53 protein-coding genes, 4 tRNA genes, 2 pseudogenes and 1 riboswitch (1 of these 60 running past the window's edge) are annotated in these 57,671 nt (G+C 35.0%); of the genes and pseudogenes, 37 read left to right on the forward strand and 22 right to left on the reverse strand.

The window, feature by feature from the left end; genetic code table 11:
- Nucleotides 1-184 precede the first annotated feature (184 nt).
- The gene (locus tag AP75_RS02435; RefSeq protein WP_317043821.1) at nt 185-733 is read left to right on the forward strand and encodes a MepB family protein; all 549 of its coding nucleotides are present in this window, start codon (nt 185-187) and stop codon (nt 731-733) included.
- 22 nt (nt 734-755) lie between these two features.
- Nucleotides 756-947, forward strand: a pseudogene (locus tag AP75_RS02440) (transposase); the annotation flags it as partial.
- An 8-nt stretch (nt 948-955) separates the two neighbouring features.
- Here the strand turns inward: AP75_RS02440 and AP75_RS02445 are convergent.
- Entirely contained in the window at nt 956-1,588 is a 633-nt protein-coding gene (locus AP75_RS02445) for a hypothetical protein (RefSeq protein WP_088263521.1), read from the reverse strand.
- 35 nt (nt 1,589-1,623) lie between these two features.
- Between AP75_RS02445 and AP75_RS02450 the strand changes: the two genes are divergently transcribed.
- Nucleotides 1,624-1,968, forward strand: coding sequence for a transposase (locus tag AP75_RS02450; protein WP_086045797.1), 345 nt, complete (start codon nt 1,624-1,626; stop codon nt 1,966-1,968).
- A gap of 68 nt (nt 1,969-2,036) precedes the next feature.
- Here the strand turns inward: AP75_RS02450 and rpsO are convergent, their stop codons facing one another.
- Nucleotides 2,037-2,306 (reverse strand): 30S ribosomal protein S15, encoded by a 270-nt coding sequence (rpsO, locus tag AP75_RS02455; RefSeq protein WP_031502473.1) that lies wholly within the window; start codon nt 2,304-2,306, stop codon nt 2,037-2,039.
- A gap of 176 nt (nt 2,307-2,482) precedes the next feature.
- Here rpsO and AP75_RS02460 point away from each other — a divergent pair, with 176 nt between their 5' ends.
- The 3 genes from AP75_RS02460 to AP75_RS02470 all read left to right on the forward strand — a co-directional run bounded on the left by AP75_RS02460 (nt 2,483) and on the right by AP75_RS02470 (nt 5,190).
- Complete coding sequence (locus AP75_RS02460; RefSeq protein WP_031502471.1) at nt 2,483-3,052, forward strand: hypothetical protein; 570 nt, start codon at nt 2,483-2,485, stop codon at nt 3,050-3,052.
- Nucleotides 3,053-3,132: 80 nt separating this feature from the next.
- Nucleotides 3,133-4,452, forward strand: coding sequence for a magnesium transporter (mgtE, locus tag AP75_RS02465; protein ID WP_185116469.1), 1,320 nt, complete (start codon nt 3,133-3,135; stop codon nt 4,450-4,452).
- Between the two features lie 12 nt (nt 4,453-4,464).
- The gene (locus tag AP75_RS02470; protein WP_031502469.1) at nt 4,465-5,190 is read left to right on the forward strand and encodes an ABC transporter substrate-binding protein; all 726 of its coding nucleotides are present in this window, start codon (nt 4,465-4,467) and stop codon (nt 5,188-5,190) included.
- 51 nt (nt 5,191-5,241) lie between these two features.
- On the opposite strand, the gene dapA is transcribed toward AP75_RS02470, so the two are convergent.
- Nucleotides 5,242-6,114, reverse strand: a complete 873-nt coding sequence (dapA, locus tag AP75_RS02475) for a 4-hydroxy-tetrahydrodipicolinate synthase (protein ID WP_031502467.1) — start codon at nt 6,112-6,114, stop codon at nt 5,242-5,244.
- A 110-nt stretch (nt 6,115-6,224) separates the two neighbouring features.
- Here dapA and AP75_RS02480 point away from each other — a divergent pair, with 110 nt between their 5' ends.
- The 4 genes from AP75_RS02480 to recO are packed head-to-tail and all read left to right on the forward strand — an operon-like array spanning nt 6,225 to nt 10,899.
- Entirely contained in the window at nt 6,225-6,995 is a 771-nt protein-coding gene (locus tag AP75_RS02480) for a 5'-nucleotidase C-terminal domain-containing protein (RefSeq protein WP_088263523.1), read from the forward strand.
- Nucleotides 6,988-7,938 (forward strand): bifunctional metallophosphatase/5'-nucleotidase, encoded by a 951-nt coding sequence (locus AP75_RS02485; protein ID WP_088263524.1) that lies wholly within the window; start codon nt 6,988-6,990, stop codon nt 7,936-7,938. Before AP75_RS02480 ends, AP75_RS02485 begins: the two co-directional genes overlap by 8 nt.
- 43 nt (nt 7,939-7,981) lie before the next feature.
- On the forward strand, nt 7,982-10,210 hold the full coding sequence (gene porZ / locus AP75_RS02490) for a type IX secretion system anionic LPS delivery protein PorZ (protein WP_031502465.1): 2,229 nt from the start codon (nt 7,982-7,984) through the stop codon (nt 10,208-10,210).
- Nucleotides 10,210-10,899 (forward strand): DNA repair protein RecO, encoded by a 690-nt coding sequence (gene recO / locus AP75_RS02495; protein ID WP_031502462.1) that lies wholly within the window; start codon nt 10,210-10,212, stop codon nt 10,897-10,899. Before porZ ends, recO begins: the two co-directional genes overlap by 1 nt.
- 70 nt (nt 10,900-10,969) lie before the next feature.
- On the opposite strand, the gene AP75_RS02500 is transcribed toward recO, so the two are convergent.
- Entirely contained in the window at nt 10,970-11,692 is a 723-nt protein-coding gene (locus AP75_RS02500; protein WP_031502460.1) for a hypothetical protein, read from the reverse strand.
- Nucleotides 11,693-11,751: 59 nt separating this feature from the next.
- Between AP75_RS02500 and AP75_RS02505 the strand changes: the two genes are divergently transcribed.
- On the forward strand, nt 11,752-12,186 hold the full coding sequence (locus AP75_RS02505; protein ID WP_031502458.1) for an RNA-binding S4 domain-containing protein: 435 nt from the start codon (nt 11,752-11,754) through the stop codon (nt 12,184-12,186).
- Here the strand turns inward: AP75_RS02505 and AP75_RS02510 are convergent.
- Nucleotides 12,183-12,692, reverse strand: a complete 510-nt coding sequence (locus AP75_RS02510; protein WP_031502456.1) for a shikimate kinase — start codon at nt 12,690-12,692, stop codon at nt 12,183-12,185. The genes AP75_RS02505 and AP75_RS02510 overlap by 4 nt on opposite strands.
- A gap of 128 nt (nt 12,693-12,820) precedes the next feature.
- Here AP75_RS02510 and AP75_RS02515 point away from each other — a divergent pair.
- The 3 genes from AP75_RS02515 to AP75_RS02525 all read left to right on the forward strand — a co-directional run bounded on the left by AP75_RS02515 (nt 12,821) and on the right by AP75_RS02525 (nt 13,171).
- Nucleotides 12,821-12,893: transfer RNA gene (locus AP75_RS02515), tRNA-Lys, on the forward strand.
- 36 nt (nt 12,894-12,929) lie between these two features.
- Nucleotides 12,930-13,015, forward strand: a tRNA-Leu gene (locus tag AP75_RS02520).
- A gap of 83 nt (nt 13,016-13,098) precedes the next feature.
- Nucleotides 13,099-13,171: transfer RNA gene (locus tag AP75_RS02525), tRNA-Lys, on the forward strand.
- A 105-nt stretch (nt 13,172-13,276) separates the two neighbouring features.
- Here the strand turns inward: AP75_RS02525 and panC are convergent.
- The gene (panC, locus tag AP75_RS02530; protein WP_088263525.1) at nt 13,277-14,125 is read right to left on the reverse strand and encodes a pantoate--beta-alanine ligase; all 849 of its coding nucleotides are present in this window, start codon (nt 14,123-14,125) and stop codon (nt 13,277-13,279) included.
- A 195-nt stretch (nt 14,126-14,320) separates the two neighbouring features.
- Between panC and AP75_RS02535 the strand changes: the two genes are divergently transcribed.
- The 8 genes from AP75_RS02535 to AP75_RS02570 all read left to right on the forward strand — a co-directional run bounded on the left by AP75_RS02535 (nt 14,321) and on the right by AP75_RS02570 (nt 24,679).
- Nucleotides 14,321-15,091, forward strand: a complete 771-nt coding sequence (locus tag AP75_RS02535) for a glycogen/starch synthase (protein ID WP_088263526.1) — start codon at nt 14,321-14,323, stop codon at nt 15,089-15,091.
- Nucleotides 15,092-15,107: 16 nt separating this feature from the next.
- Nucleotides 15,108-16,691 carry a DUF4270 family protein gene (locus AP75_RS02540; protein WP_031502894.1) on the forward strand — a complete coding sequence of 528 codons (1,584 nt, stop codon included), beginning with the start codon at nt 15,108-15,110 and terminating at the stop codon, nt 16,689-16,691.
- 29 nt (nt 16,692-16,720) lie between these two features.
- Nucleotides 16,721-18,574, forward strand: coding sequence for a glutamine--fructose-6-phosphate transaminase (isomerizing) (gene glmS / locus AP75_RS02545; protein WP_088263527.1), 1,854 nt, complete (start codon nt 16,721-16,723; stop codon nt 18,572-18,574).
- Nucleotides 18,575-18,685: 111 nt separating this feature from the next.
- The gene (porK, locus tag AP75_RS02550; protein WP_088263528.1) at nt 18,686-20,104 is read left to right on the forward strand and encodes a T9SS ring complex lipoprotein PorK/GldK; all 1,419 of its coding nucleotides are present in this window, start codon (nt 18,686-18,688) and stop codon (nt 20,102-20,104) included.
- A 40-nt stretch (nt 20,105-20,144) separates the two neighbouring features.
- Nucleotides 20,145-20,831 (forward strand): type IX secretion system motor protein PorL/GldL, encoded by a 687-nt coding sequence (gene porL / locus AP75_RS02555; RefSeq protein ID WP_034767088.1) that lies wholly within the window; start codon nt 20,145-20,147, stop codon nt 20,829-20,831.
- A 54-nt stretch (nt 20,832-20,885) separates the two neighbouring features.
- Nucleotides 20,886-22,445, forward strand: coding sequence for a type IX secretion system motor protein PorM/GldM (porM, locus tag AP75_RS02560; protein WP_088263529.1), 1,560 nt, complete (start codon nt 20,886-20,888; stop codon nt 22,443-22,445).
- 245 nt (nt 22,446-22,690) lie between these two features.
- Complete coding sequence (gene porN / locus AP75_RS02565) at nt 22,691-23,572, forward strand: type IX secretion system ring subunit PorN/GldN (RefSeq protein ID WP_228406785.1); 882 nt, start codon at nt 22,691-22,693, stop codon at nt 23,570-23,572.
- Between the two features lie 78 nt (nt 23,573-23,650).
- Entirely contained in the window at nt 23,651-24,679 is a 1,029-nt protein-coding gene (locus AP75_RS02570; RefSeq protein ID WP_088263531.1) for an NAD(P)/FAD-dependent oxidoreductase, read from the forward strand.
- A gap of 143 nt (nt 24,680-24,822) precedes the next feature.
- Here the strand turns inward: AP75_RS02570 and AP75_RS02575 are convergent, their stop codons facing one another.
- The 6 genes and pseudogenes from AP75_RS02575 to AP75_RS02600 form a co-directional block, all read right to left on the reverse strand.
- Complete coding sequence (locus tag AP75_RS02575) at nt 24,823-25,578, reverse strand: succinate dehydrogenase/fumarate reductase iron-sulfur subunit (RefSeq protein ID WP_088263532.1); 756 nt, start codon at nt 25,576-25,578, stop codon at nt 24,823-24,825.
- A gap of 13 nt (nt 25,579-25,591) precedes the next feature.
- A pseudogene (locus tag AP75_RS02580) lies at nt 25,592-27,508 on the reverse strand (fumarate reductase/succinate dehydrogenase flavoprotein subunit).
- 11 nt (nt 27,509-27,519) lie between these two features.
- Nucleotides 27,520-28,176, reverse strand: coding sequence for a succinate dehydrogenase cytochrome b subunit (locus tag AP75_RS02585; protein ID WP_031502136.1), 657 nt, complete (start codon nt 28,174-28,176; stop codon nt 27,520-27,522).
- Nucleotides 28,177-28,192: 16 nt separating this feature from the next.
- Entirely contained in the window at nt 28,193-29,623 is a 1,431-nt protein-coding gene (locus AP75_RS02590; protein WP_031502137.1) for an anion permease, read from the reverse strand.
- Between the two features lie 14 nt (nt 29,624-29,637).
- The gene (locus tag AP75_RS02595; protein ID WP_394335367.1) at nt 29,638-30,750 is read right to left on the reverse strand and encodes a porin; all 1,113 of its coding nucleotides are present in this window, start codon (nt 30,748-30,750) and stop codon (nt 29,638-29,640) included.
- A 249-nt stretch (nt 30,751-30,999) separates the two neighbouring features.
- Nucleotides 31,000-31,263, reverse strand: coding sequence for a transposase (locus AP75_RS02600; protein ID WP_031502139.1), 264 nt, complete (start codon nt 31,261-31,263; stop codon nt 31,000-31,002).
- Between the two features lie 332 nt (nt 31,264-31,595).
- A riboswitch (SAM-I-IV-variant riboswitch) is annotated at nt 31,596-31,700 on the forward strand.
- Here AP75_RS02600 and AP75_RS02605 point away from each other — a divergent pair.
- The 13 genes from AP75_RS02605 (at nt 31,691) to AP75_RS02665 (ending at nt 42,089) form a co-directional block, all read left to right on the forward strand.
- Entirely contained in the window at nt 31,691-32,494 is an 804-nt protein-coding gene (locus tag AP75_RS02605; RefSeq protein ID WP_088263533.1) for a hypothetical protein, read from the forward strand. Its footprint overlaps the riboswitch before it by 10 nt.
- Nucleotides 32,484-32,882: a hypothetical protein gene (locus tag AP75_RS02610; RefSeq protein WP_031502672.1), complete on the forward strand. Its 399-nt coding sequence runs from the start codon at nt 32,484-32,486 to the stop codon at nt 32,880-32,882. The genes AP75_RS02605 and AP75_RS02610 overlap by 11 nt, the downstream gene beginning before the upstream one ends.
- Nucleotides 32,883-33,148: 266 nt before the next feature.
- Nucleotides 33,149-33,799 (forward strand): hypothetical protein, encoded by a 651-nt coding sequence (locus AP75_RS02615; protein WP_088263534.1) that lies wholly within the window; start codon nt 33,149-33,151, stop codon nt 33,797-33,799.
- 26 nt (nt 33,800-33,825) lie between these two features.
- Nucleotides 33,826-34,242: a hypothetical protein gene (locus AP75_RS02620; RefSeq protein ID WP_088263535.1), complete on the forward strand. Its 417-nt coding sequence runs from the start codon at nt 33,826-33,828 to the stop codon at nt 34,240-34,242.
- Nucleotides 34,243-34,883: 641 nt separating this feature from the next.
- Complete coding sequence (locus AP75_RS02625; RefSeq protein WP_051872610.1) at nt 34,884-36,191, forward strand: site-specific integrase; 1,308 nt, start codon at nt 34,884-34,886, stop codon at nt 36,189-36,191.
- A gap of 3 nt (nt 36,192-36,194) precedes the next feature.
- Entirely contained in the window at nt 36,195-37,154 is a 960-nt protein-coding gene (locus AP75_RS02630; RefSeq protein ID WP_031502678.1) for a hypothetical protein, read from the forward strand.
- A 240-nt stretch (nt 37,155-37,394) separates the two neighbouring features.
- Nucleotides 37,395-37,697: a DUF3853 family protein gene (locus AP75_RS02635; RefSeq protein ID WP_088263536.1), complete on the forward strand. Its 303-nt coding sequence runs from the start codon at nt 37,395-37,397 to the stop codon at nt 37,695-37,697.
- Between the two features lies 1 nt (nt 37,698).
- Nucleotides 37,699-39,084 carry a DUF3987 domain-containing protein gene (locus AP75_RS02640; protein ID WP_088263537.1) on the forward strand — a complete coding sequence of 462 codons (1,386 nt, stop codon included), beginning with the start codon at nt 37,699-37,701 and terminating at the stop codon, nt 39,082-39,084.
- Between the two features lie 213 nt (nt 39,085-39,297).
- Nucleotides 39,298-40,203, forward strand: a complete 906-nt coding sequence (locus AP75_RS02645; RefSeq protein WP_088263538.1) for a DUF6371 domain-containing protein — start codon at nt 39,298-39,300, stop codon at nt 40,201-40,203.
- Between the two features lie 143 nt (nt 40,204-40,346).
- Nucleotides 40,347-40,643, forward strand: coding sequence for a plasmid mobilization protein (locus tag AP75_RS02650; protein ID WP_031502686.1), 297 nt, complete (start codon nt 40,347-40,349; stop codon nt 40,641-40,643).
- Nucleotides 40,644-40,653: 10 nt separating this feature from the next.
- Nucleotides 40,654-40,920 carry a relaxase/mobilization nuclease domain-containing protein gene (locus tag AP75_RS02655; RefSeq protein ID WP_143755780.1) on the forward strand — a complete coding sequence of 89 codons (267 nt, stop codon included), beginning with the start codon at nt 40,654-40,656 and terminating at the stop codon, nt 40,918-40,920.
- A gap of 28 nt (nt 40,921-40,948) precedes the next feature.
- Entirely contained in the window at nt 40,949-41,581 is a 633-nt protein-coding gene (locus AP75_RS02660) for a relaxase/mobilization nuclease domain-containing protein (RefSeq protein WP_051872613.1), read from the forward strand.
- 4 nt (nt 41,582-41,585) lie between these two features.
- Nucleotides 41,586-42,089, forward strand: coding sequence for a hypothetical protein (locus AP75_RS02665; RefSeq protein WP_088263539.1), 504 nt, complete (start codon nt 41,586-41,588; stop codon nt 42,087-42,089).
- Nucleotides 42,090-42,204: 115 nt separating this feature from the next.
- On the opposite strand, the gene AP75_RS02670 is transcribed toward AP75_RS02665, so the two are convergent.
- The 8 genes from AP75_RS02670 to AP75_RS02705 form a co-directional block, all read right to left on the reverse strand.
- A complete protein-coding gene (locus AP75_RS02670; RefSeq protein ID WP_031502032.1) occupies nt 42,205-44,241 on the reverse strand; it encodes a heavy metal translocating P-type ATPase in 2,037 nt (678 codons plus the stop codon).
- Nucleotides 44,242-44,315: 74 nt separating this feature from the next.
- A complete protein-coding gene (locus AP75_RS02675) occupies nt 44,316-45,197 on the reverse strand; it encodes a bestrophin family protein (protein WP_031502033.1) in 882 nt (293 codons plus the stop codon).
- Between the two features lie 40 nt (nt 45,198-45,237).
- Nucleotides 45,238-46,524: an efflux RND transporter periplasmic adaptor subunit gene (locus AP75_RS02680; protein ID WP_031502034.1), complete on the reverse strand. Its 1,287-nt coding sequence runs from the start codon at nt 46,522-46,524 to the stop codon at nt 45,238-45,240.
- 6 nt (nt 46,525-46,530) lie between these two features.
- Nucleotides 46,531-50,898 (reverse strand): CusA/CzcA family heavy metal efflux RND transporter, encoded by a 4,368-nt coding sequence (locus AP75_RS02685; protein WP_031502035.1) that lies wholly within the window; start codon nt 50,896-50,898, stop codon nt 46,531-46,533.
- A gap of 241 nt (nt 50,899-51,139) precedes the next feature.
- A complete protein-coding gene (locus tag AP75_RS02690) occupies nt 51,140-51,466 on the reverse strand; it encodes a DUF6660 family protein (RefSeq protein WP_143755782.1) in 327 nt (108 codons plus the stop codon).
- A 58-nt stretch (nt 51,467-51,524) separates the two neighbouring features.
- Complete coding sequence (locus AP75_RS02695) at nt 51,525-51,932, reverse strand: Fur family transcriptional regulator (RefSeq protein WP_031502037.1); 408 nt, start codon at nt 51,930-51,932, stop codon at nt 51,525-51,527.
- Nucleotides 51,933-52,060: 128 nt separating this feature from the next.
- Nucleotides 52,061-52,147: transfer RNA gene (locus AP75_RS02700), tRNA-Ser, on the reverse strand.
- Between the two features lie 68 nt (nt 52,148-52,215).
- Nucleotides 52,216-53,235: an asparaginase gene (locus AP75_RS02705; RefSeq protein ID WP_088263540.1), complete on the reverse strand. Its 1,020-nt coding sequence runs from the start codon at nt 53,233-53,235 to the stop codon at nt 52,216-52,218.
- 288 nt (nt 53,236-53,523) lie between these two features.
- Here AP75_RS02705 and AP75_RS02715 point away from each other — a divergent pair, with 288 nt between their 5' ends.
- Nucleotides 53,524-54,192 (forward strand): TrmH family RNA methyltransferase, encoded by a 669-nt coding sequence (locus AP75_RS02715; protein ID WP_031502039.1) that lies wholly within the window; start codon nt 53,524-53,526, stop codon nt 54,190-54,192.
- Here the strand turns inward: AP75_RS02715 and AP75_RS02720 are convergent.
- Both AP75_RS02720 and tsaD read right to left on the reverse strand, forming a co-directional pair.
- Entirely contained in the window at nt 54,179-54,871 is a 693-nt protein-coding gene (locus tag AP75_RS02720) for an RsmE family RNA methyltransferase (RefSeq protein ID WP_088263575.1), read from the reverse strand. The two genes, AP75_RS02715 and AP75_RS02720, sit on opposite strands and share 14 nt — an antisense overlap.
- A gap of 1 nt (nt 54,872) precedes the next feature.
- Nucleotides 54,873-55,916 carry a tRNA (adenosine(37)-N6)-threonylcarbamoyltransferase complex transferase subunit TsaD gene (gene tsaD, locus AP75_RS02725; RefSeq protein ID WP_031502166.1) on the reverse strand — a complete coding sequence of 348 codons (1,044 nt, stop codon included), beginning with the start codon at nt 55,914-55,916 and terminating at the stop codon, nt 54,873-54,875.
- Between the two features lie 4 nt (nt 55,917-55,920).
- Here tsaD and AP75_RS02730 point away from each other — a divergent pair, with 4 nt between their 5' ends.
- A protein-coding gene (locus AP75_RS02730) for a translocation/assembly module TamB domain-containing protein (protein WP_088263576.1) crosses the window boundary here: on the forward strand, nt 55,921-57,671 show its 5' portion. 3,034 nt of this gene lie beyond the right edge of the window; 1,751 of the gene's 4,785 nt are visible here — the first part of the coding sequence; the start codon lies at nt 55,921-55,923; its stop codon lies beyond the right edge, outside the window.

Below are 57,671 nucleotides of genomic sequence, written 5' to 3' on the forward strand. Positions count from 1 at the left end.
GGTTAATAAAAACAAAGTTACTAAAACGGCGAATGGGAAAAGCTACCGGAGGTTTAGTTCAACAAAGTATTTGCAAAAAAAGCCCCGAATTTACTTGATGAATAGGGGCTTTCTTCGCAAATACCCAACCGTTAGCGGTCATTCTAAAACGACACACTGCGAAAATGAAACGCTGACAAAAAAATTGAAAATTAAGATAACAGATAACGATTTGACAAATTCTAAAACTTTACATTCCGAACTTGAAATTATTGACAAATCTGTTTTTAAAATCTGTGGATTTGAACTAACAAACGTAGAAACAGAAGCAGAAAGTCAAGAGTATTTTGCTCACAACTTTCAACTTGACGGACAAAATATAAAATTTCGGACGGCAAAAATTACACCGACCAAAATTGGACAATTTGTAACTATTTGGAAACGCAACGAAAAAGGAATAACCGAACCTTTTGACATTTCGGACAATTTTGAGTTTTATATAATTGCGACAAGACAAAACGAAAAATTTGGACTTTTTATATTTCCAAAAACAGTTTTGTATGAGAACAGAATTTTATCTGACAAAACGAGAGACGGAAAACGTGGAATTAGAGTTTATCCAACTTGGGACTTGACCATAAACAAACAAGCACAGAAAACACAGCTTTGGCAGACAAAGTATTTTTTAGACATTTCACCTGACAAAGAAATTGACTTAACAAAAGCAAAAAACTTACTAAGTTTAGACAAATAAAATGACGACATTGAATAACGAAAGAAAAGTACGAACCGATAAATATCTCTTCTCTGTAAAAGCGATGAGCAAAGTATTCCGGGCAAAGTTTGTGGCTTTATTGAGAACTTCGGGAGTAAAAGATTCCAATTTAATGGATAAACTCTTTACCAAAAACTGGGTCGTTTATGCCAAGCGGCCTTTTGGTGGCCCGAAACAGGTGATCGAATATTTAGTCGCTCCTTAATAAAAACCCCTTTCTAATTTATTTTTTAAAATAAAATTTGAAAATAGGATAATTTGTACCTGATAAAAAAAGAAAATAATTTTCTGTTTCAATATTTCCATCATTTTCTTCATGTTCCAAGCTGTTGCTGATAATAATGCGTTGATCTGTGGTCCCGTTTCTCTCATGAAGTATTTTTGAGCCAGCCTGAAATCGGTTTTCAAATGTCCGATGATAGGCTCTATTGCAGCTCTGGTTCTGAATTTTTTGCGCTCTGTCTGCTTTTGATAAGCCGTGTCTGTTTTTCTTGGAGTACTTGGAATTGAGATTTTTACACCTTTTATCTCCGATTTTCCTCTTCCTCCTCGGTCGTAAACGAGTTCTTTTGGAAGTTGCTGACCACTGTTTTCCATTTGTTCCAGAAGCGGTTCAATGGTGTGACCATCGTATGGAGTTTGCAAAAATGCTTTAATCCCGAGAATGATTTTCTTTCCTTTATTGGCAGTGGTGATCAAACCTACTTTATTGCCAAATTCATACTGTTCATGGGCTTTTCCTTTGGCAATACATCGGGTAAAAGGTTTGTGAATGCTGTAAATTTTGTCTTTATCTCCTCGTTTTTGGTTGACTACTTTCGTGTATAAATCCATCTGTGGTTGATAAAAACGGATTTTTATTAGCAATAATGGTTACTGTAGCCAATGTTCATGACAGTAAAGCTGTTGATTTTCTCATGAGAACTTTGGCATATTTCTTAAGTCCTGTGAAGATTATTCTTGCTGATGGAGGTTACAGAGGAGAAATCATAGAACAGGTGAAAAATAAGTTTGCTTATCTAATCAATGTGGTGATGAGAAATGATGAAAAGAAAACAGATTTTAAGCCCTTTTCTAAAAGATGGATTATTGAACGGACATTTTCCTGGTTTGATAACGACAGGAGATTATGCAGGAATTACGAATTACTAATGGAAAATTCTGAAAATATGGTAAAATTATCCGCTATAAAAAATTTATTGAATAAAATTTAAACAGGCTCTAAATCTCATAAAAAAAAGCAACCCATTTCTGAGTTGCTTTTTTTAATTGTAATCGAAGATTATTTTCTGATTCCTAATTCAGCGATAATTGCTCTGTAACGTGCAATTTCTTTTTTCTTAAGATAATCTAATAAACTTTTTCTTTTCCCTACTAATTTTACCAAAGATCTTTCGGTATTGTAATCGTGACGATTAGCTTTTAAGTGTTGAGATAAGTGATTGATTCTGTAGGTAAATAATGCAATTTGCCCTTCAGCGCTTCCTGTGTCTGCGTCAGACTTTCCGTGTTTTGCGAAGATTTCTTTCTTCTTGTCAGTTGTTAAGTACATTCCAATATTATTTTAATGATTATTATGTAACGGGTGCAAAAGTACAACATTATTTTCTTTCCTGAAAAACATTATTAATCTAATGAATTAAATTATTCAAAATAAATGTTAAAAAAACCTTAAAATTTTCATTGTCAATTAATTCAATGGCAGTATTTTTGCTGAGACAAATAACAATGAAAAAAATCTATCCGCTTCTTTTTTCTTTTCTTTTTATACTATCTGGTTTTCAATTGATTGATGCTCAAATTGGCGTTTTACAACGAGAAACCAAGAAGCAGAATATCATTTACTTTAATCCAGAAATTTTTCCGGATGTTGAGGAAATTAAAGAGCCGACCTATAACGCTTTTTATGCAGCCATTTCCGAAAAAAATAGCCCAATTAGAAATTACAAAGTATTACGCGTAGATGCCAATATTCCTTATGATTCCGTGGATGTGGATGCGATTAAAGAATATTGTAAAAATAATAATGCACAACTTGCTGTAGTTCCGAAAGTGAAATATTTCAAAGTAGGTTTCGGTAAATACGTTTTTTCCAATCAGGTGATTATCAGTATGAAATTGTACGATTCTTTAGGGAATTTCCTTACAGAAACCGATTACGATACCTACAAAAAGAATGCGAGAATTCTTGGTTCTGCTGAAAATTCCATTAAAATCGGTACTTCCGGAGCGGTAAACAGAATGGGTAAAAACCTACGGAAATCCAAAAGTTTTTTTCTTGGCAGTACAGAAAATTAATTTTTTTCTTCTTTATAAACATCATTTAATTCGGTTTTTATAAGTTTTGAGTTATTTTTGCAATTCTAGAACAAAGAATTTTGGATACACAGGAACTTATTTTTAACCCGGCAGATATTGCAGAAACGCTTAGCGAACTTCCTGTTAAAGAGCGTGTCCTGGCATTTCTGAAAGTTCCGAAACAATACAAAGCCGAAGTTTTTTCGCATCTGGATCCAGATTTTCAAGAAGAAACAATCCGCAGCATCGGCAGTGAAGAGGTTTCTGAAATCCTCAATGCGATGACTCCAGATGACAGAACTGCTTTGTTCGAAGATTTTCCGGATGAACTCATTAAGTATTCCATCAACCACCTTAATCCTCAGGAAAGAAGAATTGCCCTGAAACTTTTGGGTTATAATGCAGATTCTATCGCACGTTTGATGACGCCTTATTACATTCAAATTCGCAAAGAATGGACGGTGAAAAGATGTTTCCAACAAATTAAAAAAGTTGGTAAAAAGATGGAAACCATGAATCATCTTTATGTGGTAGATGAAAGAAATAAGTTAATTGATGATATCGCCATTGGATCCTTGCTTTTGGCAGAAGAAGATACCCTGATTTCAGAAATTACCGATAATCATTTTGTGGCGATTACCACGACCACTTCCAAGGAAGATGCGGTGCAATATTTTGAAAAATATGATAGAACCGCGCTTCCGATTGTTACCGAAGCCGGAGTTTTGGTCGGCATTGTAACGATTGATGATATTTTGGATCAAATCGAGCAACAAAATACCGAAGATATCCAAAAATTCGGAGGGATGGAAGCGCTGGATGAACCATACCGACAAACTCATTGGTTTGAAATGATCAAAAAGCGGGGTTTTTGGTTGATTTTATTATTTTTATTTCAGATGTTAACAGCTTCCGCGATGGGATTTTTCGAAGATGAAATTCAGAAAGCGGTGGTGCTCACTTTATTTGTTCCACTCATTATTTCAAGTGGCGGAAACACTGGTTCGCAAGCGGCTACATTGATTATTCGTGCGATGGCACTTCAGGAAATTACCGTGAAAGATTGGTGGTTGGTTATCAAAAAAGAAATCGTTACCGGAATGGTTCTCGGCGGACTTTTGGGAGTATTCGGATTCGTCAGAATTATGCTTTGGCAATATGCTGGTTGGTTCGATTATGGCCAATATTGGGAATTTATCGGAGTCAGTGTCGGGATTTCTTTGATGATGATTGTAATGTGGGGAACACTTTCCGGGTCGATGGTTCCTTTCGTTTTGAAGCGTTTTAAGCTTGATCCTGCAACTTCTTCGGCTCCATTTGTGGCAACTTTGGTCGATGTTACCGGATTGGTTATCTATTTTTCCGTTGCAGGTTTGCTTTTGAGTGGGAAACTTCTTTAAAAAAAATTTGCTATGAAAATCATTTCTCTGGTTCCTAGTATTACCGAAGCGCTTTTTGATTTTGGATTGAGTGAGAAAGAAGTTATTGGCCGAACGAAATTTTGTATTCAACCTAAAAATACCGTCCAAAAAGTTGAAATCATCGGTGGAACAAAAAATCTGAATATTGCTAAAATTAAAAATCTAAATCCCGATTTAATCATTGCCAATAAAGAAGAAAACGTAAAAGAGCAGATCGAAGAATTGCAGAAAGATTTCAAAGTTTTGGTGACCAATATTTCCAATTTGGAAGATAATTATTACCTTCTAAAAACGTTGGGAAATTTACTTGAAAAACAAGAAATCGCGCAGAAATTTAATTTAAAAATCTATGAAATTTTAGCTAAATTTTCTGATTTAGAAAAGAAAAAATGCGCTTATTTGATTTGGAAAAATCCTTATATGACGGTAGGTTTTGATACTTTTATTCATGATATTTTGGATAAAATAGGTTTTCAAAATATTTTTAAAAATCAAAAAAGATATCCGGAAATTTCAGTGGTAGATTTGAAAGCTGCGGATTATATTTTTCTTTCTTCGGAACCGTTTCCGTTTCAGCAAAAACATATTGATGAACTTCAAAAAGAGCTTCCCGACGCAAAAATATCATTGGTAGATGGTGAAGCGTTTTCCTGGTACGGCACCCGACTTGCGAAGTGTGAAAGTTATTTTCAAAATTTGGTTGAAAATTGCAGATAAAAAAAAGGACTTTTCGAAAGAAGAGTCCTTTTAAATTTGATTTAAATTGAATTAAATTTTAGCCATTTCAGCTTTTATTTTTTCCTGCAAACCATTGCTTGCAGCAACTAACGGAAGTCTCAAGTAATTTTTGATGATTCCTAATTCAGCCAAAACGGTTTTAATTCCGGCCGGATTTCCTTCCGCGAAGATCAATCTTGTGATTTCAACCAATTTATTGTGGATTTCGTACGCTTCGTTCACTTTTCCGTCAAAAGCTAGCTGAACCATCGTAGAAAATTCTTTGGGATAACCTTGTCCGATCACCGAAATAACGCCGTTTCCGCCTGCTAAAGTTACGGGAAGCGTATATTCATCATCACCGGAAACCAAATTGAAATTCGCAGGTTTTAATCTTAAAATATCAAAATACTGCAAGATATTTGGCGCGGCCTCTTTGATCATGATTAAATTCGGAAATTCCTCTGCTAATCTCAAAGTTGTGGATGCTTCAACATTTTGTCCGGTTCGGGAAGGAACGTTGTAAATAATGATGTTTTTTCCTGTTGAAGCCAATGCTTTATAATGTTGGTAAAGCCCTTCCTGATTAGGTTTGTTGTAATATGGCGAAACAGAAAGCACCGCATCGAAATCTGATAAATCGGTTTCTTCGATTTGTTTTTTTACTTCCATCGTGTCGTTTCCGCCGATGCCTAAAACCAAAGGAACGCGTTTGCTGTTGGCTTTTATGATATGATCGATTACCTGTTTTTTTTCTTCTGAAGAAAGTGTGGCAGCTTCCGCAGTAGTTCCCAAAACCACCAAATAATCGGTTCCGTTTTCGATGTTGAAGTTGACCAATTTGGTAAGTGAATCGAAATCAACGGATAAATCTTCATTAAAAGGTGTAACCAAAGCAACACCAACTCCTTTTAAATTACTCATTTTTATAAAATTAATATTTTCAAAATTACAAAATTTAATCTAAGAATTTTCAAAAAAAAATAGGAGTTAATATTCATATCTTTATATTTGCAATACAAGATTTTATCTCAATGAATACCAAATTTTTCGTTCTTGGTTTGGCAATTTTGTCGCTTTCTTCATGTAGAACGCCGCTGAATGTTGCTCAAATAAAACCAGAAAAAAACATTTCCATCTCCAAGGATTTACAGGAAGACCAAAATTTCAAAAATTTTATAGAACCTTATAAAAAGGAGGTTGAAGGGAAGATGAATACTAAAATTTCCCATACTTCGGTTGAGCTCAATAAAAAAGGGGACAATAGCAATTTGGGCAATTTGTTGGCAGATTTCACTTTCGAAGGAGCTGATAATTGGGCGAAAAAAAACGGAATTATAACAGGCGTAGATGCTGCCGTAATTAATATTGGAGGAATTCGTACTACGATTGGCGCGGGAGATATTCTCACCAAACATATTTATGAAGTTATGCCCTTTGAAAACGAGGTAATGATCGTGAAAATGAAAGGTTCGGACCTGAAAGGACTTTTCGAATATTATCTGAAAACCCAGAAAAATAATCCGGTTTCGCATTTGGTGATCGAAACGGATAATGGATTGATTGTTAATGAATTAATTAATGGTCAAAAAGTAGATTCCAATAAAGATTATTATATTGCAACTTCCGATTATTTAGCTTTGGGTGGCGTTAATATGGCGTTTTTCGGAAAAGGAGAAATTATTTCAACCGGAATTAAGTTGAGAGATTTGTTTCTTGAAAAATTTAAGGCAAATCCGGAAATTGTAGCTCCGAAAGATGTACGATTGAATTTTAAAAATAAAAAAGTTAAAACTGATGAATAGAAAGCAGTTTTTGAAAACAATAGGCGTCGGAACTTTATCAATGACTTTGGCTCCGAATCTTTTGCTCGCTGAAAATTTGAAATTTTTAGAAGTAAATTCTGAACATAAACTCACAATTCTTCACACCAACGATCAACACAGCCGAATTGAACCTTTCGATTCAAGTTATACGAGAAATCCCAATCAAGGCGGTTTTGCGAGAAGAGCTGCTTTGATCCAAAAAATAAGATCAGAGGAGAAAAATCTTCTTTTGCTGGATTCCGGCGATATTTTTCAAGGAACTCCGTATTTCAATTTCTTTGGTGGCGAATTGGAATTTAAGCTAATGTCGATGATGGGTTATGATGCATCCACAATGGGAAATCATGATTTTGATAACGGTTTGGATGGTTTCAAAAAAGTGTTGCCGAATGCGAAATTTCCTTTCATTTGTTCGAATTATGATTTCAAAAATACCATTCTCGATGGGCAGACGATTCCTTATAAAATTTTCAATAAAAATGGAATCAAAGTCGGTATTTTCGGTGTTGGAATAGAACTCGCAGGTTTGGTAGGAAAGAAAAGTTACGGAGAAACTGTTTGGCAAAATCCGATAGAAATTGCACAACACTATTCCGAATTTTTAAGAAATGATAAAAAATGCGATTTGGTGATCTGTCTTTCGCACATCGGCTACGATTACAAAGATGATCCAAAGAAAATTTCAGATAAAATTCTCGCTGCTCAAACCGACGGAATCGACCTTATTTTGGGTGGTCATACGCATACTTTCTTGCCGGAACCACAATCTTTTACCAATAGAAAAGGCAAAAATGTTTTGGTAAACCAAGTGGGTTGGGCAGGTTTGCTTTTAGGAAAAATCGATTTTTATTTTGATAAAAACAAAAAGGTGCAAAATATTTCATGGAATAACCAAGTTATAGATGATAGGATTTTAGTTTAATTAAATAAAAAAAGCTGGTTGCTCCTGATTATACCATAAACACATGAAAAAAATATTACCGTTTTTACTTTCTATATATGTTCTATGCATTAATGCACAGGTTATTTCGTCCAGCAAATGGAGCGATTTGTTTTCTTATAATAATGTTTTGGCGATTCGAGAAGATAATGGAAAACTCATCGCTGCTACCGAAAACGGAATTTTTTATTACACACCGGCGACGGGCGAACTCAGTAAACTTTCCAAAGCAAACGGCTTGCACGAGGTGAAAATTTCGGCATTCGATTATAATCCTGAAACTAAAATCGGTTTAGTAGGTTATGCAAATGGTTCGATGGATGTGATCACGCCGGAAGGAATTACCTATGTAGTAGATATTCCAATTTCTTCGGGCTATACTGGAAACAAGAAAATCAATCATATTTCGATTTCGGGAGATCTTGCGGTAATTTCGGTAGATTACGGAGTTTCTATTTTTAAATTAGATAAAAAAGAATTTGCAGATTCATCTTTTTTTGTCGTAAATGGTATTTACGAAGCTGCAAAAGAAGCGGTAATAAAAGGTAATCTCGTTTATGTTGTTACCGCTGCAGGATTGAAATCTCACGAAATGAATGTTACTTTTCCTATTTTTTCTACTTGGAATAGTGTGCCAACGGGTAATTTAACTCAAATTTCAGGCAATTCAATTATTGCTTATGCTAATGCAAACACAGTGAAATTTGGCGATGGAAGCTCTTTTGTAAATTTGCCAGAAAGTTTTACCGACATTCGAGATGTGGTAGTTACGGCACAAAATATCATTGTTGCAGATGCCAAGGTGGTTTCCGTGTTTAATCTATCAGGAGCTTTTGTGAAATCTTACGATGCAGGCGAATATTTGAATACTGCGTTTTATTCCGATTCGAAAATTTATGCAGCCACCAAGCTTTCCGGGATGAAAAACGAATCCGGCGATTCGCTAAAACCCGATGGACCGTATAATAATACTTCTTACAAAATTGATATCAAAGGAAGTCAGATTGTGATAGCATCAGGTAGTAAAAACGAGAATTTAGACCCAATTACTAATAGGCATTTAGGTTATTATCATTTTGATGGTGCGAAATGGAATTACCCACAATTGTTTATTAATTTTCCTGGAAATTTAAATGTTTTAGATGCTGTAATTAATCCTTCTATGCCCAATGAAGTCTTTTTTTATAACTATGCATTTGATGTAGCAGTTAAAGGCATTTATAAAATGGATGGCAATCAATTCGTGAAAAAATATGTGACAGGTAATCAGTTTTTAAATCGTGTGGGAGGATTAGCGTTTGATGAAAATAATCAACTTTTTGCTTCAGTTGCTTATAATCCTGATCAGAAACTCGGATTTTATTACTACAATCGTTCGGGAGATAATTTCCAGTTGGTGAGTGTTTTAGACGCAAAGGATGCACAAAAACCTAATGTAAAATCTGGTATACTTTACATACCTTCAAATAGAACAGGAGGAGGATTACTTGTTTATGATTACAAAAATACACCTTCCTCCACCGGTGATGATCGTTTTATTATTCTTCGTAAAAATAACAATCTTCCTACCGAAGTAGTGGTTTCGTCTAATTTAGATAAAAATGATGACTTGTGGATCGGTACTGCAAATGGTTTACGAGTAATCAGCCATCCTTCATCAATTATTTCGGAAGATAACCCACAAACAAATCCGATTATTATTGAAGAAAACGGACTTGGTGAAGAGCTGTTCCGAGATAGTAGTGTTCTTCAAATTGAAGTGGATGCTGGAAACCAAAAATGGATATCAATTGATGGTGGCGGAGTTTTTTATTTGAACTCTACTGGTGAACAAACCTTGAAACATTTCACCAAAGAAAATTCTCCACTTCCGAGTAATAGCGTAACTGATATCAAGGTTGATAATAATTCTGGTAAGGTGTATTTTGTAACATTAGATGGGGTAATGGTTTACCAAGGTGACGTGCTCGATGTTTCTGAAAATTTTGGAGATGTACTGGTATATCCAAATCCGGTGGTTTACTCGAAATATAAAGGGGATGTTAACATTCGTGGCTTAGCCGAGAAAACCAATATTAGAATTACCGATGCAGCCGGAAATTTGGTTCATCAAGCTGTTTCTAGAGGTGGATATTATGAATGGAATCTCAATAACCAGCGCGGCGTTCGTGTGGCGTCCGGAATTTATTTTGTATTGATGACAAATTCTGCTGGAACCGATACCGCTACAGCCAAAATTGCCGTGGTGAATTGATGATAAACATAAATTGTTTTATTCTTTCCTATGTAAAATATGGTGATCATGATGCTGTTCTTCACTGTTTTTCTGCAGAAACAGGCTACCAAAGTCTATTTGCAAAAGGGATTTATTCTTCTAAAAACAAGAAGAAACCTTATCTTTTTCCATTGAATTTACTCAATATTACGCTTTCAAAAACTAGCAATCATCAATCGATTTCGAATGTTTCCAAAATCGAACTTGCTCCCGGATTTTATGATTTTAATGAGGTTAAAATAAACTCAATTCTCTTTTTTGCAGCAGATTTTTTGCATCAAATTTTAAGAAATGAACACCAAAATCAAGTGGCATTTGATGAAATTAAAACCTTCAGAGATGAGTTGTCCGTAAACAATCCCGATTCTTATATTTCGCTGATTTTAAATTTCCTTAGAATTATTGGAATTGCACCTCTTTTGAGTGAAGAAAAATTTCTAAATCCAGAATCCGGAACATTTAATATGGAAATTTCGCATCCAATTTTCAGTGAAGAAATTTCTAAACTTTGGAAAAGATTTTTAACCGCCGAAAAATCCTATGAAATCAGCTTAAAAAGAGGCGAAAGAACCGCTTTCCTCGATTCGTTGATGATCTATTATCATCTTCACTTTACGGGATTTTATGTTCCGGCTTCCCTGGCGATATTGAGACAGATTTATGAATAAAAATGTCTTTAAAAAAAGCAAAAAAAGTTCCTCGAAAAAGGAACTTTTCTATTTTTATTAAACGAAAATACTATCTTTCCGCGTCGAAATGCGTAGTTTTATAAATCTGAAAGTTGAATATAAAACTTCTGTCTTTATAAGATATTCCGGTGTAATTAAAATGAGAATCTCTTGCAAAAGCAGCACGAGAAGGAACGATAATTACTCCTTGAAGGTTATAATTGCTTTCATCTGGAATATTAAAAGCCTTAAACTTTTTCAAAGCTTCCTGAAAACCTTCGATCTCGTAATAACTTCTTTGTTTTGCCAAATCAACAGTAGCATTTTCTAAAACAGATTTTTTTACATAGAAATAAGCTGGATCGACTTCTGGTACGCCCGCTCCAGAGATTGTATTTCTGAAAGTTTGCCCTGAAGCAAAAGAAACAATACCGTCGGTTTTTGTAGCAACGTAAGTTGTAGCTCTTCCCATAAAACGGATAAGATCGTAAGTTCCAATAGCATCTCCGGGCTCTGGTTGTGCGCCTTCTCGCATAATGTAAATAACACCTGAAGGCAATGTTACTGGCTCAAGATCAGCTAATTTCACATTGGTAGTATCGGTGTCGCTTAATTGCTTGATGTTTCCTTTTACGTCCAAATAGTGGGTTTCCAAAAATTTCTGTGCAGCTTGATCGTCGTAGGTATTTTGGGTCTCAATGCTTACTTCTTCCACAGTATCCTCGTTATCATCCTTTCTACAAGACACAAAAGCAATAGAAGCTAAAGCCAGAAATAAGATGGTTTTTTTCATTTTCAATATTATCATTAAATTGCTAAAATTTTTTAATCCAGCAAAAGTATAAATAAAATATGAGAATTGATAAATTTTTATGGTGCGTTCGCTTTTATAAAACCAGAAGCATCGCAGCTGAAGAAATAAAAAAGAATAGAGTAGCAATTGGCGGGCAAATCGTGAAATCATCAAAAGAGGTGAAACCCGGCGACATCATTAAAATAAGAAAAAATCAAATTGATTATCAGATAAAGGTGGTGCAAATCCCCAAAAGTAGGTTAGGAGCGAAGCCGGTTCCTTTACACATCGAAGATAGAACCGATAAACAGCAGTACGAAATCCTAAAACTACGCAAATCCGAGCAAGATTACTACAGAATTAAAGGCGAGGGTAGACCCACCAAAAAAGACCGAAGGGAAATTGATGAATACGTTTCCGGTGATGGTGATGCTTCCTTTGAGGAAGGTGATTGGGATTTATTTTTCAGTGGATTGGAGGATGATCAGGATTAAAAAAGAGCAGCGATTTCCGTTACAATTTCGTCCGGCGATTTTCCGTCGGTTATCACCTTGTGTTTTGATTGGGAATAAAAAACATTTCTTTCAAACAGATGTTTTGCAATAAATTCAGGTAGATCTTCATCAGCAATCTTAGCTACTAAAGGTCTTTTCTCTTTTTGTTTAAGAATTCTTTCAGAAAGATTTTTCACTGAAGTTTGCAAGAAAACACTCTCGGAATACTGGTTGATTATTTCCATGTTGTTGAAATAAGCAGGAGTGCCACCACCGACACTTAAAATAATGTCGTCATAGGAACTCAAAATTTCATTTAAAATTAGATTTTCCTGTTTTCGAAAGTAAATTTCGCCTCGTTTTTCGAAAATCTCGGGTATTGTCATTTCATTTTTCAAAGAAATTTGCCGATCGAGGTCAAATAATTTTAAATTAAGTTTTTTGCTCAAAACTTTGGAAATGTGGGATTTACCGCTGCCCATGTATCCTATCAGGGAAATAATCATGTTTTAATTTTGTACAAATTACCAAAAAAATTTTGAGATTTTAAAAAAAGGCCTATCTTTGCACCACTCAAAAACGGAAAATAATTATTAAAACTTGTTTTTTAATTATTGGTTTTAAAAGAGTGGCCGACTCGGTAGCTCAGCTGGTAGAGCAATACACTTTTAATGTATGGGTCCTGGGTTCGAATCCCAGCCGGGTCACTAGTGAGAAATTCCGTAACCATACGGATTTTTTTTGCCTGCGTGGTGAAATTGGTAGACACGCCATCTTGAGGGGGTGGTTTCCTAAGGATGTGCTGGTTCGAGTCCAGTCGCAGGCACCATCAGAAAATAAAAAAAATAGTAGCTTATTTTTCTTATTAAAAAAAATATTTTAATTATTAATCTTTGGTATTATTAATTAAAAGACTCGGTAGCTCAGCTGGTAGAGCAATACACTTTTAATGTATGGGTCCTGGGTTCGAATCCCAGCCGGGTCACAAATTTACCTTTCGGGGTAATTTTTTTTCATATTAATATTTTGTGATTTGGTGCTCAAAAGTCTTCTTAATTAGGAAGACTTTTGACGTTTTTAGGAAGTGCTCCTAATCCAAATGCATATTGTCGATAAGGCGGACATCTCCAACATGTACTACAATAAATGCACGGTAGCTTTTGTCTTTATAGAAGAAGTCGGTCTGTTTCAATGTAGTTTCGTCGACAATTTCGAAATATTCGAGTTTCATCCCGGGTTGATCATCAAAAATATCTTGCACGCGGCGATTAATTTCCGGAATTGTGCTGACGCGGAACCAATCATTTACTTTAACCAAAGTTTCGTAAATAATTTTGGCGGATTCTTTTTCTTTTGCGCTTAGTCGCTGGTTTCGGGAGCTCATTGCGAGTCCATTTTTTTCGCGGAAAATGGGAACTCCGTGTATTTTGATTGGGAGTTTTAGTTTGTCTGTAAGTTTTTTGATGATGGCTAATTGCTGATAATCTTTGTCGCCAAAATACGCATTGTCGGGTTTTACTTGCAGAAATAGCTCTTCTACCACAGTTCCAACGCCATTGAAATGTCCAGGACGTGATTTGCCCTCCATTTCGTTTTCCAATCCATCGAAATCGTATTCTTTACTTTCCAAAACATCAGGATAGATATCAGAAATTTCCGGAATATAAACAGCATCTACATTTCCTGATTCTTCAAGGATTTTGATGTCTTTTTTGATATTTCGAGGGTATTTTTCTAAATCTTGAGGATTGTTAAATTGGGTTGGATTTACGAAAATTGAAGAAATTACGAGGTCGTTTTCTTCTCTGGCATGTGCATAAAGTGAGAGGTGACCTTCGTGTAGCGCGCCCATAGTGGGAGCGAACCCGATTTTTTTTCCCATTTCTTTTTGTCTTTCCACAAAATCGAGGAGCGGTTTCTTAGTTTTAAAAATTTCCATAGTTTGGTATTAACTGTGTAAAAATAAAAAAATCCGATAAAAAAGATCGTTTGGAATCTATTTATTTTATGGAATAATTGAATGATTTGAAATAAAATCATTAAAATTTGTTAATTAAAAAATATTCACTCAAAATTTTGTAATTTTGCACAACAGAAAAAAATCTGTTTTATTAATAAGAAGAACGAAGAATTTATGCCGAACCAAAAGATTTTATATGTCACCACAGAAATGTTCCCTTATCAGGAAGACAGCAATATGGCGACAATGGTGAGCAAAATGGCTCTAAAAATGCACCAGGACGGAAATGATGTTAGAGTTTTTATGCCACGCTTTGGACAAATCAGCGAGCGCAAGTTCCAGCTTCATGAAGTTATTCGACTTTCAGGAATGAATATCATCATCAATGACCTCGATCAGCCGTTAATCATTAAAGTAGCGTCTCTTCCGGGCGAAAGACTTCAAGTTTATTTTATTGATAACGAAGAGTATTTCAAAAGAAAACAGTTGTATGCTGACGACGACGGAAATGCTTTTGATGATAATGATGAGCGCGCGATTTTCTTTGCGCGCGGTGTTATCGAAACCATCAAGAAACTCAATTGGGTTCCTGATGTGATTCATTTGAATGGTTGGATGGCTTCTTTCATTCCTATTTATCTAAAAACTTTCTACAAAACCGATTCTTATTTCAAAGATTCTAAAATTGTATTGTCGGTTTATAATGAAGAGGATACCCCGCTTTCCGCTTCGATAGAAGAAAAAATGAATTTTGACAATATTACCTCACTTAAAGCGTTTAAGAAACCGAGCATTCAGCAATTCGTAATTGAAAGCATGGATTTTGTAGATGTTATAGTAAAAGGTGACGAGTTTTTACAAGATGAACTCGATGAAGCTTTTAACAAAACCAAAACCCAAAAATCGGAGTATTTGGATGCGCAATCAATCGAAACTTTATACTAAATCAATTTAAATTTTAATGATAAAAAATATTAAAAAATTACTCAATATTACCGCATCTTTGGTAATGGGAAGTTTAATTTTATGGAGCTGTGAGTCTGATGCAGATCAATTGGGATCTCAATTTTTTCAGGATGGTGCACAAGGTAATCAGACTCCGTACGATGTGATTGCTTACAATGTAAATAATGGAGATTCGATAAGAGTCGATAAATCTAGACTGCAAACCGCTACTTTGGGAGCTTTCAGCGAATCTCAATTCGGAATGCAAAAATCAGCTTATGTTTCTCAGGTAAGAATGTCGTCTTATGAACCTGATTTCGGGACTAATGCAGTTTTGGATTCAGCGGTTATGGTTATAAAACCTACATATCCTACAGATTCTGTTACCACGACTACGACTGAGGATTATATTTATGCTGACGGTAATGTAGCAGCAAAAAAAGTTGTAACAACCTACCCAATCTCCAAATATGGTAAAACTAAACTGAATGGAGGGAAAACAGTTTTCAATATTAAAGTTCATGAGGTAACCGAATTTCTTGGCTCGAATGTAGATCAGGTTCGTTCTAACCGTTCCGTTGCTACTGGAGCGCTTATCGGAAGCAAAGTTTTCAATGGTGACATCAGCGGAATTAAAATTACAAAAGATAGTGATAACAGCGAACTTTATATAAGAGAGGCAAACCTTCGAATTCCAATGGATTCTACTTTCTTCCAGAATAAAATTGTTTCAAAAGGTTCGTCAGCGGAATTGGCAGATGTAGCTTCATTTATCCGTTATTTTAAAGGGTTGAAAGTTTCTGTTGATGAAAACGACGGCTATATCTTTAGTTTCGATCCAACTTCAATTGTTGTCAATCTGTATTATAAGAATGATGTTGTAGAAAATGGAACTACAACCCGCCCTCAATCTGTATTTTCACTTGATTTAGGTGCTTCAAATGCTTATTTTAATGAAATAAAATACAACAGAGCAGGAACAGCATCTGAAACCGCTTTGGCTACAATTGACCAAATTAATGGTGATCAGAAATTATTTGCACAAGGAATGGGAGGGCCAGGAATTGGAGTAAGAGTTCCTGCCACTACTGTTGCAGCCATTAAACAACTTTATAACGAAGACAAAATCGGGATTATCTCAGCGAAAATTAGACTTTATACTGATGTTCAAAGCTGGAATAATAATTACGCTAAACCTAATTATTTTGTAGTTCGACAAAGAGATTTAACTCCAGCACCGGGCGAACCGGAATATCTTGACGATTTCTTGGAAGACATGAGCGCGATGGCTTACAACTCGGTGTATAGTTTAGTGAAACCATTTGATTTAGATAAAAATCCGGCTTATTATGATATTTCAATTACGCAAACTTTTAAAAATATTATTGAAAAAGAAGCCGAAAATCACGATTTGATTCTCAATGTAGGAAGTTATACGACAGATTTTACAACCAGAAGTCTGATGGGAACAATTTATTCGAATTTAGGAGCTCAAAATTTCACCACAAGAGCTTATACACCTAATAGAGCAGTGTTTGTAGGTAGCGACCCGGCGAATGATAAACGAGCGCAGCTTCTTTTAACTTATGGAAAAAAATAATAATTAAGAACGAATAAAATAAATAGAATATGTGTGGAATCGTTGGATATACAGGTTTTCAAGATGCTTACGAAGTAGTAATCAACGGTCTTCGTAGATTAGAATACCGAGGTTATGATAGTGCAGGAATTGTTTTAGATCGAGAAAATTCCAGTTTCGAGGTTGCGAAAACAAAAGGAAAAGTAGATGATTTGGTGGCTATTTCTGAAAATCTAGCAGGAAAATCACACGTCGGAATGGGACATACCAGATGGGCAACCCATGGCGTACCAAGTGATCGAAATTCGCATCCGCACCTTTCTAATAATGGAAAAATTGCCTTAGTGCATAATGGAATTATTGAAAATTATGATACCATTAAAATTATGCTTACCGAAAAAGGCTTCACCTTTAAATCTGAAACAGATACCGAAGTTTTAGTCAATTTGGTTCAATATTTTATGGATTTGGATGCCTCTCTCGATTTTCCAACTGCGGTGAGATATGCATTAAATGAAGTATATGGAGCATATGCAATTACTGTAATGCATGATGATTACCCAGGAATATTGGTGGTTGCGAGATTAGGTTCTCCGTTAGCAATCGGTTTGGGAACTAATGAATATTTTATTGCTTCCGATGCTTCTCCATTTGTGGAGTTTACCAAAGAAGCAGTTTATCTTGAAGAAGGTCATATGGCAACTATCTCTCTTGAAAAAGGAGTGGATATAAGAACCATAAAAGATAACGAAAAAATTGTTCCACAAGTTCAAGAATTAAAGTTGAGTTTGGAACAAATTGAAAAAGGTGGATATGAACATTTTATGTTGAAAGAAATTTTCGAACAACCTAAATCAATCCACGATACATTAAGAGGAAGATTGCTTGTTGAAGAGGGAATCATTAAAATGGCGGGAATTTGGGATCATTTGGATAGAATCAATAAAGCTCAAAAAATTACCATCATTGCTTGTGGAACTTCTTGGCATGCAGGATTAATTGGAGAATATTTAATTGAAGAATTCGCGAGAATTCCAGTTGAGGTTGAATATGCTTCAGAATTTAGATACAGAAATCCAATTATTACGGAAAACGATGTAGTAATTGCAATTTCCCAATCAGGTGAAACTGCAGATACAATGGCGGCTTTAAAAATGGCCAAAGAAAAAGGAGCGTTTATCTACGGAATTTGTAATGTGGTAGATTCTTCAATTGCAAGAGTTACGGATGCAGGTTCTTATACCCATGCTGGTCCTGAAATCGGAGTGGCTTCTACAAAAGCATTTACTGCACAACTTTCGGTTCTTTCTTTAATTGCATTGAAGCTAGGTAAACACAAAGGAAACCTTAGCAATCAGGAATTCATGAGATTGATTACAGAGCTTGAAGCGATTCCGAAAAAAGTGGAAGAAGTATTGGAAAAGACTCATGAGATCACCAAAGAAATAGCGAAAGATTTTGTGAATGCTCAAAACTTCCTTTATTTAGGAAGAGGATATAATTTCCCGGCAGCATTAGAAGGAGCTTTAAAGCTTAAAGAAATTTCTTATATCCACGCGGAAGGCTATCCAGCAGCGGAAATGAAACACGGTCCAATTGCATTAATCGACGAGAATATGCCAATAGTGATCATCGCGCCAAAACAGGGGCATTATGACAAAATTGTGAGCAATGTTCAGGAAATTAAAGCAAGAAAAGGAAAAATAATCGCATTGGTAAATAAAGGAGACACTCAGGTTGCGGCAATGGCAGATTACGTGATAGAATTTCCGGAAACATCCGAATGCTTTTCTCCAATAGTGGCTTCAGTTCCTTTGCAATTATTGTCTTATTATATTGCCGTTTACAGAGGAGCAAATGTGGATCAGCCTAGAAATTTGGCAAAATCCGTTACTGTGGAGTAAAATAAATGTTAAATCTTACGAAATAATCCAAACAATTTTTCGTTTTCCAAAAAAAACAATAATTGTTTTTCCAAAAAATTATATAATTACCGCTTAATTTTTAAAAATAGCATGAAAAGAATATTTCTTTTATTATTATCCGCATCTGCTGTAATCTCTTGTTCGAAAGGAGGCACAACTGCAGGAAGACCTGGATCTAAAACCAAAGGTGAACTAGTTTCTGCAAGCAAAGGAAAATCTTTCGTTGCAGAGAGACCTTACGGGATGGTTGCAATACCTGCTGGTTCCTATGTAATGGGTTTAGCTGATCAGGATTTTACCAATACTCCGGAAAAAGCAAATCTGAAAACGGTTACTGTTTCTTCATTTTTTATGGATGAAACCGAGATTACCAATGCAGAATACAGACTTTTCGTTAATTATGTAAAAGATTCTATTGCACGTACATTGTTGGCTGAAGCAGCTGGTGATGGCGGTTCTACAGGCGACGGAAAATCAATCGGTGACTTTGCTTATGCTTCAAAAAAAGCTGGTGGCGAGAAAACAGCTTATCAAGAATTTATGGAATCCCAAGGCGGAAGACAAGGATATGATGAGTCTAAAAAATTAGACTGGTCGGTTCCATTGACTTGGAAAACTTCAGAATATCCTGATGCGCAATATGCAGAAGTTTTAGAATCAATGTATTTACCGCCAGCAGAAAGAATTAATAATGAAAGAATTCTTGATACTAGAAAATTACAATATGCTTATAGCTGGGAAGATGTGGAATCTGCTGTAAAAGATAAATCAAGAGGTGCAAATTATTTAAAGAAGGAAAGTATCGCAGTGTATCCGGATACTACTGTTTGGATCAAGGATTTCAATTATGCTTATAATGAACCCTTATACGACGGATATTTTTGGCACAGTGCTTATAAAAATTATCCGGTAGTAGGAGTTACTTGGGATCAGGCAAGAGCTTTTTGTAACTATAGATCAAAAAGAAAATCTGATTATAACGAATCTTTGAAAAAGAAAAAACAAAAACCAATGTCTTTCCGTCTTCCAACGGAAGCTGAATGGGAATATGCAGCTAGAGGAGGACTTTCTAACGCAACTTATCCATGGGGTCTACCATATTTGCTAGACGACAGAGGATGTTACCTAGCGAACTTCAAACCAAAACGTGGTAATTATATCGAAGATGAGAAGAAAGGAACCTATACTTACACGGCTCCAGTAAAACAATTTAAAAAAAATGGTTACGGGTTATACGATATGGCAGGTAACGTAGCAGAGTGGACAGAATCTCCGTACAATAATTCTACGTATGAGTTTGCATCTACCTTAAATCCTTATCTATCAAACCAAGCTTACAGAGAACCAAGAAAAACTGTAAGAGGAGGTTCATGGAAAGATATCGGATACTTATTAATGACTGGTGCTAGAGATTACGAAAGAAAAGATTCAGCAAGAAGCTACATCGGATTCCGAACTGTACAGGATATTCCTGAAGGTTCAGCTAAATACAAAAAGAGAACAAACTAAAAACAAATAATTAATTTTAACTAAAAAAAATTCAAATAACATGTTTAAAACTAAAGAAGGAATTTATAATTTCGTTTATTCTATTGGTGCTGCAATCGTAATTTTAGGTGCACTTTTCAAAATGACTCACTGGAGTTTGGGACCACTTTCTGGTAACGTAATGTTGGCTATAGGTCTAATTACTGAGGCTATTATTTTTATCATTTTTGCATTCGATCCTCCTAAAACTGAAGAATCTTATGCATGGGAAAATGTTTATCCTGAATTGCTAGATTCACACGCAACTCCAAATCCAAGACATTCAACATTGGGAGTTCAATCTGCAGAAGTAAAAGAATTGCAGGTTTCATTGTCTGATAAATTAGATCAAATGCTTGCTGATGCTAAATTAGACGCTGGTTTATTCGAAAGATTAAGAGCTGGTATTGATAATTTTTCAAATTCTGTTGATCAAATCAATAAAACGGTTGATGTTACAGGTGCTACTCAAAAGTATAATGACCAATTGACTCTAGCGGCAAGCCACTTGGAAAGCATGAACGCACTTTATGCACTACAATTAGAACACGGAAAAATGCAATCTGAATATAGTAAAAAATATGTTGAGAATATGCAGAAATCTGCTGCTCATTCAGAAAAATTCAACGAAGAATTATCAGGATTAACTTCTAACCTCAATAATCTTAATAGAGTATACGGCGGAATGCTTAGCGCGATGAAATCATAGTTTTCTAACCATTATTTATTTAAAATTTAAAATTATTAACAAAATTTACTAAAAATGGCACAGGGAAAACAGACACCTCGTCAGAAGATGATCAACTTGATGTATCTTGTTTTCATTGCAATGCTCGCAATGCAAATCGACCAGGAAATCATCCGCTCATATAAAGATACTACCGGATCTCTGGAAGAAACCAGAGTTCTTACTGAAAACAACAATTCAATCTTTAAAAGGACTTTAGAAGCAAAAGCAAAAAATTCTCCTGAAACTTTTCAGGCGCCTTTAGATAGCTACAAAGGTTTAGAAGCAAAAGCTGATGACTTAGTTTCAACTATTGAAGGAATGAAAACTTCATTAAGCAAAGAAGCTGAGTATAACAAAAGTGCAGAAATTCAAGAAAGTTTTGCAGCTCTTAACAATACTGAACCGTCTACCAGTATGTTTTTTGTTGGTGGTGATGAAACTAAACCATCAAAAGCCGCTCAAGAATTAAAAACAAAAATAGAAGCTTTCAAAGCTTATATCACCCAAACCTATGGATCTAATCCATTGATGAAAGAAGTGGTAGCAAGAACGAATAAGCAAATGATCTCTGAGTTCGCAAAACCACAGAATGGTAAAAACTGGTTGCAGTACAAGTTTTACAATCAGCCACTTATTGCGGCATTGTCTAACCTTGAAGTCATTCAGTCTTCAGCTAGAGGAATCCAAGGGGATGCATTATCAGTAATGCTTCAGGAAAAAGTAGATGCAGATATCAAGTTTGATGCTTATCAAGCTATAGTTTCTGCTCCTGCTATTGTAATTCAAGGTGAAGCTGCTCCGGCTTCTGTTGCTATTGGAAATTATTCTAGCAATGTTCCCGGATTATCTATGCCTGGATTGTCAGTACAAAACGGACAAGGAACTACTACCCTTAATACAAGCGCCTTGGGTGAGCATAAATTCGCTGGTACCATTTCATTCACCGATGTGAATGGTAAAGTGATTTCATTACCTTATGATCATACTTATAAAGTAATCGCAGGTGCTCAAGAGTTGAAAGCTCAAAAAGGAGCAATCGTAACTGCTGATAAAATGAATGTATTGTACCGAGGATTAGCCAACCCAGTTTCAGGATCAATCTTGGGAGCTGATATGTCGGGCATTTCTCTTTCTGCTGCTGGCGCATCTGTAAGTGGAAGCGGTGGTAAATGGACTGTAACACCTGGTGCGGGAAGCACGGTAACATTAACGATTTCTGGTAGAGATCCTAAAGGAGGTACAATCTCTCAGGCATTCCCTTTCAGAATTAAAAATGTTCCGCCGCCAATCGGTCAGGTACAAGGCAAAAACATCGTTTCGATGCCTGCAAGTTCTATTCCTAACCAAAGAGTAACTGCTGACATGCCAGATTTCGATTTCCCTGTAAGTTTCACTGTAAACAGTTTCATGTTTAAAGTTCCTGGTAAAGCAGCGATGCTTGTAAACGGAAACTCCATGAGCTCTGTAGCTAATCTTACTAAAGGACTTAGAAATGGCGATATTGCTTATGTATTTAACATCAAAGCGACTGCAACAGGACTTGGAAACCAACAATTGCAGAATATCGGAAACGTCATAATAAACGTACAATAATTACGTTGTAAAATCATATATAATAATTTTCCAGAAAGATGAGAAAGATACTATTTCTATTTTTAGCTTTAAGTTTTCTAGGGTTAAATGCTCAAAAAAAGAAAAAAACTGTTAGAAAGAAAAAAGCTAAAACAACCAATGTCGCTAAAGCTGATGCTGGCGCAAACATGGGAAATGTTGATTCATTGGTCAATGCGTATGCCGCACCAGCTGTTCAAGAAGTGCCTGATGAGCCAATTACTTCAATGTCTATTCTGAATGCAAAATCTCCGGAATCTTTCAGAAAATACCGCGATCTTGGTCTTGTAAAAAAAGGAGACTCTTTAGTTTCCAATAAAGTTACACCACTGAGTTACGGTTATATCGAAGATAAAGATATCTTGAAGAGTATGGTAGTTTGGGAAATTATTGATATGAATGATAAATTGAACCAACCTTTTTACCACAATGAAGATGGTTTGGTTTCTAAAAATAAATCTTTATACCAAGTGCTTTTTGATGCCATAAACGATGGTAAAATCAAAGAAGTGTATGACGATGAAATGTTTATGACCAGATTAAGCCCAGATGCAATTCAAGCCAGAATTAAAAATGCGGTTTTGAGTGACGCTGGTATCAACAAAATGAACGAAAATGGTGGTAAACTTACCGAAGAGGAGCAAAAAGAATTTACCAACGTTTACGAAACCAAAACTGAAAATGTAAAAGTTCTGAAAATTAAAGGGATGTGGTATATCGACAGAAGAGATAGCCAAATGAAGTATAGACTTTTGGGTATCGCTGCAATGGGACAAGATCCTGCGACTATGGGACAGTACGGACCAGATGGGCAACCTTTGGCTTCTAAAGACGAACTGATTGACTTGTTCTGGGTATATTACCCAGATGCAAGAGAAGTTTTAGCAAATACCATTGTTTTCAATAGTAAAAACTTGGCTTCTGACATTAGTTTTGACGATATCCTTAATGCAAGAAGATTTTCTACCGTGATTTACAAATCAAATAACGGTTTAGGAAATGGGGTGATCAAAGATTACATTCCACGTGATGCAGATGCTCAATTGGAAGAAAGCGAAAGAATCAAAGCCCAAATCCTTCAAATGGAAAATGATATGTGGAATTACTAAAATTCCATTGTAATACAACAAAAACCTGAGTATCTTTACTCAGGTTTTTTTTTAACCAAAATGTAAGTTTGTTTTAAAATGAAAAATATAGATTATATCATCGTTGGAAGTGGCTATGCAGGACTTTTTTTTGCCCATCAATTGATAAAAAATAAAAAGAGTTTTGTTCTTTTTTCTGATGAAAATAAAGGCGCATCGCAGGTGTCTGCAGGCATTGTAAATCCTGTGGTGCTCAAAAGATTTACAACCTTCTGGATGGCAAATGAACAAATAAATTTCTTAGAGCAAATCTTAGATGAAATTCAAGTTTATACCGGTAGAAACTATGGCATTAAGCAGCCTGTTCAACGTATTTTTCATGATGAAGATGAACAGAAATTATGGCGCAAAAAAGCAGAAAATGAAACGCTACAACCTTTTCTGAATACCCATTTTGATTATGCCGAAGGTGTAAATAATCCTTTTAAAACCGGGATTGTAAACCATTCTCTAAGGTTAGCAGTAAGTGATTTTTTTGAAGATTTTTTTGGCTACCTTTCCAAAGAAAACATCCTTATCTCTGAGCGGTTTGAATATGATTCGCTCAACAAAAACACCTATAAAGATTTTAGATTTAAGCACATTGTTTTCTGTGAAGGAATGGAGGTGAAGCGTAATCCTTTTTTTAATTTTATCCCTGTAGAACCAAATAAAGGACATCATTTATTGGTGAAATTGGCTCAACCATTACCGTCGAAGTTTACCATTAAAAAGAAACATTTCCTGTTTCCACTAAAAGATGGACTTTATTATTATGGCGGCACCTATGATAGAGATGGAAAAGGAGAGGTCGTAGATCCGGTAGCGGTTCGACAACTGAAAGAAGGATTGCAGGAAATTTATCAGCATCATTTCGATATAGTAGAGGTAAAAGTAGGTTTCAGACCGACAGTGAAAGACAGAAGACCTATTTTAGGAAGACATGCCACGGAAGAAAACTATTATATTTTCAACGGTCTCGGTGCAAGAGGTATTCTGAACGGAAGTTATTTTTCAGCTCAATTGTATAATTTTATAGAAAACGGAGCAGCCCTAAACGACGAGGTTTCCTTAGAACGTTTTTCATAATTAATATTTTGTTGCCATAGACGCCGTGCATTAAATACACAAAATCCTCATTAACGATAATGTGTACTGAGGATTTCTGCAAAATACTCATCAAAATTGATGGCGCTGAGACGATTAGGTTCGGATGCTGAATTTATAATCGGTTAGAAACTATTTTTTCTTAAAAACAAAGCTCTACCATATTCAAAATTCATTCTTGCAATATTTAAAACAGAAATTCCTTGTGGACATTCTATTTCGCACGCTTCAGTGTTGGAACAGTGACCAAAATGCTCAGCATCCATTTGTTTTACCATATTAAACACTCTTTCACTTCGTTCTTCTTTTCCTTGTGGAAGCAAAACCATGTGACTAATCTTTGCGGAGGTAAATAAGGCAGCACTTGCATTTTTGCACGTTGCTACACAAGCGCCGCAACCAATACATGCTGCGGAATCAAAGGCTTCCTCTGCAGTTTGATGGGTAATTGCAATGGCTGTGGCATCCGGCGCTTGACCAGTATTTACCGATACAAAACCACCGGAAGAAATAATTCTATCAAATGCCGAACGGTCAATTTTCAAATCTTTTTTAACAGGGAAGGCTAATGCACGGAATGGCTCAATAACAATGGTATCTCCATCTTTGAAAGACCTTAAGTGAAGCTGACAGGTGGTAGTATGTTCTAATGGTCCATGAGCCAAACCATTAATCATTACCCCACATTGGCCGCAAATGCCTTCCCGACAATCATGATCAAACTCAACAGGTTCGTCACCTTGCAGGATTAATTTTTCGTTCAAAGTATCCAGCATTTCTAAAAAAGACATATGAGGATTTAAGTCTTTTAAATCATAATTCACCAGTTTCCCTTCACTCTGATAATTTTTCTGTCTCCATATTTTAAGATGTAAATCCATAGGTTTTTGTGTTTTATTTGTAACTTCTTACAGTTGGCTGTATTTCTTCAAAAATCAGAGGCTCTTTAATAAGCTCAGGTTCATTGTTTTCACCTTTCCACACCCAAGCTGAAATAAATTGAAATTCATCATCATTCCTCAAAGCTTCTCCATCCGCGGTTTGAAATTCTTCACGAAAATGTGCACCGCAAGATTCATTTCGGGTTAGAGCATCATAGCACATTAATTCACCTATTTCAAAATAATCAGCAACGCGACCAGCTTTTTCAAGTTCAGCGTTCATTGCTTCGGCTTTTCCTGATACTTTTACATCCCTATAAAATTCCTGTTTTAGCTTTTTTATCTCTTTGATGGCGAATTTTAAACCTTCTTCATTCCGGGCTAAACCACAATAATCATAAAGTAATTTGCCCAAAGTTTTGTGGAAATGGTCAACAGTTTTTGTTCCATTAATGTTGATGAAATTTTCAATTTGCTGTTTAATGTGATTTTCAGCTTTCTCAAATTCTACACCATCGGTTGAGATTTTTCCGGTATGGATTTCCTGAGACAAGTAATTGGCAATGGTATATGGTGCAATAAAATAGCCGTCCACGGAAGCCTGAAGTAGAGAATTGGCTCCCAATCGATTCGCGCCGTGATCGGCAAAATTAGCTTCTCCTAAAGCAAACAATCCTGGAATGGTGGTCATTAATTCATAATCAACCCAAAGTCCACCCATAGAAAAATGTGCAGATGGCGAAATCATCATTGGCTCCTGATAGGCGTTATATCCTGTGATTTTCAGATACATATCGAATAAATTGCCATATTTCTCCTCAATTTTTTCTTTACCTTGTTCTTTAATTGCTTTAGAAAAATCAAGATATACTGCATTTTTCAACGGTCCTATGCCGAAACCTGCATCTATTCTTTCTTTTGCAGCTCGCGAGGAAATATCTCGTGGTGCGAGATTTCCGAAAGCAGGATATCGTCTTTCCAGATAATAATCTCTTTCATTTTAAGGGATTTCATTAGGAGGCCTGGTTTCATTTTCTTTTAAAGGAACCCAGATTCTACCGTCATTTCTCAAAGACTCAGACATCAAAGTTAATTTTGACTGATAATCTCCTGACTGAGGCAGTGAAGTAGGGTGCACCTGAATCCAGCTGGGTGAAGCCATTAAAGCTCCTTTTTTATGGGCTCTCCAAATGGCAGAAGCATTACAACCCATCGCTAAAGTCGATAAATAATAGATTTTTCCATAACCTCCTGTAGCCAAAACAACGGCGTGGGCGGCGTGTCTTTCGATTTCTCCAGTATCTAAATTTCTTACAATAATACCTCTCGCTTTTCCATCAATGATGACCAAATCCAGCATCTCGTGTCTCGTAAATAACTGAATGCTTTTTTTTCCGACCTGACGCATTAAAGCCTGATAAGCGCCGAGAAGCAATTGCTGTCCTGTTTGTCCTCTCGCATAAAAAGTTCGGCTTACCTGAACGCCACCAAATGAACGGTTATTCAAATATCCTCCATATTCTCTTCCAAAAGGAACACCTTGTGCAACAGCTTGGTCGATAAGGTTTAAAGAACATTCTGCCATTCGGTAAACATTGGCTTCACGGGCTCTGAAATCTCCACCTTTTAAAGTATCAACAAACATTCGGTACACACTGTCACCATCATTTTTGTAATTTTTAGCGGCATTCACTCCTCCTTGAGCCGCTACAGAATGTGCCCTTCTCGCACTGTCCTGAAAACAGAATGATTTTACATTATATCCCATCTCACCTAATGAAGCTGCAACCGAGCTCCCAGCTAATCCTGTGCCGACAACAATGATATCCAATTTTTTTCTGTTGGCGGGATTGACAAGCTTTGCGGTTTTCTTATAATTTTTCCATTTCTGTTCTAATGGTCCTTCCGGTATCTTTGAATCTAAGATCATACTGTCAAAATTTAGCGGTTAGTGAAGAATATATAAATAGGCATTAATGCAAAGCTACAACATATGATTAGTGAATACGCGATTCCAGCATTTTTAAACCATCTTACAAATTTCGGATGAAAAACACCTAAAGTTCTAACTGCACTTTGAATTCCGTGAATCAAGTGATAGCACAACGCAATCATTGAAACCACATAAATGAGCACAAACCACCATTCTTTAAAAACAGTTATGACTAAAATGTACAAATCTTTATTTCCATTATCATCCAAAGGAAGATTACCAAATTTATAGACGTACCAAAAATTCTGAAAATGAATTACAAGGAAGATTAAAATCAATGTTCCCAAAATTCCCATATTTCTGGAAGCCCATGTACTGGCTCTTTTTCTGTTGTCGGTTGTGTAATTTCCTCCTGATTTTCGATTTCTTAAAGTAATAATTAATCCATCCACGGCATGCACGATGATGCTCGTATATAAAACATACGAAACGATTTTAATAATTATATTTCCTGACAAAAAATGTGAATAGGCATTGAATTGAAGATGAGCCTGCTCCTGCGGTAAAAAGAGCTGAAGATTTCCAAGGAAATGAATCAACAGAAAGAAACTAAGGAACAACCCGGTAGCGCACATCAGTATTTTTCGTGATAACGTAGACAGCATATTGTATGTTTTATGATTAATAATACCCTAGAATCTTCATCCACAGACCACCAACGCCCATATAAATGATTAGTAAAACAATTCCTATTTCCAACCCTCTAAGCCACCATTCTTTTAAATCAACATATCCGCTTCCAAAAAATACCGGAGCGGGACCATGACCATAATGGGTTAGAACTCCATAAATTGAACCCATAAACCCTAGCATCATTGCTAAAAGCATCGGAGGAATTCCTACGGCAACTCCAACGCTCAATAAGGCCGCGTACATTGCTGCTACGTGCGCGGTAGCACTTGCGAAAATATAATGGCTAAAGAAGTAAACGAGAATAATAACTGGAAATGCAATGGTCCAGGTCATTCCACCTACTTCCATTTTAATCAGATTGCTAAACCATCCAATAAATCCTAGCTCATTAAGAGAACTGGCCATCATAACAAGCACAGCAAACCATACTATGGTATCCCAAGCTCCTTTCTCTCCTTTGACGTCTTCCCACGTTAAGACTGATGTGAGCAGTAATAGCGTTAAACCGATAAAAGCTGTAGTAGTGGCATCAATTGACAATGCACCACCAAAAATCCAAAGTCCCAGCAAAATAAAAAATGCCAAAAGCATGAGCCATTCATTTTTAGAAATAGGTCCCATTTCTTTTAATTTCTCTGCAGCCATTTTAGGAGCATCGGCGGTTTTCTTTAATTCAGGTGGATATAATTTATACAAGACCAGCGGCACTACAAAGAACGCTACCAATCCCGGTACAAATCCAGCAGCAGCCCAAGACATCCAAGTGATGTTGATTCCCAAGTTGGCAGCGAATTTCTGACACATAGGGTTACTTGCGGTTCCGGTCAAAAACATGGAAGATGCAATAAGATTCATGTAATAACTGTTCAACGTCAAATAAGAACCCAATTTCCTGTGTGTTTCCGGCTTATCGGGAACAGAGTCAAAGCTGATCGCCATCGATTTCATAATAGGATAGATAATTCCGCCACCTCTTGCGGTATTACTCGGAATTGCAGGAGCTAAGCATAAATCCGCTAATCCTAAACCATAGGCCAAGCCCAATGAACTTTTACCAAAAACTTTGATGAACAGGAAAGCAATTCTGTTTCCCAGTCCTGTTTTGATAAATCCTCTTGCAATAAAGAATGAAATTCCTATCAGCCAAATTACTTTATCTCCAAAACCACTTAATGCCTTGGTAATTGATTTTCCTGCATCTCCCGGAGCAACAACTTGCGTAAGTGCAGTAAAACCTATTGCCATCATGCACATCGTCCCCATTGGAGCAGCCTTTAAGATGATTCCTAGAATTGTGGCTGCAAAAATTGCAAACAGATGCCATGCATTTTCCGCTACTCCTTGCGGTGCGGGTATAAACCATATTACAAGTGCAACTGCAAAAGTAATTGCAACAGCTTTAATGTTAATTTCTTTCATAATGATTGGTTTTATTAAAATCTACTTTGAACCTGAACAATGAAAAGATTGTTGTTGTATTGACTGGTGTTTTCAATGGAATGTTTATAACGGTCGAACTGCATGCCGAGTTGAATTCTTGCACCATAGTCTTTTAAAAATTCCAATCCAAACATAGGGGTGATGGTCTGTTTGGGATTTGAATTAAGCCTAAAATTGGTATCCAAATATTCATAACGGCACGATAATTCAAGTGCGCTGAGATTCTTATGATTGATTTCGTACCGAACATGAGGCAAAAAGTAAGCACCCCGAATTTGATATTCATCTGGATTTACTGGCCGTAATTCAGGTGCTACTGCAAAATAAAGAGGATGATTTGTTCCCTGTTTTGCTTCAAGCTGCATATCAAAACTCCACTTTGGATTAAGATGAATAAGTGAACTTACGTCTAGTCCAACGGCATATATCTTTTTGCCCATTACTTCTCCCACACCACCATTGAGGCCAATATTTAAACCGTTTTCTTTCAAAAGTCCAAAAACCAACCTTGTAGAATACTGTTTTCCATTGTCATTGTCATTAATCTGATTTTTACCATTTCCATTAACTACGGAGACTGCATATTGAAAGGGAATATCCCCAAGCTGTATTTGTCCGGTTGCAGATAAACCAATCTGAAAGCTAGTCCAACCCAGTTTCCCAAATTCTGTGTACTGATTGGACCAATCAAGAGACTTATTAATATCGATAGGGTAGGTTTCTTCAAGACCAAACAATGGCCTGAATTGTCCAAACGTCAAAGCCAATTTTGGATCGAGCGTATATTTTAAATAGGCATTTTCAAGAACTCGAGATTTAGGATCATTTTTAAAATCTGCGAGATTGGCAAGGACAGCAACTTCTGTTCGCCTACTGATTTGAGCACGTACTTGAACCCTCATGTATTTGATCATGAAATTATTGTCAGTTCCGCTATTATCTAAGTGATGAAGTCCATTAACATCTACATTATCCTTCATCCCTACGAGATATCTTGCCTGGAATAATCCCTTGATTTGAAGTTTGGGATATACTACAGACTCCGCAGGCTTATGGACGGTTTGTGTAGAATCCAGAATCTGAGCTTTAGTAACGGAAAAGAACAATAAAAAATAGATTGGAAGAAACTTTCTTATTGATGAATAAGTTTTCATATTGCTATTGTAGTTCTTGGTTTTTAAATGTAACCTGCAGATAACTTTCAGTCGTTAAGATATATCAAAGGTAGTGAATTGCTCTACAAATTTTACAGGAATAGGATTAAATTTTTAAGAAAACTTACAAAAATCATAAAAATGAATGGGGAGTTTTTTATGGTATTAATTTCTCCACTATTAGTACATTTGGTAAGTGGTCTACTTTTTTGAGTTGACCTCCTTTAAAATATCGATGGAAATCTGCTGGTCCGCCACAATGCGCTTGAGACGGGCATTCTCCGCTTCAAGTTCCTTGACGCGCTGGAGTTCCGAAAGACTCATTCCTCCATACTTACTCTTCCAGTTGTAAAATGTTTGTTCGGAGATACCGTATTCCCGGCAGATCTCCGCCACTTTCTTGCCTTCCTGCTGGCTCTGGATCATCCTGATAATCTGAGGCTCCGTAAATCTTGATTTTTTCATTGCTTTTTTTCCAAAGTTAAAGTTAATACTCCAATTTTAACCTGTCTGAAAAAAGCAGCCATGTACCATTATATTCAAAAATTCTCTTTCGAAAGATGATATAATTTCAATACAGGAATCGTTTCCATCAAAATTAAAAATTCATCCAAAGTCACAATTAGTTTTAGATAACAAAGAATTGTATCAAAATTATGTCGAAACATTAAGACAAAAAGGTATTGCAGGTGAAATGAAAATCAACAAACATAATCAACTTAGAGTATGGCTCTTGGATTACATGAAATAAATAATTGAAATATAGATTTATTTGAATTTGATTTTTTAACTTTGTCCCCAATCATCAAGACGAATCAAATGATTCACCAACCGAGATTTAACATTCCACGGTGGTTTACGATGAGCTTATTAACCTTAAGATAAGAAAATTATGTTAGCCAAACTTTATCAAAAATTCTTTTGCACATTACCGCTAAGTAACACTTCCGACAAAATTTTTAAGATTTTGCATCATCCACGGTTGGATTATTGCAGGATTGATTACAAAGAATTTGCTGTTTGTGAAGTTGAAGATTTGAAAAACTTACTGGAAGTTGACAAAGTTGAAGTTCCAGCATTTCTGAGATTTACATTTACAACCAGACAATACAGACATTACTTATCAGAATTTCCTTACCAAAAACTAAAACATAATCAGTTTTATGCAGATATTATTCTCAAAAGTTATCGAACCGAATTCTTAACAGAAGCGGAAGAATCTAAATTTCTTTCCTATTATCATGTTGATAGAATTATCATCAATAAGTATAATTGGTTTCTAAAAATAGGAATCCCACAAGACATTATCACATCAAAGAACAAAGAGAACTTTTATAACAAAATAAAAGATTCGGAAGTTCAAAAGTCCATTTATTCCACACCAGCTTTAGCACAAATAAACAAACACATGAAACACGTATACACGCAAAGACAAGGTGACAAAGCCGAAATAGTAAATTATATTGAACGATTTGAAGATTACACGAATTTGGAGCTTGTGAATGCCTATAACAGCCAAAAAGCAATCTATGGGGTGCATCGTCAAGGATTGTATTTATATGCCCTTGATATAGTGTTTAAAAAGCGATTTAACAAGTCTCCAATAAGTAATGAGGAAAATATAATTTTCGGTTTAACAGGGCGAATTACATATGTAAGTGAATTAAAAACCTTTGTAAGAATTGATGAAAATTAGAGAAACAGCGATAAAAACTTTTCAAGCCTCAATATTTATTGGTTTAGAAAAGGGATACACTCAAAAAAGAATTTTTGAAGATGAGGTTTTTGAAACCGTAAGAAAATTTCAGTTGGTAAATTCGGAGGAAAGAAACATTTTTCTTAGTGCATCAATCAGTTATTGTAATATTGTTTTAAACAATCAAAATGAACCTCATTTGAAAATTGATTTTATCAATTATCCGAAATTCCCTTTAGAGGAAAGTGTTATGAAAGAAAATGTTATTTCTTTATCCAAAAAATTAATGATTACACATAATCAAAACAGAATGGTAATAGTTTTTCCAGATAAAACAATTATGCTTGAACAATCGGACGATATTGACCCAAAGACGTCAATACAATAAGAGTTTTGCTTGTATAAAAATATTAAATTTGTGAAAATTGAAATTGAGTGAATTAAAAAAATAATATAAATTCTTTATAGGAGCGTTGAACTCTGTTATTCTGTAAGAAATCGGCAAAATTTTTACAGCAAGAATAATAAGTCTCATGCACCGCCCCTCTGGGCGGGTGTTAGTAGGACTTGTTTGCTGTGGGCTTTGCCGAGCCTCTTACAACGATGTTTGAACCCACACGCTTTTTCTATTTAACAAAATCTTAAAATTATGCAATGAAAAAAATACTTTACCCACTATTACTTTTGATTTTTTCAAATTTTATCAATGCTCAAAATTTTGAAAATCCAAAAGACTGGTTTCTAGGAATTAAATCTGAAAATGCACTTTCAGGTGTTGAGTTGATACCTAACAAAGAAATCTATAAAATACAATTAGATAAATGGTTAACAACCCTAAGCTACTCTGAAAGCACAAGGCGAGAATTATGGTTGATGGGCGGAGGTAACAAATCCTCAGAACCAGATGAAGATATTTTGCTAGAAACGGATTTTGAAAATAATTCTCCGAAATTTCAAAGGATGTTCAAAAAAGCAGAAGTAAGTAGATTGAAAAATAGTAAAATGACTTTACAGATGCATTTACTGAAAACCTATAAATTTGAAAAAGACAAGGTTGAATTCAATAGATATGGTGAATTAAAAGATGTCGTGCTTTATAAAACCATTACTGATATTAATTCAGATGAATCAAAAATTAGTTTTGGAACATTAAAAAAAATGCTTTCAAATGTGTATGGAGAGCCGACTAGAAGTAAAGATGATGATTCACTTTATTATGTTTGGGGAGATTCTTCCGTGAAACTGATGTTAATTGCTCATTTGAAAGATTCTTACTTTGCTATAATATATAATGTAAAGAAATAATTTATGCTAGTATAAAATAAATTCTAATGATTGGTAGATTTGTAAAAAATTATAGTACAGCTTTGATTATTTTTATTTCAGCTCACTCTAACTTTATTCAATTATATAGAGATTTTTTTGAAGTGGGAGATTTTGAAATAATTAGGATTACTATAATTATAATTTTAGGAACTATAGCTGGAATGTTGTGGTCTTTTATTTTTGCTGTATTACTTTGGCTATCTGTGCCAATATATGAGTATTTTAAAAATGGGTTTGCAGAACCATTTTATGTTAATGATAAAAAGCATTTATTTCAAGATAAAATACCATTACTTATATTTTTTATTATAGTATTCATTTTCAATATTATAACTTTTATAGTTGCAGATGTAACGTTATTATCTATGATTGGAGAAAATTTTGATTTAATTGACTATGATTCTGAACCAATGCCATTATAGTTCTGGTTTTATTCATAGTTATATTTCAAAAAAGTTCCTCGAAAAAAATTCTTTAAGTATGAGAGCTAATGGTAAGTGACGGAGTTATACCCCTATTTCATAAAAAGGAAAAGTCTTCCTTTTTATGGGGGTGGGTTAACTAACTTTAGATTCTAATACTTTTTTTCAAAATTTTCTTGAGATGAGAGTGATTAGATATGATTTATTAGCAAATTACTTTATATAGTAAATGTTATAAATCATTAATTAATTTAATTGTAATTAGCAATATAGCTGAGTATTAACTTAAGATTATTTGTCATTAGAAAGTGAAGATAAAAAACTCAAATAAAACCACTACATAACTTTATAAAAAAATAAATGTTGCAATGAAAACCGATTTCAAATTGATATGCAATAGCATGGTGGGGAATCGGTGGGGAAAACATAAAAATCCAATAAAAAAACCCACTGAAAAACAGCAGGTTATGTTAGATTAGTGCAGAGAGGAAGGGATTCTCATCTTATGTATTTCTAAATACATTAAAATATTAATTTATCTAATATTCAGAGTATTAAAGATGTTTCTAACTTTAAGATATTTCTTGAATATCATTGTGTATCATAAAAAATGGCTGTAAATTTGGCTGTAAATATTTTTTATGATAACTATTAAAAGAAAAATAACTGTTGATGTTGAAAGAAGAAAAAAGAAGGGGGTAATCATTAATGAAAATGCACCCATATTTATTCGTTTAACTTTTTCATCTAATAGAATAAATTTGTATAGTGGACATAGAGTTGACATAAAAGACTGGGATTCTGATAAAAAAGAAGTCATTTCTGGCAGAATAAACTCTAGTGGACAAACAGCTGAAGAAATTAACATCACTATTTCAAAATATAAATCTGCTATTCAATCGTTCTTTTTAGAACATCAAATAAAAAACGAAATACCCACTATCGAAGAAACGAAAAACGCTTACGAGAAAATAAAAAATAATGGTGTAGAAATAGCGAAAGTTGAGGAACTGAAAAATGATAAACTAAAAAAAGAAACATCATTTTATAAAGTGTTTGATGAATTCACTTCCTATAATGGGAAAATCAATAATTGGACAACTGACACATATGCGAAGCTCAGCACTCTTAAATCTCATTTGGAAGCTTTTAATCCGAAACTTAAATTTGAGGATCTTACATTAGAAGGCTTAAGCAATATTCTTTCTTTTTTCACTAACAAATTAAAACTTAAGAATACTACCACAAAAAAATACATTGAAAACATTAAATGGTTCTTAAGATTTGCTGTTAAGAAAGGATATACCGAGAATAAATCATTTGAGGATTTTCAACCAAAACTTAAAATTGGAAAAAAGAAACTTATTTTTCTTACTGAATCTGAAATTTCTCAAATAAAAAATGTTGAGATACCTGAATCTAAATTATACCTAAATCGAGTTCGTGATGTACTGCTCTTTTTGTGCTACACAGGTTTGCGGCATTCTGATGTTTATAAATTGAAAAAATCAGATATTAAAAATGGAAAATTTGATGTAACTACTTTAAAAACTAATGATAGTTTAGTAATCGAACTCAATAAAACATCACAAGAAATCCTTGATAAATACAAAGATATTCCATTCAAAAATGATAAAGCTTTGCCTGTAATCTCTAATCAGAATATGAATGATTATTTGAAAGAATTAGGAGAATTGGCAGAGATTAATGAACCGATAACAGAAACTTTTTTTATTGGTAATCAAAGACATGATGACACAAAACCCAAGTATGAATTATTAAGTACACATTGTGGCAGACGTACTTTCGTATGTCTCTGTATTGCAAAAGGAATTGGTTTACAGATAATTATGAAATGGACGGGACATTCCGATTACAAATCCATGAAACCATATATTGAGGTCACAGATTCAACAAAAGCAACAGAGATGAAAAAACTAAATTTTTAAAAAATGAAGACAACAGAGCATTTAGCCCTTCTACAAAAGATAAAAACGAATTTAAATTCAATAAAAGAAGTTGATGATATTGGAAAGGAATTATTGGATGATATTATTAACTTTTGTGAAATAGATGAAAATTTGGTTTATGAAAATTTATTAAATCAGGAAAATCGCGCACTTTATCTAAAAGAATATCAAGCACTAATTCCAGAATCCAAAAATATTTTAGCGAATCATAAGTTTATTTTTGATAAATTTTTAGCAAGAAATTTATTCAACAAGCTAATACGTCCTTATCAATTTAAGTGGGATTTTGCCTATAAAGAGCTTCGTGAACCTTCAGACAAGAAGGATGAACTAAATAATAGATTAGATTCTTGGGGGTATAATAATGATAAAAATTCTGATGATATAATAAGATTGACTAAAGATTTAGACTTTGCAAAACAAGAATATGATATTTTCAAAAAAAAATTAGAAATCATTGAAGATGAAAAAAATGAAGCATTTAATGGTAATTTATATCTTCTTTCTTTTAGTTTTAAAGCATTTATAAATAAGTTAAATGTAATAGAATCCAATGTTTCACGTCTTACTGAATCGAATGATTTTTTTCAAAATGTATTTAAGAACGAGAAGGCAATACTTCTTGCTTTTTCAGTTTTCGTAAAGAATAATCTTCTTAAAGAAATTCCTTACCTTGATTTTTATAATCAAATTACACTTAGTAAAACGCTGACTTTGGAAAAAAATAAGAGTAAAGACAAATACATTGCTTATGCAATCAATAAACTCAAAGATTTTATCATTGAAAGTGAAAAAGAAATTTGGGAAAATAAATTAGTACAGTATTTTAATATTAAGGACTATGAGAAAAAGAAAACAGTAAATATAGATGATTCAAAAACTGAAGAACATAAAAAAATTGATTTTGAAATAGAACAATATTTTGAAATTTTAAAATCATAATGAATCCAAATAGTCTATATAAATTCATTTTTGTGAGAAAATAAGCTTAAATGACCTCATAAAATCTCTTGACATTTTTTATAAGTTATATTTATTTTAAAAATAGCTTTAAATAATTGAATATCAATACTTTAAATATTGATATTTTTTTGTGCCCATTTTTCTCCATTTATATTTTGTTGTCAATTTGGGGTGTTCGAACACTCAGAAAATTGTTAAACATTTAAAAAGAAAATTAAAATGAAAATCGAAAATTTATTAGAAAAACCCTTATGGCAAATGACTGGTCAAGAATTTTTAGCATTAAATGAACAAACTAAAAATACTGTTCAAAATCTAGAAAGCTCACCTATTTCTGAAAACACCTTAAATAAAAAGTATGTGTACGGAATACGTGGAATCGCAAACCTTTTGAATTGCAGCATTGCAAAAGCCAATAGAATTAAAAAGAAAGGAATTATAGATGAAGCAATAATTCAAGAAGGAAGATCCATTATGGTAGATGTAGAATTGGCTTTGAAATTAATCAAAAACAATATGTAAGATGGAACAAAAGAAAAACGCCCCGTTATTCAACGAAAATAACAAAGGCGTATTGTTTTTAAACTCAAGCAAAAATACGGAAAATATTAATATTCTCAACAGTTTAAAAGAAGATTTCAAACTTATTTCAGGCAAAAATATATTTCCCACAGATATATTCCCTTTGATTTTACAAAAGCTAATAAGAGAATTAGAGTCAACTTTGAATTTTTCTCCGGATTACACATCGGCTTCCATTTTATATGCAGTTTCGGTTTCGATTGGGAATAAAATACAACTTAAAGTGAAAAATAGTTGGCTCGAAAAATCCAATTTGTATATGGTTCTTGTAGGTAGAACAGGCGATGTGAAAAGCCATTCGGTTTCGTTTTGTCTGAATCCATTAATGAAAATCGATAAAGTAAATTTTGAAGAATATTTGCTAAAGAAAAAAGAATATGAACAATTACCAGTTGAAGAAAAATCTAAAAATACAATTCCAATTCTTCGGCAATTGCTTCTGAACGATTTTACCCCAGAAGCATTTGTAAAGGCTCATTACTTCAATTCAAGGGGAATTGGTTTGTACACCGATGAAATTGCAGGCTTTTTTAATTCCTTCAATCAGTATCGAAAAGGAAGCGAAGAAGAATCTTATTTGTCGGCTTGGAGTGGAAAACCAATCATAAAAAATAGAATTTCTGGCGAAGAAATGCGGGTAGATAATACGAAAGTTGATATTATCGGAACGATGCAAGAAGCAATTCTGTCAAGTGTTTTTCATTCCAATAAAATGAAAAATGGATTTATCGACCGGCTACTTTTTGTTTTGCCACATAAATATGTTGATAATAAATGGAACGACCGTGATTTAGATAAAAAGTATATTGAATGGTATTCAGAATTCATTGCTAAAGTCTTTATGATTGCCGAACAATCAGAAATAATACTTGAATTTGATTCCGAAGCTAAAGATTATTTGTACCAATGGCAGAATAATCAAAAAACCGATTTTGAATTTGAATATCAAAGAGGGATTTCGGTCAAGCTGCAACAATATGTTTTGAGATTTTCAATTCTTATTGAAGTGATACAGTCGATTTGTAATGATGAAAAACCGCAAACGATTTCTTTAACAACATTAAAATCAGCCATTCAATTGAGAGATTATTTTTTTGAAAATGCAGTTCGAGTTTTTGAATTGATTGACAATACTTACTATGATTCACTTACCGAAATTCAAAAAAATGTGTTTGATAAGTTATCTCCACAATTTAAAACAGGCGAAGGAATTGAAATTATTTTAAGAGAAAATCTCATGAAAGAGCGGAGCTTTAAAAAATTTCTGAAAGATGAAAAACTCTTCAAAAAAATTGCTCACGGAGTTTATGAAAAACAGGTTTTTTAAATAGGGCTATAAATTCTGCAATGCACTTTTTGCACTATTGCATTTTGGTTTTTAATAAACTGATTTTCAGTTGTTTAATTATTTTTGAAAATGCAACAAAATGTAAAAAGTGCAAATGTTATTTTCTTCAAAGTGCAGATAATGCAAAGAAAGTGCAATTGAAAACCTACTTCAATTGCCGATGAATAAAGAAAAGTGCAAAAAGTGTAAATAATGCAAACTGTAAAATCATACCGATATATTTTAGACCCAAGTTCAAAGAAATATAAATGCCCGAATTGTGGTCAATTTTCGTTGGTTATTTTCATTGATTCTGAAACAGGAGAAATCATGGAAAGTTACGGGAGATGTGACAGAGAATCGAAATGCGGATTTTTCTATCATCCTTCAAAAGATGGATTTCAAAATAATAAAACATCTATGATTGTAGAAAATTCATTTTTTGAAACCGTTCCTACTTTTCACAAAAATAACTTGGTGGAATTATCGATGAATTACGACAATAATTTATTGAAATATTTAAGATTACGATTTGGTGATTCAATAGCAAATTCTATCAAGAAAAAATATAAAATCGGAACACTTCCGGAATTTAATTATGGAACTGTTTTTTGGCAGATTGATGATAGAAATAAAGTAAGAGGCGGGAAAGTAATTCAATATTTTGAAACTGGAAAAAGAACAAAAAAAATTACATGGATGCATCAGTTTTTAATGAAGAAAAATGAAATTTCAGACTTCAATTTATCGCAATGTTTATTTGGTTTGCATTTGACGAAAGATGACAAGGCAAGTGTCATTGCTTTGGTGGAATCTGAAAAAACAGCTTGTATTATGAGTGTAATATTTCCGGAATTTTTATGGTTGTCTTGTGGTGCAAAAGGTGAGTTTAAATTGAAAAAATTAGAACCAATTAAACATCGAAAAATCATTGCATATCCTGACTGCGAAATTCAAAAAAATGGATTTACAACCTATCAAGAATGGAAGCGAAAAGCGGTCGAATTGAATGCGAAAGGATTCGATATTTATGTATCGGATTTACTTGAAAAACAAGCAAAACCCGAACAAAAAAGAGAAGGAATTGACATTGCAGATTTCTTTATGATAAACCAATGAAAAGATGAGTAAAACAGGTTTTACATCGAGATGTGCCGATAGAGCTACAATTCGTTCCGAAATTGCACCTTATCGGCATCTCGCTTTTTCTCCCGATGGTCAAAAAAGGGAAAATTGCTCTACAATTTTAAAATTAAAAAAATATGAAAAATAAAGTTTTAAGGTTCAGAGTTTCATCTCTCGAACATCAAATTATTCAGAAAAAAATTACAAAAACAGGTCTTTCTATGTCGGAATTTTTTCGAAGACTTTCCTTAGAATTAGACCTCAAAAATACGTTAACGGAAGATGAAATTGAAGGCTATAAAAACCTCTCAAAATACGCTGATAATTTCCGAAGGATTTCCAATTTATTTAAACTTGGAGATGTTACGGGAATGAAAAATGAAATGCTTGAAACTTCGAGAATAATAAAAAGTCATCTAGAAAAATTTAAGTAAAATGATAGCCATGGCAAAATCTTGCATCGGTGGTTTTTCACTTTTTAATTATGTAATTGATGACCAAAAAGGAATAGAAATATTGCGAAATAATCTTTGTGGCGAAACACCTATTGAACTTTTTCAAGAAATGAAAATTCTGCAAAATCTAAATCAAAACGCAACCAATAAACTCATTTCTATGGTTCTTTCTCCGCATGTAGCTGATGGTGAAAAATTGAGTAAAAAGCAGTTGCAGAATCTCACAAAAGAATTTTTTAAAAGAATTAGAAATTGATACCAATCAATCTCAATTTATTGCTTTTATGCACACAGAAAAACGCCATCGTCACATTCACATCCTTTTAAACAGAGTAGATGAAAAAGGTAAATTGTTGAAAGACCATCATATTGGGAAGAAAGCGCAATGGGCAGCGCACAGAGTTGCAGAAAAAAATGAATTAGTATCTGCAAAACAAATGAGAATTGATAAAATAAGAGCTTCCGAAAGTTTCGAATTTGATTCTAAGAATTTAAGGAAAGAAATGTTTCGAAAACATCTGAACGTAATGGCAACAAAGCCAAACACGATGGAAAAATACTTATCAGAAATGCTGAAAAAGGAAATAAAATTCATTCCTACAATCAATAAGCAAGGTGATTTACAAGGTTTTCGGGTGAGAGATATGGAAAGTCAAACAGAAATGAAAGCGAGCGATGTTCACCGAAATATGGGACTGAAAAAACTTTTAGATTCTGGTTTGTTTTTTCAGGATGATAATTTCAATTTGAGTAATCCAATGCACGAATTAAATCAAAAAAGCATTCAAAATTTTAAAAAAGAATTAGAAATGATTGCTCTTCAAAATAAAATATTGCTAGAATCTAAAACATCTGAAACCAAAATTGTTGATAAAATTGAAAGAAAAATAATAGAACGTAGTACATTTAGAAGATAATTATATGGCACAAAAAATAAGAACCCAAGATGTAATGGAGCTTTTTGCAGAGAAGCTTGACAAAGCAATTGAAAAATTTGATTTGAACGAGAAAATAATTACAACTGTAGATGGGAAATTGGAAGAGATTAAAAAAACATCTCTTAAAGTTGAATTTGAACCACTGAAAGAAGTAATAAAAGAAATCAGTCAAATATTTGAAAAACAAATAAATGAATTAACTCGTATTTCTGAAAAACATAACAATCAAATTAAAGATTCTGTTAAAAAAGAAGGAAAACAGCAATTGTATTTTTACGGTTCTTTAACGATTCTATTTTGTTTGTGTGTCGCTTTTTTATCATTTGGAATTAATCAATATCACGAAAAAAAGTATGCTGAAAATGAAATGAAATTCTATTCAAAAGAAGCTCATCGAAGAAATACTTATCTGAAAGAAAAAAATCTTACCGAGAAGTATGAAAAATGGCTTGAAGCTAAACAGAACCCAGAAAATGATAAAAAATAAATCTATTAAAATATGGAAAAATCAGCCAGCGCAAACCAATGGATTTTCCCACATTTTAACAGATTACAACAACAATACTTAATTGACAACCAAATATTTGAAATGCTATTGGTGTTTAAAATTTCATTCTCTGTATCCTCACAGCATTTAAAATTGCCAATAAAGCAACGCCAACATCGGCAAAAACGGCTTCCCACATTGTGGCTAATCCACCTGCTCCGAGTACTAAAACAATTGCTTTTACTGCAAATGCTAAAATGATATTTTGCCATACGATTTTCTTGGTTTGCTTACCTATGTTGATTGCCATAGGGATTTTGCTGGGCTTATCATCCTGAATAACCACATCGGCAGTTTCTATGGTGGCGTCACTTCCTAAACCGCCCATTGCAATACCTACGTCGCTCAAAGCTACTACTGGTGCGTCGTTCACGCCATCGCCTACAAAGGCTACGGTTTCATTTTGGGCTTTTATTTCTTTTACTTTATTTACTTTGTCTTCGGGTAATAAATCGCCAAAAGCATTATTAATTCCTAATTTATCTGCAACAAATTTTACTACGGTGCTTTTGTCTCCGCTCAACATTGTGGTTTTTACGCCTAATGCTTTCAGTTTGTCAATTGTAAGCTGTGCATCTTCTTTGATGCTGTCTGCAATGGTAATATATCCTGCAAATTTCCCATCGTAAGCAATGGCAATTAGGGTGTAAACAATTGTGGTCGGGTCTAAATCATAATTGATGTTGAATTTATCCATCAACTTAAAATTCCCGACCAATAATTCTTTTCCATTTACATTGGCTTTCAAACCGTGACCTGCGATTTCTTCGGTATTTTCTAACTTTATTGAGCTGTCAATTTCGCCTACGTATTGATGAATAGCTGTTGCGACCGGATGTGTACTTTGGCTTTCCAGAGCGTTGACCATTTTCAGGATTTCATCTTTATTAAATTCAGATTTTAATACCACTTCCTGAACTTTGAAAACGCCCTCGGTCATTGTACCCGTTTTGTCCATTACTACGTTTTTAATATCGGCAATGGCATCTAAAAAGTTGCTTCCTTTAAACAAAATTCCATTCTTGGAAGCGGCTCCAATTCCACCAAAATAACCTAAAGGAATACTGATGACCAAAGCACACGGACAAGAAATAACCAAGAATACCAATGCTCTGTACAGCCAAGTTTTAAACTCATAATTTTCTACAAACACCATCGGAAAAAGACAAATTGCAATCGCTAAAAACACAACAATCGGCGTGTAGATTTTTGCAAATTTTCTGATGAATAATTCGGTGGGCGCTTTTTGGGCGGTGGCATTTTGTACCAGTTCCAAAATTTTAGAGAGCTTGCTATCGGTATAAGCGGTGGTTACTTTTACCTGTGCAACGGTGTTTAAATTTATCATTCCAGCCAATACGGTTTCGCCTTTGGTTTTGGTGTCGGGCTTGCTTTCTCCTGTCAATGCAGCGGTGTTGAATGATGCTGTTTCGGATAATAATTCTCCGTCTAATCCTAATTTTTCTCCGGGTTTTAATTGGATGATATTTCCGATGTTTACGGTTTCAGCTTTTACCGTTTTTGCCTGATTGTTTTCTAAAATTGTTACTTCATCGGGTCTTTGGTCGAGCAAGGTTTTAATATTGGCTTTGGCTCTTGTTACAGCCAATGTTTGGAACACTTCGCCAACGGCATAAAACAACATTACGGCAACCCCTTCCGGATATTCGCCAATGGCAAAAGCTCCGATGGTGGCAATGCTCATCAATAAAAATTCTGAAAATATGTCGCCTTTTCTAATGCTTTCAAATGCTTCTTTAATTACGGGAAATCCTACAGGTGCATACGCTACCACATACCAAACAATTCGCACCCAACCAGTAAACCAAGATTGAGGAAGCCAATTATCTAAAGCAATTGCAATCATCAATAATGCGAAACTGATGATGGCTGGTAAAAACATTTGAAAGGTAGATTTATCGCTACTTCCGTGGTTGTGCCCATCGTCATCGGTGTGTTCGTGGTTGTGCCCATCATCGTCGGTATGTTTTTCCAATAGCTTTTTTGCATTGGCATCGGTATATATTTTTTCTTCTTGTGGGGTGCAACAAAGCTGTTTGCCTTGTGCATCGTATTTATGTTTGTGTTCCATTATTTTAATATTTTAGATTAAGTTTAAATGTTTTGCTTAGAAAATTCTGACAAGGATATTGAACAGAAAAAAAGCTACATTTCATAATACAAACCTTTATCTTCTTTTGCAGGCACGTCTTTTTCTCCCATCATTTGAAGGATATTGATTTCTATTGTTTGCGCAATAGAGGTCATTGGCGTATCTACAGGACTGTTCTCAAAAGGGTCTTGCATAATGATGGCTGTTTTTTCTACCGCAATAAATAGCAAGGGAATAATAATAGATATTGCTATTTCTGTGACGAATTGATTATGATTTAAACTAAAAGGCAAAATGGCTGTAAAAGCGTAAATCAATATATGCAGTATTAGACTATAAGAACGTGGGAAAACAGTGTTTTTAATCCGCTCGCACTTGCCCATACTGTCGCAAAGACGGCTTACTATCTCATTTAATTGCAGTTGCTGAAAGTCGGATATTTTTCCTTCTGTTTTCAACTGACCTATCTGATGAGAATGTTCATCTAATAGAGCATTGGGAAGATTTACGGCATTGATATTGTGAAATTTCACATAAGCTTCTACTTTCGGGGAAAGCGGAACTTTTCTCAAAGTTTCTCCCAAAGCGTTTACAAAGATAATTTGTCGTTCGGCAAATTTTTTCCTTTCTACACTTTCATTTTCGGGTAAAAACTGCAATACGTTTCTTGTAAGCGTTCGGCTATCATTTACGATGGCGCCCCAAATTGTTCTTGCTTCCCACCATCTTTCATAAGATTGTGATGTTCTGAATGCCAATAGAATAGTAACAATAGTACCTAATAGTGTAAGAATATTCAAAGGTATATCGACGCCTTTAAATTCGGGACGCAAGTGAAGAAATCCGACCGCTAAAGCAAATGTTATCACAAAAAGTATTTGCCACTTTATATTATTGACAAAGTACAGAATTGATATTTTACGGTTTAGTAACATAATAATTTTTTATTAATTGAATAATTGTAATTTTCCTTATTTAATGTCCGTGCCCACCTGTATTGCTCAGTTTTGCGTTTACAAAAAATGCTCCTTTTACCACTACTTTTGCATCGGCAGGAATTTCATTTACAAAAGTTACTGCGGTATAACCCATATCAGATACGCCTTTCAGCACTTCAACTTTTTCAAAATTCTTACTGGTTTTATCTTCTTTGTGGTCTTTTTCTTCTTCCTCTTTATGACCGCCTTCTTCTTCGCCTTCTTCGTGATGTTCTTCTGCTTTTTTATCGGTTTGTACAAACACATAGAATTTTCCATCGGCGTTTACAATGGCATCATTGGGTACAGCGGGCGTTGTCACATTATTAAGACTTACAATTCCTGTGATGTTCATCCCATCAATTAATCCACTTTTATTGCCATTTACTCGGCAGTGCACCGCAATGGTTTTACTCTCGTTTTCAAATGATGAACCGATACTGAAAACCGTAGCATCATACTCGGTTGTAGGATTATTGGTTAATGTAAAATGAATGGTTTGCCCCACTTTTACTTGTGGTAAATCTTTCTCGAAAACCTGCAAATCCAAATGCAAGGAACTGTTATCTACAATTTCTATAACCGGTGAAGATACGTCTGCATAGCTTCCGATTTTGGCAAAAACGTTGCTAACCGTACCATTCAGCGGACTGGTAACAACCAAAGCCGATTTTAAATTACCGTTTGATAGAGAACCGGGATTAATACCCATTAATTGTATCTGTTGTTGCAAAGATGCTCTTCTGGTACGTAAACCATTGAGCTCTGCTGTGGCACTTTGCAAATTTTTACCCGCACCTGCATTGCCTTGGTTCAGCTCTTTTTGTCTTGCCAACTCTTGTTCTGCAAAGGTTATTCTGCTTGCGGTACTTAGATATTCTTCTTGAAATTGTATAAACTGCGGATTGGCAATTGTGGCAATTACTTGTCCTTTTCTTACATAATCTCCAATTTGAACTTTTAGCGTTTTTATTACACCACCATACAAAGAAGTTGCATTGGCTTTGTTGTTATTGGGCACTTTCAGCAAACCGTTTGCACGGATGGTTGCCGTTAATTCTTTTTGCTCGATTGCACCTAATTCTATACCTACCGTTTTTATTTGTTCTTCGGTAAGTGTGGCAATGGTTGGGGCTTCTTCTTCGTGAGGAGCTTCAGCTTTTTCGGTTGCTTTTGCTTCTGTAGCCTGACCTTCTTTTTGTTTATCGTTTTTACAAGCGGAAAAAGTAAATATTAAAACAATTATCGCTGTGATAGACGTGATTTTATTTATATTGAATTTCATTTTTGCTTATTGATTGATGAATGAATAAATATTGATTACGGATTGGTTTACCTGCTGAATACTTTTCAAGTAATTCAACTGAATATCGGTGGCGGTTTGCAAGGCAAAAAGATATTCTACATAACCAATATCTCCAGTTCTGTAACCCAATTGTGCGGCTGATACAATTTCCTTAGCATTAGGCAATGCTTCTTTTTCAAAATAATTGTACTGCTGTATATCTTGCTGGTATTGTTGCAAGGCATTTTGCATTTGCGTAGCCAATGTTTTTTGTTGCTGTTGTGCGTTGGCTTCGGCAGCTTGTTTTCTGTAATCCAAAGATTTTATCCTTGCTTTGGTAGCACCATAAGTAATGGGAATTGCAATACCAATATTTACAGAATTAAAGCGGTTTCCACCATTGAAAAATTTCTCTGCTCCGTTTACATTTTGAAAACCAATTAAAGACTGATTGACGTAACCAATGGTAAAATCGGGTAAGCCTTGCGAACGTTCTACCTTTTTGGTTTGCTCTGCAATAACGGCATCTTGATACAAAGATTGAATGGCAGGATGATTGGCTACAGCTTCATCACCTAACAAATTAGAAATTTGCAAAGGCTGAAAATTTCCGTTTTCTGCAATGGTAAAATCGTCTTTTGTGTTCATCAATGTTTTGAGATTGGCAACTGCATTGCTTAGGAATACTCCGTTTTGTTTCAGCAATAAATTGATTTCACCTTTCTTGGCTTCCGCTGTACTGATGTCCACTTTTTTGGTGTCGCCAGTTTTGTATCGAAGCTGTGCTATTTTGATAAAATCATTGTACAAACTATCCAATTGTTGCAATTGTTTTTGATTGTGTTGCAAATACAAAATTTGATAATAATAAGTACGCACCTGATTTTTCAACTCCAATACCGAAAGGTTTTTCTGCAATTCTTTGCCTTTTATCTCAGCGTTAATCAATTGTTTTTTTGCTCCGAATAACGATGGAAACGGAATGGTTTGCGACACTTGAAAAGACTGGTCGAACTTGGTACTGTTGTACTGTCCCAACTGTGCATTAAAATCTAGTTTGGGTAATTCTCCGGCAGTTTTTTTCAAAGCTTTGCTGGCATCAATTTCTAAATCTGAAGCTTTAATGGTTTGATTATTTTGAAGTGCAATATTTATCGCATCATCTACGCTTGATAAATTATTGGTTTGTGCATTTGCTGTAAAGCCTACCAATGATAGGAGCAATACAATTATAGTTGCAATGGGTTTCACTTTTGGTTTTCTTTTTAAATTAATTTTTGAATTGAAAATGATGTACAATAAAGGCAGAACAAACAACGTAAGGAATGTTGCTGTAATTAATCCGCCAATAACTACGGTTGCTAAAGGTTTTTGAACTTCTGCACCTGCACTGCTACTCAATGCCATTGGTAAAAATCCTAAACTGGCTACGGTTGCCGTCATTAATACTGGTCGCAAACGAATTTTAGTTCCTTCGATTACTCTTTTGAAAACATCTTTTATTCCTTCTTTTTCCAATTGGTTGAAAGTGCCTATCAGTACAATTCCGTTGAGAACTGCCACACCAAATAAAGCGATAAAACCAATCCCTGCACTGATGCTGAAAGGCATACCACGAAGCATTAAAGCCAATACGCCACCAATGGCACTCATTGGGATTGCGGTAAATATTAAGCCCGCTTGTTTGAAAGAACGGAAGGTAAAATAAAGCAACACAAAAATCAATAATAAAGAAACCGGAACGGCTATCATTAATCTATTGCTGGCTTCCCGAAGGTTTTCAAACTGTCCGCCATACGTGAAATAATAACCCGGCGGTAATTTTACCTGTGCATTTAATTTTTGCTGAATTACTTCTACCACACTTTGTACATCTCTGCCATCTACATTAAAACCAATAACAATTCTACGTTTTCCTGCTTCACGACTTATCTGTGCGGGTCCTAATTTATAATCAATAGTGGCTACTTGTGAAAGCGGAATTTGATTGCCTGTAGACGTTGGTATCATCAGATTATTTACATCTTCTATACTGCTACGATAAACACTATCCAGCCGAACTACCAATTCAAATCTTCTTTCGTTTTCAAAAACTACACCTGCACTTTTTCCTGCAAATGCAGTGCTTACTACATTATTTACATCTTCTACCGTTATTCCGTAATTGGCTAAACGAGTGCGGTCGTATTCTACATTTATTTGTGGCAAACCGCTTACACGTTCCACTTGTGGCGCAGTTGCACCTTGTACAGTTTGAATTACTTTGCTAACCTTATCGGCATTCAAAGCCAATGTGTCTAAGTTTTCGCCAAATATTTTTACTGCAACATCTTGTCTAATACCCGTCATCAACTCATTGAAACGCATTTGTATCGGTTGGTTTTTCTCAAAAAATACTCCAGGTATTGCTTCCAGTTTTTCATTAATGGCATCAGCCAATTCATCATAAGTTCTACCGCTTTTCCATTCACTTTGAGGTTTTAGCAATATCATCATATCGGTTGCTTCGGGTGGCATTGGGTCGGTTGGTACTTCTGCCGCTCCGGTTTTGCCTACTACCATTTTCACTTCATCAAATTCTTTAATAATTCTTGAAGCTTGCATAGAGGTTTCGATACTCTGGCTTAATGAACTTCCTTGTGGTAAAATACAGTGAAAGGCAAAATCTCCTTCCTGCAATTGTGGTATAAATTCGCCGCCCATTCTTCCAAATAAAAATAAGGTAAAGACAAAAATGGCAACGGTAATTCCCACTAACCAATATTTTATTTTGATGGCTTTTTCTAATAATGGCTGATACATTTTTTGTAGCCAATTCATCATCTTATCCGAAATGGTTTCTTTGAGCATCGGCTTTTTAGACAAAAACAAAGCACACATCATCGGAATGTAGGTTAACGATAAAATCAATGCACCAAAAATGGCAAAACCAACTGTTTGCGCCATCGGACGGAACATTTTTCCTTCAACACCCACTAAAGTCAAAATAGGAATGTAAACGATTAAGATAATGATTTCTCCAAATGCAGCACTGCTACGAATTTTGGAAGCTGAGGTAAAAACTTCATTGTCCATTTCCTGCTGTGTAAGCCTTTGTGTAGATTTCCTTAAACCTAAATGATGCAATGTGGCTTCTACAATAATTACCGCACCATCTACAATTAATCCAAAATCTATTGCTCCCAAACTCATCAAATTGGCACTCACACCAAAGACATTCATTAGGGCTAAAGCAAACAACATCGCCAAAGGAATGGCGGAAGCTACAATCAATCCCGCTCTGAAATTTCCTAAGAAAATAACCAATACAAAGATGACAATCAGTGCACCTTCTATCAGGTTTTTCTGTACGGTACTCATTGCTCTGCCTACCAAATCGGTACGGTCTAAATAAGGTTCAATAATAATATCATCGGGTAAAGATTTTTGAATAATCGGCAATTTCTCTTTGATACGATTGACAACCTCATTACTGTTTTCGCCTTTCAACATCATCACTACACCGCCTACAGCATCCACTTCGCCATTGTAAGTCATTGCTCCGTATCTTACCGCACTCCCGAAACGTACATCTGCAACATCTTTTATAAAAATAGGAATACTGCCGCCATCATTTTTTACACTGATATTTTTTACATCATCCAATGAAGTAACCAAACCAATTCCTCGAATGAAATATGCATTTGGTTTTTTATCAATGTAAGCTCCTCCGGTATTTTGATTGTTTTTTTCTAATGCGGTAAAAATATCGGTAACGCTTATGCCCATTGCTTTTAAGCGGTTGGGATTTACAGCAACTTCATATTGTTTCAGTTCGCCACCAAAACTATTTACTTCGGCAATTCCGGGTGTGCCGTACAATTGTCTTGCTACAATCCAATCCTGCATTGTTCGCAGTTCTTTGGCATCATATTTTTTCTCGCTTCCTTTTTTTGGATGGATGATGTATTGATATACTTCGCCCAAACCTGTACTCACGGGAGCTAATTCTGGTGTACCAATTCCTTTGGGTATTTTTTCTTCGGCTTCTTTTAATTTTTCATTAATGAGCTGCCGGGCAAAATAAATATCTACTTTGTCTTTAAATACAACTGTGATTACCGACAAACCAAATCTTGAAATACTTCTTGTTTCTTCCAAATCTGGAATATTGGCAATGCTTTGCTCAATAGGAAAAGTAACTAATTGTTCTACTTCTTGCCCTGCCAATGTGGGACAAACTGTAATTATTTGCACCTGATTATTGGTAATATCGGGTACGGCATCAATGGGTAGTTTTGTGGCACTCCACACGCCCCAAATGATGAGCAACAAGGTCATTATACCAACGACAAGTTTGTTTTTGATACTGAATTTTATAATATTATCTAACACGTTTATCTGTTTAAATTTTTGATAAATAAATTCTTGCCTCTTGTGGTAAGAAGCCTACAGATAATCAAATAGCTATTGAATAAAGGATGTAACGCCAGTAATTATCACTATAAAAAAAGATTTATAGCAATGACATAATGCAAGCACGAGCGTGCAAACAGTGTCGTAAACCTAACAAAAGGAATACGAAAAACTGAGGCTTACAGCAAAGCATCAATAGCATTAAGAAAATCTGAAAAAATTAAACAGTAAACTTTGGGGGATGCCAGATACTTCCGTAATAGTTGGAAATTATAGTATAATCACGGAGTGTGATTTTTTTTGTAATGAAAGAAACTTTAGGTTGTTTGATTTCAAAAGGTTTGAAATGGTAAGAAGCAATACTTGTACTGCAACAATTGCAAGTGCAAAAAGGACTGCAATTATCATCGCTATCTTGGTTATGGTCGTGAGATTGGGCGGTTTCAATTTTAGGAACAGTATCTTCACACTGATTACTCGCATCGCTGCAAGGCAACGAAGAAAGTACCATCAGGTAAAAAGTCCATATTGTGATTATCCATCTCATTATGTTGCAAATATAGAAAAATAATCTTTGCAATCGGATTGCAAAGTTTTATTGAGTATTAATTGCATCTGTCGCACTGTCCTTTCAGTACCAAATTGATGCCTTCTAATTTAAAATTTTGAGGAATATTGATTTTGGGGATTTCTGCATCTGTAAGGCAAAAAGTTCGTTTACAATGTGAGCAATGAAAATGCGTATGTTGTTCTGAAGGATTGCAACTGCATCCCGATTGGCAAAGTGCGTATTTCACAACACCCGTTCCGTCGTCGATGGTATGGATAAGCTTATGTTCCAAAAAAGTTTTTAAAGTTCTAAACAAAGTGACATTATCGGCATTTTCAAACTGTTCTGCTAACTCTTTATGACTGATAGCATATTGTTGTTTCAGCAATTTTTCTACCACCAATAAACGCATTGCTGTGGGTTTTATATTTCTTTGCTGTAAAATAGTTTCTTCGTTTTTCATAAAGTCCCCAAATATTTATTTTTAAAACCTCACACAGTATCATAAAAAACAAACAGCCAAAACTATATAAGTTTTGGCTGTATTTTTGGCTGTATTTATCATAAGTATTTGATAATCAGTTGAAATTGTAGAGAGGAAGGGATTCGAACCCTCGATACAGTTACCCGTATACTAGCTTTCCAGGCTAGCTCCTTCAACCACTCGGACACCTCTCTAATTGAAGACTGCAAAAATAGGGTATTTTAGCGAGATTTAAAAATCCAATTGAAAAAAAATCCAAACTTTAGCTTTCTGTGACTTCGCCGCAAAGGTTTTTACCAAAGTTTTCCGCAAAATTTCCTTTGTAATTAGGGTTTTCCAGTAGATGCATCGCTTTGGTAATTGCACTTTCTGCAGTCATATCGTTTCCGCTAATGGCTCCAATTTTGGTAAAAATATTCGAATTGGAATATTTCCCGAAAGAAATTCCACCCGAAACACATTGCGAAACGACCACTATTTCCGTTCCGCGATCGCGCAAAAGTTGTAAAATATCCAGCGTTTTTTTGGTGTTAAAAATAGTTCCGGAACCGAAAACCTGCAAAATCAAAACCTTCATTTGTGGAATTTCGGAAAAATGTTCAAGATGCATTCCCGGAAAAATTCGACAAAAAAGAACATCCTGTGACAAGTGCAAATCTACAGTAAAAGGAGCATCAGATTTTGCACGCCACAAAAAATCTTTTTCAATATTCAAATGAACTCCGGATTGACCCAACGCAGGATAGTTCGGACTCTGGTACGCATCGAAATATTCTGCGGAATATTTTAAAGTTCGGTTTCCGCGGAGTAATTTATATTCAAAATATATGGTAACTTCCTGAATTACAGCTTTATCGTTTTCGTATAAACTAGCGTAGTATAAGGTGGTCAAAAGGTTTTCTTTAGCATCCGTGCGCAAATCTCCAATCGGTAATTGCGAACCGGTCAAAATCACGGGTTTGCTCAGATTTTTTAGCATAAAACTTAATGCTGAAGCCGTATAAGACATCGTGTCGGTGCCGTGTAAAATCACAAAACCATCATAGAAATCGTAATTCTTCCCGATTAATTTGGCGATAATTTTCCATTCTTTCGGTCCCATATCGGAAGAATCAAGGGGTTTTTTGAACGGATGAACATCAACTTCGCACTCGATCAATTTCATTTCCGGCAACTTTTGGAAAATATTTCCAAAATCGAAAGCCCGCAAACTCCCGGTTTCGTAATCTTTTTCCATGCCGATCGTGCCGCCGGTGTAAATGAGGAGTACTTTTCTTTTCATAGATTCAAAAATACATTTTTTCCACAGAATTTCACTTATTTAGTCGCTTATTTGACTTTGTCGAATGGCGAGATTTAATTTTTTATGGCGCCTATTTCCGTCTTCCACTCCCGCTTTTTTGTTCCGCTTCGCTACACAAAAAGAGCTCCGTTCAAGCCGGGGCGCGGTACCATTTCCAAATCAAAAGAAGGTTATAGTGAATTAATTCCGATACAGAACAAAACCTTTCAACACTTTTTGGCGCTCGCTTCGCTCGCGCCAACCACAAAAAATTCTTATTTTTGAAAAATGAATTCACAAAAAACTTTTGAGTATCTAAAGCAATTTCTTACAGACGAACGCCTCAGCAAAATAGAATTTTACGCCCAAGAAAGTTCAGATTTTGTGTTACCAGTGATGGAGGATATTTTTCAGTTTCGAAACGCCGCTGCCATTGTACGTTCGGTGGAAGCTTGTGGATTTCATAAAATTGTGGCGATGGAAAGCGAGAACGAGTTTAATCCGAATCTTCGCGTGACCAAAGGTGCGGAAACGTGGGTGGAAGTTGAAAAAATGCCTCACCAGTTGGAATCTTTAAAGAAAATTAAAGAAAAAGGTTATAAAATTTTGGCTGTTTCGCCCGAAAAAAATGCGATCATGTTGCCGGATTACGATTTGAAAGAACCCGTTGCGCTGGTATTTGGGACAGAAAAAGAAGGAGTTACAGAAGAAATTCTAGATTTTGCTGATGAAGCTGTGGCAATTCCGATGTACGGTTTTACCAAAAGTTTTAATGTTTCTGTGGCTGCAGCAATTTGTTTCTACGATTTAAAACAAAAACTCGTGAAGTCCGATTTGGATTACAAACTTTCAAATGAGAAACTTTGGGAACTCAAAGTTCGATGGGCAAAAAATTCGATAAAAAGTGGCGAGGAAATTCTTCAGAAATATCTCAAGGAGCAAGCTACATCATCTTAAAATAATTCCACGCAGCAACAAAAACTCCGGCAGTCTCAGTTCTAAGTCTTTGATTCCCCAGAGAAACCGCTTTAATTCCTCGTTCTGCCAAAAACTGTATTTCTCTGTCGGAAAAATCACCTTCAGGACCGATTAAAAAAGTGATGTTTTTGTCTGGGATGATTTCTTTCAGGTCAATTCTTTCCAGATTTTCGTTACAATGGGCAACAAAAGTGGTTTCTGGGTCCAGGCTTTTTACAAAATCTGAGAATTTTGTCAGATCATTAACAATTGGGAAATGGAATCTCAGACTTTGCTTCGACGCAGAAACACTTTGTTTTCTAAGTTTTTCGATGTTGAGATTTTTTCTTTCTGTCTTTTCGGTCTGAATCAGCGTAATTTCTGAAACCGCCATTTCTGTCGCTTTTTCAATAAAAAATTCAATTCTGTCGATGTTTTTGGTTGGAGCAATCGCAATATGCAGTTTCGGAGAAAATTCCGGAAGATTTTCCTGGATTTCTTTGATGTCTAAAGAAACTTTTTTGCCTTCAAAAACCAATGTTCCGTGGGCGAGATTTCCCTTTCCATCGGTTACGGAAATTTCTTCGCCATCGCGCATTCTCAGGACTTTTATAATATGTTGCTGTTCTTCATTATTAATATGAACTGCGGGGAAAATTTCACCAAAAAATAACTTCATTTTACTCAGATTTTTTCTTGAAACTTTCTTCAATATCATATCGTGCCGTCGCGGAAACGGAAAGGTCGGTAAATTCGCCTCGGTCGTATTTTAGTTTTGCAACCATCGCGATCATCGCTGCATTATCGGTGGTGTATTCGAATTTTGGGATGTAAATATTCCAGCCGAGTTTGTCTTCATTTTTCGTCATCGCTTCTCGGAGTCCGGAATTTGCGGAAACTCCTCCAGCGATGGCGATATGCGAAATGTTATAATCTTTTGCAACTTTTTCCAGTTTGTTCATCAAGATCTCTACGATGGTTTTTTGAACAGAAGCTGCCAAGTTTTCGATGTTTTCTTTAATGAATTCCGGATTTTTTTTGATTTCTTTCTGAATGAAATATAAAACCGAAGTTTTCACTCCGCTGAAGGAATAATCGTATTTTTCTAAACGTGGTTTATTGAAAGTAAATGCGTTTGGATCACCATTTTTTGCCAGTTTATCGATAATTGGACCGGCAGGATAATCGAGATCGAAAATTTTTCCGATTTTGTCGAAAGCTTCTCCGGCAGCATCATCAATGGTTTTTCCGATGATTTCCATATCGAAATAATCTTTCACCAAAACAATCATCGTGTGACCGCCAGAAACTGTTAAACATAGAAAAGGAAACGGTGGAGGTGCAATATTTGCATCGTCGATAAAGTGTGCTAAAATGTGTGCCTGAAGGTGATTAACCTCAATTAAAGGAACATTTAAACTCATCGCTAAAGATTTGGCAAATGAAGTTCCTACAAGCAAGGAACCCAAAAGTCCCGGTCCGCGTGTAAATCCCACGGCAGAAATATCTTTTTGTTGTATATTTGCTTTGCTGACGGATTTTTCAACCACAGGAATGATATTTTGCTGATGTGCACGGGAAGCCAGCTCGGGAACCACACCACCATATTCGTTGTGGATCGCCTGATTGGCCGCAATGTTTGAAAGAATTTTATTCCCTCTGATGATCGCAGCAGAAGTATCGTCGCAGGATGATTCTATCCCTAAAATTATTGAGTCGCTCATAACAATGGCAAATTTAGAGAATAATAACGATAACGAAAATAAAAAATCGCTCACTGAAAATATTGGAGATTCTGTTCAGAAGGGAGTAGAAAACGTGCAGGATACGGTGAAAGAAACGGTAAAAGGAGCTAAGGATTTGGCTTCGGATGCCATTAATCATCCTGTTGAAACTGCGGGCGAATTTGTGCAACAAGCGGCAAAAGACGTCACCAACTACAAATGGTGGGCAAAATTGTTGCTCGTTTTGTTTTGGGTTTCATTGTTTTTGGTAATTTCTTTTTTTGTAATTGTAAGTTTACCGGCAACCAAAAACTGGGCAGCTCAGAAAGTGATTGAAAAACTCAATACCGATATGAAGGCGCAAATGTCTTTCAAAAGTGTTGATATTAATTATTTTGGCGACATTCATATTCACGAAGTTGCGATTAAGGATTACAAAAATTTCCCATTTCTGAAAGCAAAAGAACTTTATGCAGATTCCAATTGGTTTTCCATCATCAGCAATTCCCGAAATTTACAGTTTCAATCTTTGTCTTTGCAAGAATTGGATTTAAAAGTGATTACTTACAAAGGCGACAGTATTTCGAATTTTATCCGATTTGTTGATCTTTTCAATACACCTTCTCCAACAGTGAAAAAAGAACCATTTCAATTGAAATCGCGTATTTTTATTACAAATTCCAAAGTTTCTATTGTTAACCAAAATAGCGAAGGAGAACAAGGAAAATGGCTCACCGCCGAGAATTTGAATCTAGTAGTCCCTGAGCTGAAAGTGGAAGGTTCGGATATTTTTGCACAAGTGAATAACATCAGATTTACCACCGAAAGATGGGGCAAAAAGCATTATGTAGATACATTTTCCACCGAATTGGCGCTTACTAAAGAGTTTTTGGTTTTAAATGATTTAACTATCAATACCAATCATTCTTTATTGCAAGGTGATATGAAATTCCATTTGAATAATGGCTCTTGGGCAGACTTTGTTGATAAAGTGAAGTGGGAAATGAAAATGAAGCAAGGAAGCCAAATTAGCGGGTACGACATCAGTTATTTCGTTACGAATTGGGATAATTATAAGCCGATCAACATTTCTGGTGATATGACCGGACCGCTGAACAATTTTTATTTGGATAATTTCCTGGTTAGAAATCCACAGGTGAATATTCGAACCACAAAAATGAAAGTAACCAATTTGCTCAAAGGTAATTTTCAAATTGAAACCAATAATCTTTCCACCGATTTTACTTATAAAGAGTTGAAAAACATGATGCCGACTTTCATTTCATCAAAAATGAAAAATTTCGCAGATGATTTCGGAAGGTTAAAATATAATGGAGCCGTTCGGGTGAACCCAAAAGAAGTTTTTGTTTCTAAGGCAAACCTTGTTACCGGAATCGGGCAAGCAAAAATCAGTAATTTTTATTTAAATGATTACAGTTCGAATTTGCCTAAATACCGTGGTTATGCTGAAATTAACGATCTGAACACCTCGGTCATTACCAAAAATAAACAAGTAGGATTGATTTCCGGTAAATTTAATCTTCAGGGTCAAAGTTTCGATGTGAATACGATGCGATTGAAAACCCGTTCCCAGATTTCAAAAATCGAGATTATGGACAAGGAAATCAATAATATTTTTCTTGATGGCTTGCTCGATCACAAAACCTATCGCGGTATTGTAAATGTAAATGATGAGCAGGCAAAAGCCGATGTTAACGGATTTATCGATTTCCGAACAAGCAGATTATTGGCAGA

It is taken from the genome of Kaistella haifensis DSM 19056 (assembly GCF_000735695.2).
In the GTDB taxonomy this organism is placed as follows: Bacteria; Bacteroidota; Bacteroidia; order Flavobacteriales; family Weeksellaceae; genus Kaistella; species Kaistella haifensis.

Coding starts and splice junctions, on each gene's coding strand:
- AP75_RS02445 (WP_088263521.1), bottom strand. CDS start 1,588: ATGGATTTATACACGAAAGTAGTCAACCAAAAACGAGGAGATAAAGAC.
- AP75_RS02450 (WP_086045797.1), top strand. CDS start 1,624: ATGGTTACTGTAGCCAATGTTCATGACAGTAAAGCTGTTGATTTTCTC.
- rpsO (WP_031502473.1), bottom strand. CDS start 2,306: ATGTACTTAACAACTGACAAGAAGAAAGAAATCTTCGCAAAACACGGA.
- AP75_RS02460 (WP_031502471.1), top strand. CDS start 2,483: ATGAAAAAAATCTATCCGCTTCTTTTTTCTTTTCTTTTTATACTATCT.
- AP75_RS02470 (WP_031502469.1), top strand. CDS start 4,465: ATGAAAATCATTTCTCTGGTTCCTAGTATTACCGAAGCGCTTTTTGAT.
- dapA (WP_031502467.1), bottom strand. CDS start 6,114: ATGAGTAATTTAAAAGGAGTTGGTGTTGCTTTGGTTACACCTTTTAAT.
- AP75_RS02480 (WP_088263523.1), top strand. CDS start 6,225: ATGAATACCAAATTTTTCGTTCTTGGTTTGGCAATTTTGTCGCTTTCT.
- AP75_RS02485 (WP_088263524.1), top strand. CDS start 6,988: ATGAATAGAAAGCAGTTTTTGAAAACAATAGGCGTCGGAACTTTATCA.
- porZ (WP_031502465.1), top strand. CDS start 7,982: ATGAAAAAAATATTACCGTTTTTACTTTCTATATATGTTCTATGCATT.
- recO (WP_031502462.1), top strand. CDS start 10,210: ATGATAAACATAAATTGTTTTATTCTTTCCTATGTAAAATATGGTGAT.
- AP75_RS02500 (WP_031502460.1), bottom strand. CDS start 11,692: ATGAAAAAAACCATCTTATTTCTGGCTTTAGCTTCTATTGCTTTTGTG.
- AP75_RS02505 (WP_031502458.1), top strand. CDS start 11,752: ATGAGAATTGATAAATTTTTATGGTGCGTTCGCTTTTATAAAACCAGA.
- AP75_RS02510 (WP_031502456.1), bottom strand. CDS start 12,692: ATGATTATTTCCCTGATAGGATACATGGGCAGCGGTAAATCCCACATT.
- panC (WP_088263525.1), bottom strand. CDS start 14,125: ATGGAAATTTTTAAAACTAAGAAACCGCTCCTCGATTTTGTGGAAAGA.
- AP75_RS02535 (WP_088263526.1), top strand. CDS start 14,321: ATGCCGAACCAAAAGATTTTATATGTCACCACAGAAATGTTCCCTTAT.
- AP75_RS02540 (WP_031502894.1), top strand. CDS start 15,108: ATGATAAAAAATATTAAAAAATTACTCAATATTACCGCATCTTTGGTA.
- glmS (WP_088263527.1), top strand. CDS start 16,721: ATGTGTGGAATCGTTGGATATACAGGTTTTCAAGATGCTTACGAAGTA.
- porK (WP_088263528.1), top strand. CDS start 18,686: ATGAAAAGAATATTTCTTTTATTATTATCCGCATCTGCTGTAATCTCT.
- porL (WP_034767088.1), top strand. CDS start 20,145: ATGTTTAAAACTAAAGAAGGAATTTATAATTTCGTTTATTCTATTGGT.
- porM (WP_088263529.1), top strand. CDS start 20,886: ATGGCACAGGGAAAACAGACACCTCGTCAGAAGATGATCAACTTGATG.
- porN (WP_228406785.1), top strand. CDS start 22,691: ATGTCTATTCTGAATGCAAAATCTCCGGAATCTTTCAGAAAATACCGC.
- AP75_RS02570 (WP_088263531.1), top strand. CDS start 23,651: ATGAAAAATATAGATTATATCATCGTTGGAAGTGGCTATGCAGGACTT.
- AP75_RS02575 (WP_088263532.1), bottom strand. CDS start 25,578: ATGGATTTACATCTTAAAATATGGAGACAGAAAAATTATCAGAGTGAA.
- AP75_RS02585 (WP_031502136.1), bottom strand. CDS start 28,176: ATGCTGTCTACGTTATCACGAAAAATACTGATGTGCGCTACCGGGTTG.
- AP75_RS02590 (WP_031502137.1), bottom strand. CDS start 29,623: ATGAAAGAAATTAACATTAAAGCTGTTGCAATTACTTTTGCAGTTGCA.
- AP75_RS02600 (WP_031502139.1), bottom strand. CDS start 31,263: ATGAAAAAATCAAGATTTACGGAGCCTCAGATTATCAGGATGATCCAG.
- AP75_RS02605 (WP_088263533.1), top strand. CDS start 31,691: ATGTTAGCCAAACTTTATCAAAAATTCTTTTGCACATTACCGCTAAGT.
- AP75_RS02610 (WP_031502672.1), top strand. CDS start 32,484: ATGAAAATTAGAGAAACAGCGATAAAAACTTTTCAAGCCTCAATATTT.
- AP75_RS02615 (WP_088263534.1), top strand. CDS start 33,149: ATGAAAAAAATACTTTACCCACTATTACTTTTGATTTTTTCAAATTTT.
- AP75_RS02620 (WP_088263535.1), top strand. CDS start 33,826: ATGATTGGTAGATTTGTAAAAAATTATAGTACAGCTTTGATTATTTTT.
- AP75_RS02625 (WP_051872610.1), top strand. CDS start 34,884: ATGATAACTATTAAAAGAAAAATAACTGTTGATGTTGAAAGAAGAAAA.
- AP75_RS02630 (WP_031502678.1), top strand. CDS start 36,195: ATGAAGACAACAGAGCATTTAGCCCTTCTACAAAAGATAAAAACGAAT.
- AP75_RS02635 (WP_088263536.1), top strand. CDS start 37,395: ATGAAAATCGAAAATTTATTAGAAAAACCCTTATGGCAAATGACTGGT.
- AP75_RS02640 (WP_088263537.1), top strand. CDS start 37,699: ATGGAACAAAAGAAAAACGCCCCGTTATTCAACGAAAATAACAAAGGC.
- AP75_RS02645 (WP_088263538.1), top strand. CDS start 39,298: ATGCAAACTGTAAAATCATACCGATATATTTTAGACCCAAGTTCAAAG.
- AP75_RS02650 (WP_031502686.1), top strand. CDS start 40,347: ATGAAAAATAAAGTTTTAAGGTTCAGAGTTTCATCTCTCGAACATCAA.
- AP75_RS02655 (WP_143755780.1), top strand. CDS start 40,654: ATGGCAAAATCTTGCATCGGTGGTTTTTCACTTTTTAATTATGTAATT.
- AP75_RS02660 (WP_051872613.1), top strand. CDS start 40,949: ATGCACACAGAAAAACGCCATCGTCACATTCACATCCTTTTAAACAGA.
- AP75_RS02665 (WP_088263539.1), top strand. CDS start 41,586: ATGGCACAAAAAATAAGAACCCAAGATGTAATGGAGCTTTTTGCAGAG.
- AP75_RS02670 (WP_031502032.1), bottom strand. CDS start 44,241: ATGGAACACAAACATAAATACGATGCACAAGGCAAACAGCTTTGTTGC.
- AP75_RS02675 (WP_031502033.1), bottom strand. CDS start 45,197: ATGTTACTAAACCGTAAAATATCAATTCTGTACTTTGTCAATAATATA.
- AP75_RS02680 (WP_031502034.1), bottom strand. CDS start 46,524: ATGAAATTCAATATAAATAAAATCACGTCTATCACAGCGATAATTGTT.
- AP75_RS02690 (WP_143755782.1), bottom strand. CDS start 51,466: ATGAGATGGATAATCACAATATGGACTTTTTACCTGATGGTACTTTCT.
- AP75_RS02695 (WP_031502037.1), bottom strand. CDS start 51,932: ATGAAAAACGAAGAAACTATTTTACAGCAAAGAAATATAAAACCCACA.
- AP75_RS02705 (WP_088263540.1), bottom strand. CDS start 53,235: ATGAAAAGAAAAGTACTCCTCATTTACACCGGCGGCACGATCGGCATG.
- AP75_RS02715 (WP_031502039.1), top strand. CDS start 53,524: ATGAATTCACAAAAAACTTTTGAGTATCTAAAGCAATTTCTTACAGAC.
- AP75_RS02720 (WP_088263575.1), bottom strand. CDS start 54,871: ATGAAGTTATTTTTTGGTGAAATTTTCCCCGCAGTTCATATTAATAAT.
- tsaD (WP_031502166.1), bottom strand. CDS start 55,916: ATGAGCGACTCAATAATTTTAGGGATAGAATCATCCTGCGACGATACT.